The organism is Leptospira haakeii, from assembly GCF_002812045.1.
In the GTDB taxonomy this organism is placed as follows: domain Bacteria; phylum Spirochaetota; class Leptospiria; order Leptospirales; family Leptospiraceae; genus Leptospira_B; species Leptospira_B haakeii.
The window spans coordinates 1-57,671 of record NZ_NPEG01000017.1 but is presented as its reverse complement, the minus strand read 5'-3'; the positions used below and the strand labels follow the sequence as shown (position 1 = coordinate 57,671).

General features: G+C 39.8%; 51 protein-coding genes, 2 tRNA genes, 1 pseudogene and 1 riboswitch (1 of these 55 running past the window's edge). Of the genes and pseudogenes, 27 read left to right on the top strand and 27 right to left on the bottom strand.

The features are described 5' to 3' along the window. The 4 genes from CH377_RS17860 to CH377_RS17845 all read right to left on the bottom strand — a co-directional run. On the bottom strand, positions 1–604 hold the 5' portion of the coding sequence (locus tag CH377_RS17860; RefSeq protein ID WP_100725097.1) for a DMT family transporter. Its footprint begins 326 nt before the window's first position; only the first 604 of its 930 coding nucleotides appear in the window; its start codon is at positions 602–604; the stop codon falls past the left edge of the window. A gap of 4 nt (positions 605–608) precedes the next feature. Continuing rightward, entirely contained in the window at positions 609–2,123 is a 1,515-nt protein-coding gene (locus CH377_RS17855; protein WP_100725096.1) for a M14 family zinc carboxypeptidase, read from the bottom strand. Positions 2,124–2,266: 143 nt separating this feature from the next. Then, a complete protein-coding gene (locus CH377_RS17850; protein WP_100725095.1) occupies positions 2,267–2,716 on the bottom strand; it encodes a DUF2147 domain-containing protein in 450 nt (149 codons plus the stop codon). A gap of 59 nt (positions 2,717–2,775) precedes the next feature. Beyond that, entirely contained in the window at positions 2,776–3,225 is a 450-nt protein-coding gene (locus CH377_RS17845) for a DUF2147 domain-containing protein (RefSeq protein ID WP_100725094.1), read from the bottom strand. A 210-nt stretch (positions 3,226–3,435) separates the two neighbouring features. Between CH377_RS17845 and CH377_RS17840 the strand changes: the two genes are divergently transcribed. From CH377_RS17840 to CH377_RS17830, 3 genes are all read left to right on the top strand, one after another. After that, positions 3,436–4,593 (top strand): hypothetical protein, encoded by a 1,158-nt coding sequence (locus tag CH377_RS17840; RefSeq protein WP_100725093.1) that lies wholly within the window; start codon positions 3,436–3,438, stop codon positions 4,591–4,593. A gap of 63 nt (positions 4,594–4,656) precedes the next feature. Continuing rightward, on the top strand, positions 4,657–5,547 hold the full coding sequence (locus tag CH377_RS17835; protein ID WP_100725092.1) for a formylglycine-generating enzyme family protein: 891 nt from the start codon (positions 4,657–4,659) through the stop codon (positions 5,545–5,547). A gap of 63 nt (positions 5,548–5,610) precedes the next feature. Then, the gene (locus CH377_RS17830; protein ID WP_100725091.1) at positions 5,611–7,740 is read left to right on the top strand and encodes a PP2C family protein-serine/threonine phosphatase; all 2,130 of its coding nucleotides are present in this window, start codon (positions 5,611–5,613) and stop codon (positions 7,738–7,740) included. Here CH377_RS17830 and CH377_RS17825 read toward each other — a convergent pair whose 3' ends face one another. Together CH377_RS17825 and CH377_RS17820 are read right to left on the bottom strand one after the other, a co-directional pair. Further along, entirely contained in the window at positions 7,741–8,835 is a 1,095-nt protein-coding gene (locus CH377_RS17825) for a S26 family signal peptidase (protein WP_100725090.1), read from the bottom strand. After that, positions 8,828–9,745, bottom strand: a complete 918-nt coding sequence (locus CH377_RS17820; RefSeq protein ID WP_207797673.1) for a class 1 isoprenoid biosynthesis enzyme — start codon at positions 9,743–9,745, stop codon at positions 8,828–8,830. The genes CH377_RS17825 and CH377_RS17820 overlap by 8 nt, the downstream gene beginning before the upstream one ends. 363 nt (positions 9,746–10,108) lie before the next feature. Here CH377_RS17820 and CH377_RS17815 point away from each other — a divergent pair, with 363 nt between their 5' ends. Beyond that, the gene (locus CH377_RS17815; RefSeq protein ID WP_100725108.1) at positions 10,109–10,318 is read left to right on the top strand and encodes a hypothetical protein; all 210 of its coding nucleotides are present in this window, start codon (positions 10,109–10,111) and stop codon (positions 10,316–10,318) included. Positions 10,319–10,372: 54 nt separating this feature from the next. On the opposite strand, the gene CH377_RS17810 is transcribed toward CH377_RS17815, so the two are convergent. Further along, on the bottom strand, positions 10,373–11,143 hold the full coding sequence (locus CH377_RS17810) for a hypothetical protein (protein WP_243402127.1): 771 nt from the start codon (positions 11,141–11,143) through the stop codon (positions 10,373–10,375). A gap of 51 nt (positions 11,144–11,194) precedes the next feature. Further along, entirely contained in the window at positions 11,195–12,784 is a 1,590-nt protein-coding gene (thiC, locus tag CH377_RS17805) for a phosphomethylpyrimidine synthase ThiC (RefSeq protein WP_100725088.1), read from the bottom strand. Between the two features lie 115 nt (positions 12,785–12,899). Beyond that, positions 12,900–12,992: riboswitch (TPP riboswitch) on the bottom strand. Positions 12,993–13,334: 342 nt separating this feature from the next. Here thiC and CH377_RS17800 point away from each other — a divergent pair. Together CH377_RS17800 and CH377_RS17795 are read left to right on the top strand one after the other, a co-directional pair. Further along, positions 13,335–14,234 (top strand): porin OmpL1, encoded by a 900-nt coding sequence (locus tag CH377_RS17800; RefSeq protein WP_100725087.1) that lies wholly within the window; start codon positions 13,335–13,337, stop codon positions 14,232–14,234. Between the two features lie 258 nt (positions 14,235–14,492). Then, a complete protein-coding gene (locus tag CH377_RS17795) occupies positions 14,493–15,386 on the top strand; it encodes a porin OmpL1 (RefSeq protein ID WP_100725086.1) in 894 nt (297 codons plus the stop codon). Position 15,387: 1 nt separating this feature from the next. Here the strand turns inward: CH377_RS17795 and CH377_RS17790 are convergent, their stop codons facing one another. After that, positions 15,388–16,089: a protein-L-isoaspartate O-methyltransferase family protein gene (locus CH377_RS17790; protein WP_100725085.1), complete on the bottom strand. Its 702-nt coding sequence runs from the start codon at positions 16,087–16,089 to the stop codon at positions 15,388–15,390. A 40-nt stretch (positions 16,090–16,129) separates the two neighbouring features. Between CH377_RS17790 and CH377_RS17785 the strand changes: the two genes are divergently transcribed. After that, positions 16,130–16,202, top strand: a tRNA-Phe gene (locus tag CH377_RS17785). A 7-nt stretch (positions 16,203–16,209) separates the two neighbouring features. Here CH377_RS17785 and CH377_RS17780 read toward each other — a convergent pair. Beyond that, positions 16,210–16,449 carry a hypothetical protein gene (locus CH377_RS17780; RefSeq protein ID WP_008593308.1) on the bottom strand — a complete coding sequence of 80 codons (240 nt, stop codon included), beginning with the start codon at positions 16,447–16,449 and terminating at the stop codon, positions 16,210–16,212. Positions 16,450–16,578: 129 nt separating this feature from the next. On the opposite strand from CH377_RS17780, the gene coaE reads away from it, so the two are divergent. The 9 genes from coaE to CH377_RS17735 all read left to right on the top strand — a co-directional run bounded on the left by coaE (position 16,579) and on the right by CH377_RS17735 (position 24,148). After that, positions 16,579–17,205: a dephospho-CoA kinase gene (coaE, locus tag CH377_RS17775; RefSeq protein WP_100725084.1), complete on the top strand. Its 627-nt coding sequence runs from the start codon at positions 16,579–16,581 to the stop codon at positions 17,203–17,205. After that, positions 17,202–17,867: an SPOR domain-containing protein gene (locus tag CH377_RS17770; protein ID WP_100725083.1), complete on the top strand. Its 666-nt coding sequence runs from the start codon at positions 17,202–17,204 to the stop codon at positions 17,865–17,867. The genes coaE and CH377_RS17770 overlap by 4 nt, the downstream gene beginning before the upstream one ends. Positions 17,868–17,954: 87 nt before the next feature. Continuing rightward, positions 17,955–18,605, top strand: coding sequence for an FFLEELY motif protein (locus tag CH377_RS17765; protein WP_100725082.1), 651 nt, complete (start codon positions 17,955–17,957; stop codon positions 18,603–18,605). A gap of 96 nt (positions 18,606–18,701) precedes the next feature. Further along, entirely contained in the window at positions 18,702–19,385 is a 684-nt protein-coding gene (locus CH377_RS17760; protein ID WP_100725081.1) for a hypothetical protein, read from the top strand. 29 nt (positions 19,386–19,414) lie between these two features. Further along, positions 19,415–20,233 (top strand): CPBP family intramembrane glutamic endopeptidase, encoded by an 819-nt coding sequence (locus CH377_RS17755; protein ID WP_100725080.1) that lies wholly within the window; start codon positions 19,415–19,417, stop codon positions 20,231–20,233. Positions 20,234–20,377: 144 nt separating this feature from the next. Beyond that, a complete protein-coding gene (locus tag CH377_RS17750) occupies positions 20,378–21,949 on the top strand; it encodes a methyl-accepting chemotaxis protein (protein ID WP_100725079.1) in 1,572 nt (523 codons plus the stop codon). A gap of 210 nt (positions 21,950–22,159) precedes the next feature. Next, complete coding sequence (locus tag CH377_RS17745) at positions 22,160–23,272, top strand: NHL repeat-containing protein (RefSeq protein WP_243402126.1); 1,113 nt, start codon at positions 22,160–22,162, stop codon at positions 23,270–23,272. A 77-nt stretch (positions 23,273–23,349) separates the two neighbouring features. Continuing rightward, positions 23,350–23,431, top strand: a tRNA-Leu gene (locus CH377_RS17740). 300 nt (positions 23,432–23,731) lie between these two features. After that, positions 23,732–24,148: a winged helix-turn-helix transcriptional regulator gene (locus tag CH377_RS17735; protein ID WP_100725077.1), complete on the top strand. Its 417-nt coding sequence runs from the start codon at positions 23,732–23,734 to the stop codon at positions 24,146–24,148. Between the two features lie 34 nt (positions 24,149–24,182). Here the strand turns inward: CH377_RS17735 and CH377_RS17730 are convergent, their stop codons facing one another. The 3 genes from CH377_RS17730 to CH377_RS17720 form a co-directional block, all read right to left on the bottom strand. Then, complete coding sequence (locus CH377_RS17730) at positions 24,183–24,983, bottom strand: SDR family NAD(P)-dependent oxidoreductase (RefSeq protein WP_100725076.1); 801 nt, start codon at positions 24,981–24,983, stop codon at positions 24,183–24,185. A gap of 109 nt (positions 24,984–25,092) precedes the next feature. Further along, complete coding sequence (locus CH377_RS17725; RefSeq protein ID WP_100725075.1) at positions 25,093–25,803, bottom strand: IspD/TarI family cytidylyltransferase; 711 nt, start codon at positions 25,801–25,803, stop codon at positions 25,093–25,095. Further along, positions 25,778–27,049 (bottom strand): diaminopimelate decarboxylase, encoded by a 1,272-nt coding sequence (locus CH377_RS17720; RefSeq protein ID WP_100725106.1) that lies wholly within the window; start codon positions 27,047–27,049, stop codon positions 25,778–25,780. The genes CH377_RS17725 and CH377_RS17720 overlap by 26 nt, the downstream gene beginning before the upstream one ends. Positions 27,050–27,127: 78 nt before the next feature. On the opposite strand from CH377_RS17720, the gene CH377_RS17715 reads away from it, so the two are divergent. From CH377_RS17715 to CH377_RS17685, 7 genes are all read left to right on the top strand, one after another. Further along, positions 27,128–28,195, top strand: coding sequence for a zinc dependent phospholipase C family protein (locus CH377_RS17715; RefSeq protein ID WP_100725074.1), 1,068 nt, complete (start codon positions 27,128–27,130; stop codon positions 28,193–28,195). 18 nt (positions 28,196–28,213) lie between these two features. Beyond that, positions 28,214–30,688, top strand: a complete 2,475-nt coding sequence (locus CH377_RS17710; RefSeq protein ID WP_100725073.1) for a penicillin-binding protein 1A — start codon at positions 28,214–28,216, stop codon at positions 30,686–30,688. 73 nt (positions 30,689–30,761) lie between these two features. Next, complete coding sequence (locus CH377_RS17705) at positions 30,762–31,172, top strand: bactofilin family protein (RefSeq protein ID WP_100725072.1); 411 nt, start codon at positions 30,762–30,764, stop codon at positions 31,170–31,172. A gap of 93 nt (positions 31,173–31,265) precedes the next feature. Next, positions 31,266–32,387: a peptidoglycan DD-metalloendopeptidase family protein gene (locus tag CH377_RS17700; RefSeq protein WP_100725071.1), complete on the top strand. Its 1,122-nt coding sequence runs from the start codon at positions 31,266–31,268 to the stop codon at positions 32,385–32,387. Beyond that, on the top strand, positions 32,383–33,480 hold the full coding sequence (locus tag CH377_RS17695; RefSeq protein ID WP_423789950.1) for an alpha/beta hydrolase: 1,098 nt from the start codon (positions 32,383–32,385) through the stop codon (positions 33,478–33,480). Before CH377_RS17700 ends, CH377_RS17695 begins: the two co-directional genes overlap by 5 nt. A gap of 307 nt (positions 33,481–33,787) precedes the next feature. Beyond that, positions 33,788–35,164: a histidine kinase dimerization/phosphoacceptor domain -containing protein gene (locus CH377_RS17690; protein WP_100725069.1), complete on the top strand. Its 1,377-nt coding sequence runs from the start codon at positions 33,788–33,790 to the stop codon at positions 35,162–35,164. 43 nt (positions 35,165–35,207) lie between these two features. Beyond that, positions 35,208–36,032: a crotonase/enoyl-CoA hydratase family protein gene (locus tag CH377_RS17685; protein ID WP_100725068.1), complete on the top strand. Its 825-nt coding sequence runs from the start codon at positions 35,208–35,210 to the stop codon at positions 36,030–36,032. A 70-nt stretch (positions 36,033–36,102) separates the two neighbouring features. Here CH377_RS17685 and CH377_RS17680 read toward each other — a convergent pair whose 3' ends face one another. Further along, positions 36,103–36,282, bottom strand: coding sequence for a hypothetical protein (locus CH377_RS17680; protein WP_024864064.1), 180 nt, complete (start codon positions 36,280–36,282; stop codon positions 36,103–36,105). 114 nt (positions 36,283–36,396) lie between these two features. On the opposite strand from CH377_RS17680, the gene CH377_RS17675 reads away from it, so the two are divergent. Then, a complete protein-coding gene (locus CH377_RS17675) occupies positions 36,397–37,245 on the top strand; it encodes a tetratricopeptide repeat protein (protein WP_100725067.1) in 849 nt (282 codons plus the stop codon). On the opposite strand, the gene CH377_RS17670 is transcribed toward CH377_RS17675, so the two are convergent. The 3 genes from CH377_RS17670 to CH377_RS17660 form a co-directional block, all read right to left on the bottom strand. Beyond that, positions 37,246–37,941, bottom strand: a complete 696-nt coding sequence (locus CH377_RS17670; RefSeq protein ID WP_100725066.1) for a FecR family protein — start codon at positions 37,939–37,941, stop codon at positions 37,246–37,248. Between the two features lie 112 nt (positions 37,942–38,053). Then, complete coding sequence (locus CH377_RS17665; protein ID WP_100725065.1) at positions 38,054–38,437, bottom strand: TfoX/Sxy family protein; 384 nt, start codon at positions 38,435–38,437, stop codon at positions 38,054–38,056. A 9-nt stretch (positions 38,438–38,446) separates the two neighbouring features. After that, entirely contained in the window at positions 38,447–38,767 is a 321-nt protein-coding gene (locus CH377_RS17660; RefSeq protein ID WP_100725064.1) for a DUF1330 domain-containing protein, read from the bottom strand. Positions 38,768–39,041: 274 nt separating this feature from the next. On the opposite strand from CH377_RS17660, the gene CH377_RS17655 reads away from it, so the two are divergent. After that, complete coding sequence (locus tag CH377_RS17655; RefSeq protein WP_100725063.1) at positions 39,042–40,493, top strand: flavin-containing monooxygenase; 1,452 nt, start codon at positions 39,042–39,044, stop codon at positions 40,491–40,493. A 27-nt stretch (positions 40,494–40,520) separates the two neighbouring features. Then, positions 40,521–41,360: an SDR family NAD(P)-dependent oxidoreductase gene (locus CH377_RS17650; protein WP_100725062.1), complete on the top strand. Its 840-nt coding sequence runs from the start codon at positions 40,521–40,523 to the stop codon at positions 41,358–41,360. Positions 41,361–41,411: 51 nt separating this feature from the next. On the opposite strand, the gene CH377_RS17645 is transcribed toward CH377_RS17650, so the two are convergent. From CH377_RS17645 to CH377_RS17610, 8 genes are all read right to left on the bottom strand, one after another. Beyond that, entirely contained in the window at positions 41,412–41,774 is a 363-nt protein-coding gene (locus CH377_RS17645; RefSeq protein ID WP_100725061.1) for a response regulator, read from the bottom strand. A gap of 3 nt (positions 41,775–41,777) precedes the next feature. Beyond that, complete coding sequence (locus CH377_RS17640) at positions 41,778–42,620, bottom strand: CheR family methyltransferase (protein WP_100725060.1); 843 nt, start codon at positions 42,618–42,620, stop codon at positions 41,778–41,780. 5 nt (positions 42,621–42,625) lie between these two features. Next, positions 42,626–43,705, bottom strand: a complete 1,080-nt coding sequence (locus CH377_RS17635; RefSeq protein WP_100725105.1) for a protein-glutamate methylesterase/protein-glutamine glutaminase — start codon at positions 43,703–43,705, stop codon at positions 42,626–42,628. Between the two features lie 4 nt (positions 43,706–43,709). Continuing rightward, on the bottom strand, positions 43,710–45,326 hold the full coding sequence (locus tag CH377_RS17630) for a methyl-accepting chemotaxis protein (protein ID WP_100725059.1): 1,617 nt from the start codon (positions 45,324–45,326) through the stop codon (positions 43,710–43,712). Positions 45,327–45,336: 10 nt separating this feature from the next. After that, the gene (locus CH377_RS17625) at positions 45,337–45,780 is read right to left on the bottom strand and encodes a chemotaxis protein CheW (RefSeq protein WP_100725058.1); all 444 of its coding nucleotides are present in this window, start codon (positions 45,778–45,780) and stop codon (positions 45,337–45,339) included. Between the two features lie 3 nt (positions 45,781–45,783). Beyond that, the gene (locus CH377_RS17620) at positions 45,784–48,315 is read right to left on the bottom strand and encodes a chemotaxis protein CheW (RefSeq protein WP_100725057.1); all 2,532 of its coding nucleotides are present in this window, start codon (positions 48,313–48,315) and stop codon (positions 45,784–45,786) included. Between the two features lie 4 nt (positions 48,316–48,319). Beyond that, positions 48,320–49,615, bottom strand: a complete 1,296-nt coding sequence (locus CH377_RS17615; protein ID WP_100725056.1) for a response regulator — start codon at positions 49,613–49,615, stop codon at positions 48,320–48,322. A 410-nt stretch (positions 49,616–50,025) separates the two neighbouring features. Beyond that, complete coding sequence (locus tag CH377_RS17610) at positions 50,026–50,202, bottom strand: YegP family protein (RefSeq protein WP_100725055.1); 177 nt, start codon at positions 50,200–50,202, stop codon at positions 50,026–50,028. Positions 50,203–50,458: 256 nt separating this feature from the next. Between CH377_RS17610 and CH377_RS17605 the strand changes: the two genes are divergently transcribed. After that, a complete protein-coding gene (locus tag CH377_RS17605; protein ID WP_100725054.1) occupies positions 50,459–51,520 on the top strand; it encodes an MBL fold metallo-hydrolase in 1,062 nt (353 codons plus the stop codon). A 51-nt stretch (positions 51,521–51,571) separates the two neighbouring features. Here CH377_RS17605 and CH377_RS17600 read toward each other — a convergent pair whose 3' ends face one another. Beyond that, entirely contained in the window at positions 51,572–52,252 is a 681-nt protein-coding gene (locus tag CH377_RS17600) for a hypothetical protein (protein WP_125172183.1), read from the bottom strand. 666 nt (positions 52,253–52,918) lie between these two features. Beyond that, a pseudogene (locus CH377_RS19810) lies at positions 52,919–57,671 on the bottom strand (RHS repeat domain-containing protein); the annotation flags it as partial.

The window sequence follows — 57,671 nt, the reverse complement described above, 5'->3', positions numbered from 1 at the left end:
ATACGCTAGTCACTAAAGTCTGGGATAAAAGAAGAATGTCCAAAGGACAGGACTTACTCGCCTTATCCACATAGATAATGTATAAAGAAAAGAAAAACGCGCCACCTAAGGTGAGAATGTCTCCCAAATGATACGATATTACTAATTTATGATCTTCTCCCACCGATTCCGCGGAAAGAAAGAATAGACCGAACATTACTACGATCACTCCTAGTAAATTTCCCGAGCTGGGCATACGTTTTAAAAATAAAGTTTGTAAAATAGGAGTGATGACCACCAAGGTCCCCGTCAAGAATCCGGACTTAGTAGCGGTTGTGTATTTTAAACCGACTGTCTCGAATGCAAATCCCATGAACATCCAGAAGCCCAATAAAAATGCTAAGAAGTATAGAGGTTTATTTGTCTTCCAATCTGGATAAGATACTGGATTCTTTCTGTTCTTAAGAAGAATATAAATTACAAAAACGAATGTTGCGATCGCAAACCGGATCCCTATGAATAAACAGGAAGAAATAGAAACTAAACTTAGTTTTGTAGCGGAGAATGTCCCGCCCCAGATCAAAGTGCAAAATATTAAGGCGGCCTCGTTTTTATATCTTGTCATGATCTTATTGGGCCGGAGTTTTTTTCCTTAAAACTATATCCACTGCCTTCCAGGATCTCCAAGTTGTTCCTTCCCAGTTGACTGTTTCATATCCCTCTTTTTCAACTTTCAACTTAATACCGCGTATTCCGGGAAAGGATTGGAAGAACATTCCGTCTTCTTTCCGAGAAGTCCTAATTTCTCCATGATAAAAAAGAACCTTATCAAATTTGATATTTGCTACTAATGGACTTCCATGCTCGTCTTTGATCTTGAAGTAGAGTTTACTTCCATCCGCTATTTCTTCCAAAAGAATTGTCCAAGCAGGCCTCAAGGATTCTATAATTTTAGGAACATCCGAATACGGCGGATTCAAGTGAGAAGATTCTATTAAATAGGCAAGAGTTCCGTACTTAAAGAAATAATAATCTTGGTCGACTCCATCCACACCGTATATATTTTTCTTAGCACTGAAATTATGATTCGGATTTTTACTTTCGACGGAAGAAGCAATTCTTTTACCCAAACTCCAAGCGAAGTCAGGCTCCGGATTAGAAGTCCCATCTATCGTATATGGAACTAAAATACAATTCGCAAACGCATGATAACTGATAGAAGCGGCAAACCTCTCCTTCTCCGCTAAATTCATCATCGCCTGTGTCTCAGGCTCCGAGCCCGCAAAAGGTCCTCTAAAAAATACACTATTGGATACGGAAGAAGTTTGGTTCGATTTTGTTTTTCCCCAAAAGAATGGATAATTCCGATTTATATCCACTCCCGGGTTATCTTTTTCAGTGATTTGTCCCCAACCAGGATATCCGTTCTTTCTCCCCATGGACATATTCTCATGCCAAAACACACGAGAGCCATCCGGATTCACAATTGGAACCACCCAGATCTTTAACTTCGCAAAAATATCGCTATATTTTTTCTTATTAGCTAAAAGTTCGTAGATCACATCGTAACAATGTTCTACTGAAACAACCTCGTTCGAATGATGAGCACAATTGAATAGAACCGAAATTTTATCTTCGTCTGGAATATTCGTATCAGTCAGTAAGATGGCTGGGATCTCTCTTCCTCTTGCCGATTTTCCGATTATTTTATATTGGGAATATTTAGGAAAAAGACGATGCACCCAAAACAGATAATGAGAATTTAATATATTGTCCTTATAACCTTTTTTGATGTCCGCTAATGCAAAAATGGATTCCGATAAGGAGTCCTGGTAATTTCCTGAATAATATTTAAAAGGCATCCCCTTTGCGATATTGATCCCTTCTTTAGGAAAACCGTAGGCTTTTAATTTGTCCCTTTGGATCACTGCATAACTATGATCCTTTTCTATAAATGTATAAGGAACTTCCCAAGAAGTGACCTTCTCAAATTCTTCTCTGGCATTTTTATCGATTTTTAGAAGAATAGAGATAGATCCGTCGTTTAATGGCCTAGAAGGAATAGTTTCCCTGAGAATAGAACAGGAAACTAGATACGTATAAAATAAAAAGCTGAGTAGAAAGACCCGAAGGAAGCCCGTCACAGTTTAAATTTCGGAAAGCGAATCGGAAAGAAAAGAAAGAATTCAGTGCGAAAGGAATATTTATAAAACTTACGCGAGGAAGGAAACATCCGAAAATCGGGAAAAGGCGCGGGCCCTTCCCCGAATCGAAAAAGATCTTTAGATTATTTTTTCTGCCAGAATTGGGAACGACCAATCAAAGAGAATCCTATATAACCGCGGACTTCTAATTTTTTTCCGCCCTCGGTTGCCTTTAGGCTACATTTATACCATGTTCCGTCATTTGGATCTAAGATACGTCCGCCAGTCCATTTGTCTCCGTCAGCTCCCAGTCCTTTGATGATAACCATTCCTAAGATAGGTTTATCTTTTTCAGGTCCGTCACATTCGGTACAACGAGCAGGTTTTCCATCCTTATCGTTTGGATCTATCAGGCTTAAAATTTTTCCGAAAATTTTTCCGTCCTTTTCATAGATCTCAACTGTGGATTCTTCTTTAGTCCCTGCGTCGTTGAATGTTCTCCATACTCCTGTAACAGGGGCAGGATCTGCAGAAAGACTGAATGCTCCAGCAAAGAATAATACGAATAAGAATATTACGCCAGTTCTCTTCATCAAATCACCTCGTTAAAATAGAAATAAAACGGGGAGAAATCTCCCCGCTGCTTGGAATTTTATTTTTTAAGCCAAGTCTGAGTTCTACCGATCAAAGAAAAACCGATGAACCCTCTAACGTTCAATTTAGCACCACCATCAGTGGCTTTTAATTTACATTTATATGTTTTGCCGTTATTCGGATCCATAATGGTTCCGCCGGAATATTCGTCATCGTCCAGGCTCAAACCTTTGATGATAACAAGACCGATAACAGGTTTGTCTTTATCTGCACCTTCACATTTGGTACAAACTTTCGGCTTACCATCTTTATCCAAAGGATCTCTTAAGCTAGCAATCTTTCCGTAAATTTTGCCACCTTGTTCGTAAAGCTCTACTACGGACTTTTCTTTACCGTCTTCGTCATCAATGGTTTTCCATTTTCCGACAACTGGAAGCGCGTCAGCAAATGTAGATTCGCCTACTAAAAACGCCGCCAAAACGACAAACAAAACGAGTGATTTTTTCATTTTTGATTAACCCCTTAACGTTTCTATTGAAATCGGTTATATTTAGTCTTCTTTGGAACCTAGCAAGCAAACTATTCTTTGAACCATTTTTTTTGCTCAAAAACCCCGAATTTTACAGGGAAGAAATAGAGTTTTACGCAAAAACATGTAGTCTCATAGGTTAAATTATAAGAGAATCCGGTTTTAACCTGTTTTCTCAGAGTATTTATTATGTTTTCGAATCCTTTTCTCCCCTATTTAAGAGTATTTTTCTCCACTCTCATCTCTGTATTTTTCCTATTTTATTGCTCTCCAGGAGAGAAAGGTTCCAAAACAAACGATTTGATCGCGTTATCTTTACTTACAAATAGGGACCAAATCGCTGAGGCCTTAACCTCAGCAATGGATCCAGTATCAGGTTCTATGGAAGGTTTAAGTGGAGAAGGTGCATCTGTTGCAATCCGCGGAAATCAAATCACTTGGCCGGAAAGACTCAGTTCGTTAGGACATCGACTTTGGAATAAAGGACCCGATTTCGGAGAATTAGAAGCTTATAATTTTTCATTCAACTGTTGGGGCGGAGGAAATTATTCCAGACAAGTTGCCTCCACAGATACAAATGCTTATGATTTCTTGGATTACATTTTGAATGGGAATGATCCTTCTTCTTCTTTCCTAGTTTCTAAAGAATTCGGGAATTGTAAATTTTTACCTTTCAGCAATTGGACAATTGATGGGCTAACTGAAAATATCTGGAGTAATCTTTCTGGCTCTTCTCCATTCGTACAAAACGGTACGAATCTGAAAATTGGAGTGAATCGTACCATTCAAAATTCATCCCAAGGAATTTCAGTAAAAGTAACTGGAACAGGCTCACCACTTTCTTATGGAGCAGGAACTCCAACAACTAACCAAGCATACTCTTTAACTTGGAATAATATTCTCACTGGAGCTGCTCCCGGAATTTCTTCTTATTCACAAGACGTTTCCGTATTGAGAGAAGGTTACTCCGGATCGGACCTTATCTTTTCTCACCAGGTATCTTCCTTGAGTTCTCTACAGTACGGTGCAGACAGAAGCGACTCTAATCCTTTATCCTGGTATCGTCTCTGGAGTGCGGGTTCTTTACAAGTAGTACATGTTGAGAAAAATTTCACATTAACTGTTTCTGTAGATGAGCCGGTGAAATGGAAATACGTAGATTGTCTTCCTAGAGCAGGAAAAGTATCCTTTACCCTAAGTGGAGATCTGACAGGGACAGGAACTGTCTCCTTCTCCGGCGGCTCAGGCTATTATGTTTACACAGTGACTGATTCAGACGGAAATAATTCCACTGATCAGGGAAATCTGGACTTTTCCTCTTGTAGCGTTCCACTTTTTATTCTCTAAAATTTCTCTTGCATAAGAACCTACCTGGTCGAATCCTCTTGGTAAAGGATTCTTCCAGGTTTGATGAACTCATACTCCTTTCGTCCGATCCATTTTATCATTTTATTTTTATCCATAATCTTCCTGATTGCTCCTCATGTTCTGGGATCTCCTGACCCGAACAAACCTTGCTACGGAAAAAAGATCAAAGGAATGCAATGTATTCCAGAGGGATATTTTATCCGCGGAAGTAACACCCACGACCCGGACGAGGCGCCCGAACAGAAAATTTATCTCAGCGACTTCTTCATAGATCTTTACGAAGTCACAAACGAGGACTTTAGCAAATGTATAGAAGAAGGTTCCTGCAAAGATTGTTTGTATAACGGAACCTGCGATTATATAGGTCCGGCTTATGGTGATCTATACCTAAAACCTAAACAACCTGTTTTAGGTGTGAGTTGGTATACTGCAAAAGAATACTGTGAATGGGTAGGCAAAAGACTTCCAACGGAAGCAGAATGGGAGAAGGCCGCCAGAGGTCCAAAAGGAAATTTATTTCCGTGGGGAAATAAACCTGCAAACTGTAAGTTAGCCGTCATCGAAGAAGATGAAAGAAAAGGTTGTGTATATAAAAAAATCAATCCTCCGAATTTAATGCCAACCGCACCTGTAGGAAGTAGACCTGCTGGAGTGTACGGATTATTCGATATGGCGGGCAATTCCTGGGAATGGGTCCAAGACTGGTACTCCGAAAATTACAAAGTATGCGGAGAAGCATGTAACGGAAAAGATCCGAAAGGACCTTGCGAAGGGGAAGATAACTGTCCCGGCTTTGATAAAAAAACCTTAAAAGGTGGATCCTGGTGGTGGCCCTCAAGTTATGCAAGAGGTTCCAAAAGAAGAGCACATGTTCCTCAAAATTTTCCCGAATACCATCATTTTGGGTTCCGTTGCGCGAAGGACGCAGGTTAAAAAGCTATACAACGTACAGCACTCTTATAAACAAACGTAAGAAGCCAAAAATGGTCATGCGAAATGAAAACAAAAAATCTAAAGGAACCTATCGTTTCTATCTTGTTGGTCCTCCTACTGGGATGTGGACCTTCAGGACCTACACCAATCACAGGAATAGAGGCCCCATCCACAAATTGGGAACAAGATAAAAGTCCATATATAATTTCTAATTGGGCGTTTTCCGAACTCCCTCCTGGAAATTTTTTCCACGGACATTTTCCGGTTTTACCAGGACAAAATTCTGAAAATCCTTCCGGTCAAAATTCTTACAAGAGTTTGTCCCAGACTTCTGAAGCCCACGATGCGGACGATAAAATAGAATCTTTCATAGCCGCGCCTTCTAATATCTCGAACTATAACCCTAAAAGAAAGGACTCGTCGTTAGTATTCTTTCATTCTATAAAAAGAAGCAAGAACGACCTTGATATATTACTTTCTGCTTATATACCTTTCTGCCCTTCAGGTTGTTATCTGGGAGTAAAATCCGAAGGTAAAGAACAGATAATCGTGCCAGGAGAATCGGAAGATTCTTCGAAACCCAGGATTGTAGTCATCCCTATCCAAAACGAAGATATTACTCTTGCACTACAATTATTTCCTTTTAACGGCCCAAGGAATATGATGGAAAATCCCGTAGTAGGCAGTTTTTCAGAGATACAAACTGTATATCTGGTAAAAGCTCTTAGGGTTTTGTTATTCAGCTCTCTAGAGTTTTTTTCCTTCTTCTTTTTTGCGTTCATATATATCCGAAGACCTCAAGATAAATTTAATCTCTCTTTTTCTCTTTTAAACTTATCCTTAGCGATCTGGTATCCGGCTTATGAAGGCTGGTTCCAATACATAGTGGATTCTCCTTGGACCTGGGTGATTTTCGGATATTCTCTCGGAGCATTTCTCCCTATCTTATTTTATGAATTTACGATAGGGATTTTCCAAGCTCCCAGAAATATCCCAGGAAGAATATTGCAGTTTCTTTTTATACTTCTGACCATCTGGCCTCCTTTGGAGTATGGGATCACAGGAGGACATCAATATTTCGGAAAAATCGCCTTCCATATATTTTTAGTCATATTAGTATTCTTTTATATGAATACTCTGTATATATTCTTCAGGTATAGATGGAGTAGTATTTTATCTTTTAGATGGGTAGTGACAGGCTTGATACTTGTCGCAGTATCTTCATTTTATACAGTGATGAGTTTTGCAGGATTCGGCCAGGCTCAACCTTGGGTAAACGAAAGTTTCTTAGGTCTAACATTATTATTCAGCTTAGCTCTTGCCAAAAGATATGCGGAAGTATTCAGAGCATTAGAGAAATCGGAAGGCAAATTAAAATCCTTAAATGAATCCTTAGAAACAAAGGTAGAAGAAAGAACTAAAATTATAGAACTCCAAAAAGCGGAACTTGTACAAAAAGGAAGAATTTTAGCAAAAGATCTTTCCATCGCAGGAAAGATCCAGAATGCACTTCTGCCCAGAGAACTTCCTATAATACCGAATGCAAGGATCTCATACAGATACAAACCGATGATGGAGATTGGCGGAGACCTATTGGATGTGATCTATGATCCTTCTACAAGTTCCTTGGGAATGTTCATCGGAGACGTGACTGGCCATGGAGTTTCTGCGGCACTTTTAGCCTCTATGTTAAAAATGACTCTTGGAGATTGGTCTATCCTTCTCCAAGATCCATCTTCTCTTCTATTACATATTCGTAATCAATTCGAAGGAAAATTGGACGGACATTTTATTACTGCTACATTAGTGACTGTGGATCTGAGATCCGGCAAAACATTGATCGCAAATGCAGGACACCCAGAATGTCTTATTTTAAGAAAAGGTGGAGTTGTAGAATTTTACAGACCCAAGGGAGTCGCGATATATGAGGCAATTCCGACTACTTACCAAACAGAATCAGTAGATTTACAACCTGGAGATAAAGTAGTATTGTACACGGATGGAATTCCTGATTCCAGAAATACGGAAGGAGAATTTTTCGGAGAAGATCGTTTGTCCGATTTGCTTAGGAAAAATTCAGATCAACTTCCTGAGGATCTCTGCGATTCAGTGATATACGGGGTCCAGGCGTTTCAAGGGGAATTCCAAAACCAAGACGATATGGCCTTATTAGTAGTGGAATATTTAGGTTAATTAGTTTCCTATATTCTTCCAACGGATTTGAGCTTTTTTGAATTTCTGAAAAGGCCCTAGATCACATTCAGGATGTTCGGAAAGAGGGATAGATTCTTCTTCCAATTCTCTGCATGATAAATCCCTCCAATTGATGGAAAAGATCCTGATGGAAATTTTTCCGACTATATCCTTTTTTTCTAATGGAGGATAGAAGATAGGAACTATCCCATAGGTGCGATTGTCCTCCAAGGCAACATACTGATCATTTCCCAATGTGATTACCTTAAATGGGAAATATTGAAACAAAGACAAAACCGATTGAGGACTTCCTTTCGAATAAACTGTTTTATAAGTTTTTCCTAAGTTGGTTTCATCCAGAGAATGATTCAGATTTGTTCTTTCTCCATTCTCTCCCAGATTTACAAAATCACGATTAAATTCTCCCGCGCGGATCGGGATCCCATTCACAAAAATTTCGGTCAATGCGGGAAGATTTTCCTCCGAATATTTGTATGAAACAGTATCACGAGGCAAACCAATAATCCGAGAAGGGACCAACCCATTCTCTTCCGTTCTTTTTAAGATAGGCTCTCCCCTTTTGAGTTCAAAACCCGATTTTTGGACCAAAACCAAATCCCCTCGCTGAAAATTCGGCTCCATAACATCCGTTCTTATCTCATAAACATCGATCCAAAATTCCCGAATAAGCTTAGTACCAAAGAAAAAAATCGCCAGAGAGAATATCATAAAACTTGCAAATATGTAAATTTTCCCGTAAGGAAAGAATAAGAAGAAATTTTTCTCTTCTTCATATTCGAGATAACTTTTGCGAGTGAAGTAAATTAACAAAAAAGGATAAGAAAATATCCCTAATATAGAAATCCAAAAGATTAAATAAGATAAAAACCCGCCGCCAAAAAATCGAAAAATAGAAAGAATTAAAATAGGAGAAAGATAAACTATCGAAGCTAAAAAAACGGAAGAGCGGATATCTTTTAAGACTAAAAACCCAACCGGAGGTAAAAACAAATTTAATATAAAAGAAAGAGTGAACCTCACCTGAGAAAAAACATTAAAATAAGAGAATAATCTCTCCTTAAATGATTCAGGCACGGCTCGGTTCCGTAATTTTTAAAGAAAGCAAAGAATTTGAATATTTAGGTAAATGTAGATCATCTGCGAGTTTTGAGGCATCATTTAAATAGGAATTGATCAGATCTGAGATTTGTCTTTCTAATTGGACATCTTCTAAAAGTCCTAAAATTTCCTGCTTTTTATCCCTTTTCCAGTCTTGCCTTTTGTCTTCCGGGAGAAAATAGATCATCGAAGAAATATCTTCATTTTCTAAATCTTCATTCAAATCCTGGTAATCATCCAAAAGTCTCCAAGCCACGCCAAAGGATTCATACATTTTTCTCACAAGTTCCGCCTGGTCCTTGGAGAAAAAAGATCTGGCAAGTAAATAAGGCTGCAAAGACCAAATCCCCATTTGAGAACGAAATCTGGAAAGATGAGCCTCTAAACTTTCTGCAATTCCTAGATCGACTATAGATTTGAAATATCTATCAATGAATTCGTCTGCAATCAAAACACCGTCATGCACTTCTTTGCCGAATAATTTGCTGGATTGTGCGTATCTGGTCCAAGCCTCGGTCCTAAGTTGTAGAATGATATGATTTGCTCTTAAAGAACCGTCGGTCAAATGATCATCAAGGGAATGAAGCAATAACGCAGAAGAATGCGATTCCAAAAGTAAAGTCAGCCAAGGATTTTCCCAAGGCAAAGCATGTGCAGATTCATTGATCCAATACAGAATAGAGTAACTTGGACTATAATACTTTCTTAAAAAATTAAATCCTTCCGTTACGCTGTTTTGGGAATATTTATATAAGAATAATACCGCCTCAGTCCTAAGGGAAATTGGCAATCCATAACAAATACTTAAAGCAGAACGATTCAGTAATTTGCAGAATCCCTCCGCCTCTCCGGGGTTATCCGAAAGACCGAAATCAAGCCTTTGCATGGCCACATATTGGAGAATTTTCTTTTTTTTACCATTTATTTAATTTCTTATAGGAAATTTTTGTGATAAATAAGGTTTTTTGATGATTCTTTTCGGAAACAATATTCCATTTTAGTATTTTAAAATTTGATAACAGGATTTACCCCAATGAAGGTAAGCCGTTTTCGAACGTTGCATTCATTATCGAATTATGTCTCTTTATTAAAGGAGAAGCCCCCAAAACATACGTTATGCCCTCTATCGATTATGATTAAGCCCCCTGGAAGATTATAAAATCGGAATACAGATTCCGCAATCTGCCAAATATTATTCTTGCAGATTTTAAATTTCATCCGGACTCTCCTGAAATCGGCGGAAAATAGTTTGAGAACTTTTTTAGATTTTATTCATACAGAAAAAGCAAATCATCCTCAATTCATGCTCAGCGTTCAAAAAGAAGATCCTAATTTTTTACAAGATTGGTTCCAAACCATAGGATATGATGTTTCTACTTGGGAATGCTCCAAGGTGATTGAAACATTTCGGACCATGCCAGGTCACATAGGCGACCCGGGTCCTTCTCCCCTACATTAAAATTTTATAATGGCCCTGCCTATTGCTACGACCACGGAAGTCGGGTGGAAAATTTTAGATCGCTATCCCAAATAAGATCTGTAATTGAGCTCCGTACGGATTCTGATGAGACCTAGCTTCCTTCTCAGGTTCTTGCCAATCTTTTTGTAATTGTCTATAATCCCAATTTGTATTGGTATTATAGGAACCTCTTTGCTCATGAGTGCCTCTTTCCGGATAGAATAGAATATTTCCTCCTACATGAATAAAAAATCCAGAAGTGAAAATATATCTAAAACCTGCACCCGCAGAAAGAAAAAGTTTTTGCTGGGAAATATTCCAAGCATAGTCCTTATAATTTCCACCCGGAAAATAGGTTTCTGTCTTTCTTTGTTTTTCTGAATAAGTTTCCAATCCTCCGCCCGCTGCAAAATAATACGGACCGGAAAAAGGAAACCATTCCATTTGAAGCGCCAATTGTCTTTGGATCTTTTCCGAATTTGTAAGAGTGAATATTCCTGAAAGATCGGATTGAACACCATTTAGATCCAAATCAAATCTTTGGATCATTCTTTGCTCTTGCCATTGTACAGAAGCAGCCAATTTAGAAGAAAATTGGATTCCTGAACCGAACCAACTCAAGCCGTTTGCGGTAAAACCACCGATAAAAAATTTTCTGGAACTTCTTCTACCGGCCTGTTCCAGTTCGCCTGGAACAGGAGCAAGATCATTGCTCCCTTGAGCAAAAGTCCCAGTTGCACACAGTAAGAAGAATACGAAAATAGTCGCAAAGCTCCTAAAGCCCGCGAAGCGGACTATAAATTTTTGAACGAGGTTTTGTTTCATACGAATCCGTTAAGCCGATCCAAGATTCCAAATTTCTTTGGAAAGGTCAAGCTACTCGGAGGAGACGTAGACAGTTCCACCTTTATTTAAAAATTCTTCCGATTTTTCTTTAAATCCTTCTTCTAAGGCTTTCTCGTCGGAAATACCCTTCTCTTCCGCATATTTTCTAAGTTCCTGGGTCAAATGCATGGAGCAGAAATGAGGCCCGCACATAGAACAGAAATGTGCAGTTTTCATTCTATCCTGAGGAAGTGTTTCGTCATGAAAAGACTGAGCAGTATCAGGATCCAAAGAAAGTGCAAACTGATCGTCCCATCTGAATTCGAATCTTGCCTTACTCAATAGATCGTCCCTTTCTTTTGCACCAGGATGTCCCTTTGCAAGATCGGCCGCATGAGCTGCGATCTTATAAGCGATCACTCCTTGTTTTACATCTTCTTTATCAGGAAGCCCCAAATGTTCCTTTGGAGTTACATAACAAAGCATCGCGGTTCCATGCCAACCGATCATCGCAGCGCCGATCGCAGAAGTGATATGATCATAACCAGGTGCAATATCAGTCACTAGAGGCCCTAATGTATAGAATGGGGCTTCCTTACAAATTTCCATCTGCAAGTCGACATTCTCCTTGATCTTGTCCAAAGGAACATGTCCTGGACCTTCTATCATTACTTGGATATCCTCTTTCCAAGCGATCTGGGTAAGTTCTCCCAAGGTCCTTAATTCTGAGAATTGAGCCTCATCGTTTGCATCTGCAATACTTCCAGGACGTAAACCGTCACCCAAGGAGAAAGAAACCCCGTATTTTTTCATTACTTTGCAGATCTCTTCAAAGCCCGTGTATAGGAAATTTTCCTGATGATGAGCCAAACACCATTTTGCAATAATGGACCCACCTCTGGAAACAATACCTGTTACTCTTTTAGAAGTTAGAGGAATATATCTGAGAAGAACTCCAGAGTGAATGGTAAAATAATCCACTCCTTGCTCCGCCTGCTCTTCCAAGGTTTCTAAAAATACGGAAAGACTTAAATTCTCCGCCTTACCTTTTACTTTTTCCAAGGCCTGATAGATAGGAACAGTACCTATCGGGACAGGAGAATTACGAATGATCCATTCTCTGGTCTCGTGAATATTTTTTCCCGTGGAAAGATCCATCACTGTATCAGCTCCCCATTTGATGGACCAGCGAAGTTTCTCCACTTCTTCTTCAATAGAAGAAGAAAGAGCAGAATTACCAATATTTGCGTTAATTTTCACCAGGAAGTTTTTGCCTATGATCATCGGTTCCAGTTCCGGATGATTTTTGTTAGAAGGAATGATCGCTCTTCCTCTTGCGATCTCACTTCTTACAAATTCAGGATCCATTCCTTCTCTAAGTGCCACATATTTCATTTCTTCGGTTATCAATCCCTGTTTTGCGAAATACATTTGAGAATGATTTTGGACCGGAGAAGGACCCGAAACCCGCTTATTGATCCATTCTTGCCTCAGTTTCGGGATTCCTGCCTTCCAATCGGTAGGATTCCATCCGTCTTTCCAAGGACCTTCTGTAGTATAAGCGCTGTAAACGGATCCGTTGCTTAAGCGTATCTCTTTTCGAGGAATTTCGAATGGAGTAGTAGTTTGATTGGATTCCATAGTGTTTCTCCCATGTCGGGGAAAATTCCGGAATCTGAAATATAAGGAAAAGAAAAAGGACGCAGGAAGAAGTCCATGCGAAATTTATAATCTTTCGCGGACCTGGATCTCGGGCGTTTGTTTTTTTCCGTTTCCCTTCGCAGGCATTATCCTGATCAGGTTCCGGGGACTCTCTCAGAGACTTTTGGTCCCACCCCCAACGGTTCTTCTCCATTGGATTCCTAAATTCTAGTCTTGCAAGGAGTTTTTCCTAAACTCTTCACTCGAATTCGTGATAGAAAATTCACTGATTTTTATCAAAGTTTATAAAATCAAAATAAACGAACACATGTTAAGAGTCGCTCGGAAGAGGAAGTGAATGTTTATTTTTTACAACAAATGTTCAAAATAAAATCCCTTATAACGGACTTTTTTATTTTATACGGAATATCTGTTTGACACCCAGGTCCGCATCGCTATTGTCCTGTCCAATGCTTGGGCCCAGCTATAGACATAAATGGTCCAGGTGAAAAACCACTCTACTATACGAAAAGTTTAAGGAGCTATTTAAATGGTTCGTAACATCACGAAAGCTTTGCTAGTTTTCGCCGTACTTTGTTCTTCATTCGGCTTAAGCGCAAAGTCTTACATCACTGGAGGCCTCGGTCTTCAATTTGACCTTGGATCATTGGGCGATACAATTGCAACTGACGGTTTGGATGCATCTGGAAATTATGCAACTGTCGATTCCAAAGGAACTACAACAGGAGTTCTTCCTCGTCGTGCAATCATCCCTGAAAACCGTTTGTTAAGCTTACAGCACACTACAAACGGACTGATCAGCGCTAAAACCAGCGGCGCAATGACAGGTCTTGTTCTTTCCTTAGGATATGAGCAAGATTTCGGAAAAGCTTTCTTCTGGAGAGTAAATGCACACTACACTCGTAAAGTTATGGGTGGAGATACTACTGCAAAATTCGCAGGACAAAGTTTCTACGATATTACTTGGGACTACCATGCAGTTCAAGTTCCAGTAAACGTAGGTATCAAAATGTCTGTTACTGAAGATACATCCTTCTACATCGGAGCAGGGGTTCACTACTTCAATGGTGGATGGAGTTTAGCAGGAAATAACAGATTAAGCGCTGTCCATGATTTTTTAGCAGGTCTTGGACCATCAGTTCCAAGTACTTTATTAGGACTCGTTGCTGACGGAACCGATCCAGCTGCGAACTACGAAAAAACAACCTTCCAAGTTTCTGGAGTTGCTCCAAACTGGTTACTCGGAGCTCAAACTAAAATTTCCGATAAAGGCTCTCTGTATATGGAAGTTGAAACTCTTTTCTCCTTCAAATATGGTATCGGTCACCCAAGATCACAAGGTGGAGCGCAAGGTTTAGCACCTTCCGTTGCTTATCCTCAAGTTCTTGGTGGAAACCAGTACAGATTCGGATACAAACACGAGATCTAATTCTTAGATTTTTGTTTGTATGCAAAGGCTCTCCGCAAGGAGGGCCTTTTTTATTTTCACTTCCTTTCCTTAAAACTCTCCTTTTTCCCTAAATTAATAAGCGAAATATAAGTTCCCCCATCCCTGAGGGTATAAACACCTTCTCCGAAATTTTATTACATAACGATCATGTAATAAGCCAAAACAAAAAAACGATAGCTGCCTTGGAGTGTATACATTTCCAGTGAAAATGTTTAAAACTCAGCTCGGAGACAGTTCATGATACAAACCATCGGAAGAATATTTCTGATCCTTCTTTTCCTAATGCCTGGAATCTATTTAAATGCAAAATCATATGTGATGGGTAGTGCAGGACTACAATTCGATTTGGGAGATTTAGGAAGTACAATCTCTACGGACGGTTTGGATTCTTCTACCAACTATAAAACAACCGCAACAGACGGAACTCCAGGAGTTCTTCCACGTCGAGCAGTCATTGCTGAAAATCGTTTGCTCACATTACAACATTCTTCCAATGGTTTGATCAGTGCCAAAACAAACGGAGGAATGACAGGACTCACTCTTTCTTTAGGATATGAGCAGGATTTCGGGAAGGCTTTCTTCTGGAGAGTAAATGCTCACTACACTCGTAAAGTTATGGGAGGAGATACGGAAGCAAAATTTGCAGGACAATCTTTCTATCATATGACCTGGGACTATAATGCTATCCAGGTCCCGGTTAACGTAGGGATCAAACTTTCAGTTTCTGAAGATGCTTCCATTTATATCGGCGCAGGAGTTCATTATTTCAAAGGTGGATGGAGCCTAGCAGGTAATAATCGTTTGAATGATGTGCACGAATTTTTGGTCAATGCAGGTATTACAGATAGTACTGTTCTAGGTTTAGTTGCAGATGGAACAGCTCCTTCTGCGAATTGGGAAAAAACAAAATTTAATGTCTCCGGGATCGCACCCAATTGGTTAATAGGAGCGCAGGCAAGAATATCGGATAAAGGACATGTATATATGGAAATGGAAACTTTGTTTTCCTTCAAGTATGGAATTGCTCATCCTAGTTCAGAAGGTGGGATGGTTGGTCTCGCACCAAGTGTCGCCTACCCTCAAGTTTTAGGCGGAACCCAATATAGATTCGGCTATAAACATGAGATCTAAATTAAACTAAATCTATTCTTCCCAAGAGTGGTACAAACTTCACAGGCAATCGATTTGTTTCTTCAAATCGATTTTGTTTTTTTCTTAAAGTAAGAAGTAGTTGGACTTCTTCTTTCCATTCTACCGGAAGAACCGCAATCCCTTCTTCCGGGAGTGATTCGAAAAGGAAACTTCCTGGTCCCGGAGTTTTTGGAAAACATGCAGAAGATACAAACTTGGAAAATTTTCCTTTGGTTTGGGTGAGTAATAACGCGTCTCCGAGTAAGATCTTATTTCTTTTGGTAAATCCCGGAGACCAATCTTCCAAAACTCCCAAAGATCTCTCGTATAATTCAGGCACTATTTCTAAAGACAATAGTCTCGCTCCAAGCAAATCCAAAATTGCAGCTAAATATCCGGAACCTGTGCCTATTTCTAAAATTATATCTCCGGATCTCACCTGGAGTTGATCGGTAATGTAAGCGACTATATATGGTTGGGAAATGGTTTGCTCTTCCCCAATCGGGACCGCTTTATCTTCGTAAGAATGTTCTCTGATTTTTTCGGGAAGGAAGATATGTCTGGGAATTTTTAAGAATGCTGAGAGTAAGTTCGGGTCTTTGATTCCCCTATCCGAGATTTGTGTTCTTACCATTTTTTCTCTGGCAAGAACCGTCTGAGCGGTATCGAATCGGGAGACGAAGCCCAGATCAGAATTTTCCATTGACGCCTAGGCCCGGCTCAGTATTTTGGTTCTTGCGTTCGGCTTTGTAGCTCAGTCGGTAGAGCAGAGGACTGAAAATCCTTGTGTCGGCAGTTCGATTCTGCCCGAAGCCAGATGCACTTATCCGTTCTTCCTTTCCTCTCCGAGTTTCCATAATTCCGTAAATACCAGATCTTCCACTTGTTTGCAAAGTTCGGGCTTATATAATTTTTTTACCGGCGGTTTTGGATATATATGTATCTCATCCGTGTCCGGGATATAAGTAAGCATCCGTAAAATCTGGTCCTCCCCTTCGATTTCATACATTGTGTAAGACATCCCCTTAGCTGGGATGATTTGAGAAGTTTCCAAGTATTTCATGATTCTACTGCTCTATCAAGTATAGATCTTTTGGAAAGAGATTTATTCTCCTCTTCTACCCAAGCATAACTTACATGAGAGATTCTTAAAAAGCTTGTACTAAAAAGCCTTTTTGTATAATCTTTCCCAATGACTCGGTCCTCTCTTAGAACTGACGAGGCTTTTCTTGTCGGGATCACTGGGATGATCGGTGGAGGCAAATCCACTGCCGCTCGGATCTTGGAAGAGCTGGGCGGAGTTAGGATCAGTGCTGACGAGATTGCACGTAAATATACGGATCCGGACAGCCCGATCTCTAAGGAACTGATAGATTCCTTGGGTGCTGAAATTCTGGATGAGTCCGGTAAGATAGATCGAAAAAGGATCGCAAAATTGGTGTTCGGTAATCCCGAAAAACTGAAGATCCTAAACTCTCTGACCCATCCAAGGATACGTAAGGAGTTTTTAGGAGTCCTGGGTAGCCTGAAACAAGGTGACCTGGTATTGTGGGAGGTCCCACTTCTATTCGAAACGGACTCTTATACACTTTGTGATGCTACTGTATGTGTGATCTCCGACCCAGAAGTTTCCATTGAAAGAACAGTAAAAAGGGACGGGATCAGCAGAGATGAAGCGGAAGCCAGGGCAAAAAGCCAGCTTTCACTTCAGGAAAAAGCAAAGAAGGCCGACTATTCCATTAAGAACACAGGGGATTTACAGGACCTTCGTAAAGAATGCGAATATTTGTACGCTGAGTTAAAAGGAAGAATGAAATGAAGGAAAAAGTTTTCTACGTCATCAATCTAGATAATAAAAGGATCTCCCTACTCTCTCTATTTTTAGTGGGACTTCTTTTTTCATTCTTCTTCTTAGGAGTTTCCGTAGGTAGAAAGAGAGGCCAAGTCCAAGATGACCTGGCTCTGAACTCCAATAGAGACAATATACAATCCTTATCTTCTTCCACTGTGAACCAAGCGATGGAAGAATCTTCTGCAATATCTACAATTAAAAAAGAAGAAGAAGTTAAATTTAGAAATCTTCCTCCCGGAGCAGAAGTTGTGGATCTAAGATCCGAAGTTTCTCCCGCAAAAAAAGAAGAACCGTCTAAAATAGAAGTAGAAGCTCCATCTTCTTCCCATCCTGAAAAAAAATTAGTCCGGAAAGAAAGGGAATCCAAGAAGTCAATCCATACTTCCCCTCGTAAGGCGGCTGTCCATAAAGCTGATAACGATTTCTTCGTTCAAGTAGCGGCTTTCAAAACCAAAGAGAAGGCAGATGAACTCAAGTCGTCTTTAGGTGGGAAGTCTTACGTGAAAAAAACCAAGAATGGTTATTTTACTGTCCGTATGGGAAATTTTCCGTCCAAAGAAGACGCGGAAAAATCCATGAAAAAACTTCCTGGTAACTTGAAAGAAAACGCTTTGGTCTCTAAGGAATAATTCTTTTTCAATATTCCGCCGGCCGAACTTCTATTTTTTTTCAATTGACCTAGGAACCGTGAAACACCAAGTTCGTTGTTAACAGAAATGGATCTGAAAGAACTCGAACCAGTTCGTCTTGCCGTCGTCAGATCCACAATCGAAAGATTGCGTCATACGTATTCGGATCTTTTAACATCAATTAAGGGATACGACGGAATCCCCTCCTTTTTCGAAAACAATCTCTATGCTCCTACCAACAAGGAAGAAAGAGATAATGCACTCGAAAGTTTGTACGAAAAATTAAAAACGGTCGCGGGTAAGTCCATGACCGATAACATCCATCAGATTATTCTACTAAACAAACTCACCGATTCTTTGGATTTTGATACTGCAAAAGTTGTAATCGAAAACAATCTAATTGAGAATGGAGAAATTCCTCAAGAAAGCCTTTACGCAGCTTTAGGTGCGACCGGCAGATTTGACGAAAGAAGAACCCAGATAGGAATGGTGGGAGATACTCTAAAATTTTTCTTTTCTCTTTCCAAACTTCCTATGGTAAAACTTATCATGGCGCCGATCAAAGTTGCAGCATCTATGGTAGGAGCCACTTCCTTAGTGGATACCATGGAAGCAGGTTATAACCTATCTTCAAAGATCAAAGATTTACAACCGTTCATTGATTCATTTATAGATAGAGAAAACAGACTTTTAGGCAAATTAATCAACGGCGAAAAACACGAGCCTAACCAATTTTAATTTTTCCAAAGAACTTCATTTCAGATTCCCTCTTGCCTTTTTTTAGATTTCCTAGATCCTTTGCTCCGGCTGGATCTTCGGCCTTGGGGCAAATTTATGTTTATAGGACATTATAGCGTTTCTTTCGCTTCTAAAAAAGCGGAACCTAAAACTCCTCTTTGGGCGAGTTTTGTGGGAGTTCAGTTCGTAGATATCCTGTTTATGATCTTTATATTATTCGGGATCGAAGGTGTAAGATTCGTTCCAGGTTTTACAGAAGTAAATAATTTTGATCTTTATTATATGCCAATCACCCACAGTTTAGTTGGTGGAATTGGCTGGTCTATCTTATGTTTTCTTATATTCAAATTCGTTTTTTTAAGATCCAAACCATATTCAGATTCTTTAAAGAATAAAATTTCAGGACTCATCGGTTTAACTGTTCTTTCTCATTATTTCCTGGATCTTCCTATGCACACAAAGGATCTGCCTATTCTATTTGATTCAGGTCCTAAAATAGGATTCGGCCTTTGGCATAATAGAACTCTTTCCATCGCGACAGAAGTAACTCTTACTCTGATCGGTTTGATCTTATATTTTAGAGCGACCAAACCGGGCCCAACATTCGGCGGAAAATACGGAATGCAGATCTTTGGTGGAATACTTTTGATTTTAGCAATTGCGACTCCATTCTTCCCTCCTCCTGTTAGTGTTTCTGAGCTCGGAATCCAAGGAATAATTGGTTATGGTCTTCTTGCTTGGGTAGCCGGCTGGTTGGACGGAAAAAGACTTCCGGCTTAAATCCAGGTCTTATTAGGTTATGTTAATCCGTGGAAAATAGAAATCATTCACTCTTGGGAGCAGTCGGTCTTTGCTTCTTAGTTTTAATTACAGGTTTTGGAATAGGGATCTTTTTTGCGATCCTTCAGTCCCTTACAAAATTGAATTTAGATGCAAAGGTTATCACTGCGATAGGGAACTCGGCTTCTTTCGGACTCGCAATTTGGATCGGGCTTAAAATTTCCCGAAAAGAATATTCCGAAGTTTTGCGCCTGAATCCTTTCAAACCGCTTGAGGCGCTTAGTTTTGCGATCACTGCGATTGGTTTTTCGTTTCTTCTTTCCGAAGTGGATAATTTGTTTTCTATGTTAGTCCCTAAGCCGGACTTCATCATAAACTTATTCCAAGGATTATTTGATGGAGAGAATATATTCTTATCAGTGGTTTTACTTTCGGTCGTAGCACCGATCACGGAAGAGCTTATGTTCAGGGGAGTGATCTTAGATAGATTATTGAAATACTTTTCAGTATCTTCTTCTTTTATTATCTCTTCTTTATTATTTGGGCTGATCCACTTGAATCCTTGGCAATTTATTGGATCCAGTATCCTCGGGATCTATATGGCTTGGGTAGTGTATAAGACAGATTCAATCTGGAACTCTATTTTAATCCATGCCGTTTTTAACGGGATCCCTCTTATCGTTCTGCACGGACTACAACTGGAAATCCCGGGTTTTTCGGCGCCGATTGCCGGAAAAATTCAGGTCCTACAACCTCTTTGGCTAGACCTTTTGGGTTTACTGATTACTTGTTTTGGACTATCTTTAACATTCTTTTTGTTTAGAAGTAGGAACGAAAAAATCGCATAAGCTAACAATCCGAAGACTCGTTTTTCCTATTCGGATTACAACTGTGTAGTTTTTTCGTTTTTAGAAGTCGAACAGTATTGGCCGAACCATCTCGGCCATTCGTATATTCGGATCACTCCGTTAGAATTAGAAAGGCAAAAAATAATGTCGGCAAACTCCATACAAACTACAAATTTTTCAGAGAAAGGAGCGGCCAGTATTAATCGGATCCGGATCGGATTTTCGATAGTAATGCTTGCAGTAAACGTTCTGGCTTTATTCTCTCAAGGGACCAGTTCTCAAAACAGTACACTAATAAACTTTTTGATCGAACTTACAATCTTCGGATATGGGGTTGCTCAGATCATTCTTTCGAGAAAAGGAAAACTAAAAGGCTCCTTCGTAACCTTATGCGTATTCTTGGACATTCTGATGTATTCCCTGATCTTTATTACGGTTACGGTATACGCAGCTAACAAAGAAGCGATGGTCGGAAACCTAAAAATGCCGTTCTTTATCATGTTGTATTTTTTCGTGATGATTTACTCAGGCCTTCTTCTTTCTCCAAGAACAACTTTGGTCGTCGGATATTTAGCATTGATCGGAACATTCTCCATGGATTATTTCGCATGGTTGAACGGAATAGAATTTAAATATAATACCGATAAAGCCGATGAGATCTCCGTATTTTTTGAGATCATAAAACTCGTATTCTTCGTTTTAGGAATTCATATCCTAACTTCAGTAGTAAAATTTTTAGTTTCCGTTTCGGACGTAGCGATCAAGTCCACTGTTGAGGCCGAGGCAAAAAGTGAAGAGGCGGAGAAAGCCAAGGACAGAATTACTAGCGAAGCTTCTACACTAAACAAAAATACTTCAGAAATGAAAAACGAAATGGATACTCTGAATTCAGAGATCCAAAGCCAAGTCTCCAGTATGGAGCAAATCAGTGCCTCACTCGAAGAGTTAGCAGCATCCACAGACAGTGCCGCGGAATTTGTTAAGGCCCAGTTCGGAAAGATAGAAGAATTAAACAAAGAAAGTGATACATTAAACTCTATCTTAAAAGATGTACGTATTTCGACTGACTCATTGTCCAAGACAACGGAAGAATCCAAAGGTTATAGTAAAGATGTTTCCGGAGCAATGGAAGTATTAGGAAACAATTTCGGAGAAGTAAGTAAGTCCTTCCAAAAAGTGCAGGATGTGAACGATATCATGAGAGAGATCGCTGACAGAACTAACTTACTCGCATTAAATGCGTCCATAGAGGCGGCAAGAGCGGGAGAACATGGAAAAGGATTTGCGGTAGTAGCACAAGAAGTCGCAAAACTTGCAGACAGCGCTTCCGAAAACGCAGCTACAATCTCTAAAATTATCGGAGAAGCCGCAAAACTAATTACAAACGGAAACACCGCAGCGGAAGAAACAAAACGAAAAGTTTCCGTACAAGAATCCGGATTTACTTCGGTAGTAGATAACCTCAACCAATTAAGATCCAGAGTGGAAAACCAAGGAAAAATCCATGAGTCCTTCTTAAAATCTTTCCGAGAACTATTCGATCTATCCAGACAGATTGAATCTATTGCGAGCGAACAAAAGAATGGAACCAAAGAAGTGGTCCAGGCTCTTTCTTCCATTGAACAATCTTCGAATGTTATCTCCGAAGGTTCAAATAGAATGAGAGCCAGCTTGGAAGAACTTTCGGAGCAGTCCAAGAGATTGGTAGTTCAATAGGGTTCAGGAAAAAAATTCTTTCCAAGCTATACAAAAAATTTCGGAAATCGGGAAACATCTTAATCTTTTAAGGCAAAATCCCGATTCCCGATTGTTATTAAGCCGATGGAAAACTTCGGTCTTAGGTTTTTCTCGACGATCTTACTACTTTTAGGGTCTTTTATATCTTGTGCCACAAAAGATTCCCCAATAGACCCAAATCTTTTGAAAATGGAAGCCCTACTACTTCCTCCAATGCTAGCAAAAGGGTTCCGAATCGTTTCCACCATAGAATATAATTTTGATAATCCATATGCAATCGCAGTAGATAGCCAAGACAATGTGTATGTTGCGGAAAAATCTTGGACCTGTGATGTGCAGCATAATTATACGGGAGGATGTCCTTTATACGTAACCACTTCCCGTTCTAGAGTTTTGAAGTTCGACCCTTCTGGAAAATTTTTAGGATGGTTAGGATTAGATACAACTGGCACTAAAGGTTTTCATTCTGCACCTACAAACGCTATCGCAGCTTTCGGATTAAACCCTGAAGAATTTACCATTATAGGCGGACTCTCTACTGATGCTCAAGATCGTTTATATGTTTCAGATGCATACAGGATACAACGTTTTGATTCTTCCTTAAACTTTGAAGCTTGGTTGGGAAAAGCCAGTGATAACACTATCGGTTGGCATACAACAGGCCAGCCCCAAGGAAATCCTAATGCTACTCAAGACGACGGGGCAATGAACACTTTCGGTTCCATTTCTTTTTATGGAAATAAGATCTATGCTGCCGCCGAAGTACTATATTATGTGAATCGTTACGATCAATCCGGAACGTACGAAGGTTGGCTTGGAAAAGATACAAATGATGTGAAGGGCTGGCATTCCCCATTAGCCGGTGTGAATTATTTTAGAGGAACCTTCCATGGAAACGATATAGGAGCTTTTGATATCGCAAAAGACATAGCCATAGATCCTAATAACGGAAATTTATTAGTAGTGGATTCGGTTCATGATCCTGTTCTTTCCGTTTGGGCTCCCGATGGAACTTACCTAAACGGCCTTTTTCATGGAGTCACGGGAGAAAAACCTTATGCAATCGCCATCGATTCATTCGGTAATATTATCATCTCAGATATGTATCAAGGAACGATTCGCGGATACGATCCTTCTTTACAACAAAAGGCAACTTTACAAGTAGAACCCCCTTCTATTCCGAATGTGTATTATCCGATAGTAGGAGCAAAACTCACGGTAGCAAATAATGGCTATTTATACGCGGTTCATCAGACCCGAAATCGGATCCTTAAAATCAAAATTCTGTATTCAGAGTGGTAGTTTCACTTCAGGTTTTTAGAAGCTCAATATTCTTGACTTCCCGATATACGTTGAAAAAATGACTTTCGTAGCCCATCGCGAGTGTGGTGAAATTGGTAGACACGCCAGATTTAGGTTCTGGTGCAGTAATGTGTGGGGGTTCGAGTCCCTCCACTCGCAAAACATCTCTCTTAATCCAATCAACAAAATTAACTAATTAAAGAAAATATAAGGGACTCGAAGCTTTTGAGCAAAAGAGTTTGCAGCGACCCATAGGGAGCGTAAACAAACTCGTCCCAAGCCATGGATGGCGAAGGGTGCGAAAAAGACGTCGTGGAGCTAAGTCGAACACGAAGTGAGACTGCGTAACGACGAGTCCCTCCGCTCGCAAAGCAATTCCTCTTCAAAACAATCAAACATTCTAATTTATATTCTCTTGCAATATGCAAGTGGTGAATTAATATTATTCAGGAAAAGTTTATGACTACTGGTAAAAAAAGGTCCGATTGCCCTATAAGCTGCTCTTTAGATGTTTGGGGAGACAAATGGTCCTTATTAATTATAAGAGATCTAATGTTTGCAAAAGAATGCACCTACGGCGATTTTTTAAAATCAAAAGAAGGAATAGCTACCAATATTCTCGCTTCAAGATTACAAGTGCTGGAAGAGAATAAGATCATCGAAAAACACGACCATCCGGATAGCAAAGCAAAAGTATTATATAAACTTACTCGAAAAGGAATAGATCTGCTTCCCATACTTGTGGAAATACATTTATGGGCTGAAAAGTATTCTACAATACCTGCAGACAAGAAAGCAATGCTGAAAGAAATCAAAAAAGATAAGCTGGGATTCATTAAAACAATGACCAAAGATCTAGAAAAAACTTTGGCTTGATCAAGAGCGGATATCCCAGCACATCACTTTGGCCTTAAACTTGATTTACTTTTTTTAAGATCGCTCCTTCAAAAGTGTTATAAGCAAATCGTTGTAGTGTTAGAAAAAGGGAGGCACCTTTTCCGACCGGATAGCTGAATTTTGGAGTTTTTTCGTCTACGATTTTTATAACCGTTTTTACCACAGGTTCCGGCCCAGGTGCATTATCAAATTCTCTTTTTGTAAACTCTACGATCTTCTGACGAAGAGAGTCATATTCACTTATATTCCCTTTAGCGGAGATCGCATTTCCACCTATATTCGTTTTGAAAGCCATAGGCTCCACTACGCTAACCTTGATATTAAATTCATTTAATTCGAATCGTAACGATTTAAAATAACCTTCTAAGGCGTGCTTCGAAGCCGAATAATAAGAAACATTCGGAAGACTAATTAAGCCCAAAAAAGAACCGATAGTAATTATTTTTCCGGATCTTTGTTTTCTAAAGTAAGGTAACAATTCATTCGTAAACTTAACGGTTCCCCAAAAATTCGTTTCCAACTGTTGTCTACCGAGTTCTATCGAGGTTTCTTCCGCTAATCCTTTTACTAAATAACCCGCGTTATTGATCAGCACATCCAATCGGCCTATCTCACTGAATAATAATTTACCGAAGGAACCGATAGAATTGTCATCAGAGATATCAAGAGGTAATAATTTGAAAGGGATATTCGATTGGAACTTTTGGGGATTACGGCTTGTTCCGATCACATTATGGCCGTTTTCATGAAGAGTTTTGGCTATCAATAGCCCGATTCCGGAAGAAGCGCCGGTTACTAAAATTGTTTGTTTCATTTTTTTGTCCTAAATATTACTTGCATTTAACAAGTAGTATGACTCAAATTAACTTGCAAAAAGCAAGTTAATTTCATAAATCATTTTCAGAGGTTAAAAAAAGGGTAAATTATTCGCTCTTCCAACTTTGAAATAGCGGCAAGATTGCCTCTGCTAAGGCGAGATCCGGCTTTTCGGTGATTTTCAGATTATAAGGATTGGATTCCACCAGTTTGGCACTTATGCCCTGCGCCTGTGCCCAAGTGCAAAGATCTGTCGGTTCTGTTGAATACGGCTTTTCTAAGATCTTCTTTAGGATATCTCCACGAATGCCTTGGGGAGTTTTCATAAACCAGATCTTCTCTCGATTTAAAAATTTTAAGCCTTCTTTTTCTTCTTCCAAAACTGTTTCGTGATTTTTGGAAGCAAGTGTTGACACTCCGAATTCCTCGGTGGCGATAGATAATTTATCTAAATCATCCGGAGAAACAAAAGGTCTAGCTGCATCATGGATAAGAATGATATCATTTGCAGAAAATTGAATACTGGATATTCCGGCTAATGTGGATCCGTGTCTTGTGTCTCCACCTTCTACTATTCTATCCCTTTCTCTAAATAAACTAGAACAAAGAGTTTCGGATTCCAGAATATAGTCTTTGTTAGATACCAAAACTATACTTTTAGTTTTTCCCCAGTTTAGAAAAGTTTCCAAACTATGGAGTAATATAGATTTTCCGCTTAATTCTAAAAATTGTTTCGGAAGTTCAGACTTCATTCGGGAGCCAGTTCCTCCCGAAAGAAGTAGTAGATAAATATTACCCGAGGGAAACCAGGACTTCATTCTGAAGGACTTGTTCCAAGGTTTGTTTTTTGCGGACTAATTTTACGGACCCATCCAGATCGATCATAACCTCTTGGGTTTCCGGATAAGAATTATAATTTTTCACCGACATGGAAGAACAATAAGCCCCTGCTCCTTCCATTACAACTAAATCTCCTATCTCAGGAATTTGAGTGGTCCTAAGTTGAGGTCCGCCTCCTTCTTCCTGAGTGATTAAGTCGCCACTCTCACAACAATGCCCTACGTAAACGAAATCCCCTGTTTTTTGTTCAGACTTTTCTTTTCCAGGGATCACTACAAGCGGATGTTTTGCCGCGTATAAAGCAGGCCTTGTATTCACATCCATTCCCATATCCAGTTTTACGAAAGTATATCCACCTTCTCCAGTATAGACAATATCATCTACCTGAGTTAGGATTGCTCCGTTATTCACCATTAAGAAGGAACCAGGCTCTATTTCCATTTTGAGTTGGATCCCTTTTTCTTTGGCATAATTTTCGAAAAGTTCTTTAACAGGTTTTCCAATAGTTTGAGGATCGGTCGTTTTTTCACCGATCATTCTTCCTACCTTAAAACCCCCTCCCAGATTCACGGTCCTGCAATCAGGAAACTGTGCTGCAATCTCTAAGGTATAATGCGCTACTGCCTTCCAAACTTCCGGATCCGAGCCGGAACCGATATGAGTATGGACTCTTACAAGTTTAAGCCCGTATTTGGAGACGATCTCTTTTACTTTTCCGATCTCTTCATGCCAGATACCGAAGGAAGAAGTTTTTCCCCCTACATCCGTCTTCTTTGTAGCTCCCGAACCTAAGCCTGGATTAAAACGAATGCTTACTTCTTTTCCTGGGAAGTTTTTTCCAAATTCTTCCAATTGTCGGAGCGAACAAGCGTTGAATTGAACTCCTTGTGGGATCAAATCCTTTAGGGAGCTCGCCAATTGTTGGGAAGTAAGCAGGATATCGGAAGGTTTAAATCCTGCAAGTATCGCACGTTGCACTTCGTGTTCGGAAGATGCATCTATATGTATGCCCTTCTTCTTTAATATTTCCAGAACTGTTCTGCCTGGGTTCGCTTTCATTGCGAATCGAACGGTCAGACCGAAAGCGTTAGGAAAAGCAAGAGCATCGTCGCAACTTCTTTCGATTCCTTTGCGAGAGTACACAAAAATTGGGGTCCCGAAATTTGTTGCGATTTTTCTAGCTTCTTCGGGAGTCAAAAATTTAAGATTTTCTATTGATTGCATAGGGTTAGAGGGTTTTCTAGATCCTTCTAGGCCATCTTTTAGAGCGGTCCGGGTTTTTTCAAAGGCAAAATTTCCGATATGGCAGGCAAAATCACTCATCTAGAAGCTCTTTCGCAAGTCTGCAAACACCTAGATCATGGAACTGCGGAACAAAGAAAGATCGCAAAACTTTTAAGAGAAGAAAGTACCCGTAAGTTTGCTAATATAGGTGCGATCGCTCCCGATATTTTTTATTTCTATCATGTCCTTTCCCCTGTTCGAACGAAAAAAGCGCTGCCCTGGGGAGACCTAAGTCATCATGAAAATGTTTTGGAATTGATCCTGAACTTTTTGGATGGGGTTCTCACAGTCGAGGAAGGAATTTATAGGGATCGTTTCTTGGCATTCACCCTAGGTTATATCATCCACTGCGCTGTGGACATAGTCACTCATCCTTATATCTTTTTTATTTCCGGAGATTATTATAGTCCCGACAAACAGATCAGTTCCAAAGCTCAATACAATCATATGAGAGTGGAGTTCGCTTTGGATTCTTGGCTTCTGGATTTCAGATGGGGAATGACTCCTAAGGCGTATGACTTCGTTCAGCATGTGGATGTGATCTTCAAGGGGAAGGACGGAAAGAAAAAAATGGATCCTATGCTTTGGAACTTTTGGCTAAAAGGTTTAAAGGCAACTTTCCCGAAAGAGTTTAAAGAAAAGTATATCGGCTCCGAAGAAAAGATCATCCCAGGAGATATTCTAAACGAATCTTTCTTAGGTTATTTGTATTTTCATAGATACTTGGATTCCAGAAGTAAGATAGTAAGAGCAGCACTTAGCTTTCTAGATAAGATCACTTTGCATAAAGTAAACTCTTCCGTCCTAATGCTTCCGTTAAAGGAACATATAGACAAAAGGATCATGAACGAAGAAAAAAGAGAATGGTCTTATCCTGCGGATCCAAATTTAATTCGTAATGATTCTTTCGTGGAACTGATCAACAGAGCTTGTGAGGCTGCAAAAGATGCAGTTACAAATGCCTGGGGTTATGTTCATGATAAAACTTCCCGTTCTTCCATGATCAAAGAATACCAAGGATATAACTTAGATACGGGACTTAGGTTCCACGGCATCGATAAGATGCGCCAATTTTCGCCTTTATAAAAAGCAGAAATAAACCAAATGAAACACGAACCTGTAGATTTTTTCACAAGATATTTCGTAGTACTTTTCAGGGACAGGATCCAATCTCGTTTAGATTCTTCCGATCCTGTTCGTAAACTTATCTATCTTGTTTTAGGACTTATCTTCTTAAACGGATTTTTATTCGTATTCTCTATCAAAGATATTTGGCAGGTCCCGAAGGCGGATCGTTACGAAAAACCTTCCCTACTTTTCGGGATCAACACCGAAGGAAAATACGAACCTATCGCGGAGTTTTATAGATTTTCAAGAGTGGTGATCACTGACGAAGATCTTCCTGGTGGTTGGGATGATAATAAGGTCATCCGTTGTTTTGTCTCTACGGAAGATAATAATTTCAGATCTCATAAAGGTCTAGACCTTCGAGGAATTTTCAGAGCGACCATGGTCAACCTTCTTGCAGGAAGGGTAAAAGAAGGCGCATCCACAATCACTCAGCAGGTTGCCAGATTAAAATTCTTAAACACAGAAAGATCCTTTTTACGAAAAGCAAGAGAAGCATGGTTAGCTCTTCTTTTAGAATTAGTATTCGATAAAAAAACCTTAATCGGTATTTATCTAAACGAGATCCCGCTCGGTCACGGGACAATCGGCGTAGGTGCCGCGGCAAAATTCTATTTCAGAAAAGATATCAAAGATCTAAGCTGGGGAGAGGCTGCACTTCTCGCAAGTTTAACCACAAGACCCAAGGAATTTTCCCCTTTAGTAAACCCGAATACATCCGCTTCCAAAGTGAGAGTAGTATTCAAAAAGCTGGTGGAAAACGGGATCTTGGATGTCGAAACCGCTGAAAGGGAATTCGAAGCATTTTCGGAATATTATATAACCCTAAATCGTTCTCCTAACGATTCCGCATTCTCCGATCGCCTCAATAAATTCCCTTATTTTACCGAATATGTGCGTAAAAACCTGGCCCGGTATATACCTTCTCAACAGATCTATGAGGGCGGTTTAAAGATCTATACTACCCTGAACATACAGCACCAATCCCAGGCAGAAAAGGCGCTGGCAGCAGGTTTGAAACAACAGACACAATTATCCAACCAAAGGGCTTTTACTAAAATAGATTCATTCGAAGATTCCTACGGCTCTACCTATAAACTTTTAGCAGAACTGCATGATCTTCCTGAATTCAAATTTAAAATCTCCCGTTCTTATAGAACATTCAATAGGGCTTGGCAGGAAGAATTCAGAGACGATTTAGCCGTCTTAAATTTGATCTCAGGCACGGAAGGTTTAGGGGAAGCAATTGACTGGAACTATAGGACCCAAGCTACTGAAGACCATTTACTTCCGGTTGAAGGTGCATTAATTTCGATTCGTCCAGACACAGGTTATATCACTGCAATGGTAGGAGGTTCCGGATTTAGATCCGATAACCAACAAATCCGTGCATTCCAAGCATATAGACAGCCTGGTTCCGCGTTCAAACCTTTAGTATATGCTTCCGCAATGGAATATTATCATGAACACCCGGACGATAAGAAGAATGTCACCGCTGCTTCTCTATTTGATGATTCTCCTCTCCAATATGTTTTAGAAGATGGAGATGAATGGAATCCAAGTAATTATTCGGGAGAATATTCCGGCTTTATTCGTTTAAGACAAGCCTTAGAACTTTCCAGAAATAGTGTTGCCGTTCGACTTCTTGAACACACAGGTCTAAATAATCTTCTACCTAAACTTGAAAAACTTTTACAAGTAGAGAATAGAAATCTTCCAAGAGACTTTTCAATCGCATTAGGAAGTTTTGAAGTTTCTCCTTATGAACTTGCAAGATCTTATGCAGTATTCGCTTCCGGAGGAAAACAAGTTTTTCCTCTCAGTGTCTTATACGTAGAAGATGAGCAAGGAAATCTGATCAAAGATTTTAGAAAAGAATTCGAATCCAAAGAAAGAAAAAGATTACTCTCCCCCGAAACAAGTTACGTAATCACTTCCATGATGGAAGACGTGATTAAAAAAGGAACAGGAACAGGAGCCAGATCTTACGGACTCACTCGTCCAGCCGCAGGAAAAACGGGGACCACAAATAATTTTAGAGATGCATGGTTTGCTGGTTACACTCCTGAACTTGTAGCGGTCGTTTGGGTGGGTTATGATACAGGGACACTTTCACTCGGCAGAGGAATGTCAGGCGCAGTTGTTGCCGCTCCTATCTGGGGAAGATTTATGGCAAACGCTCTCTCTCATGAAAAATCTAGATCATTCGATTTCGGAGACGCAAAAATTGTTCGTAGGACTATCTGCTCCATTTCCGGAAAACTTCCTGGTTCTCATTGTTACCAAACAGAGGAAGAAGTATTCGATAAAGATACAGTTCCGAAAGAAGTCTGCGAAGACCATAGAGGAATGAGCGAACCGGATCCGACTCCTACCCATACCACGGACCCAGGAACTACTAAAAAGAAAAAACCGAACCTCTTCGAAGGCGACGAAGACGTAATCCGGTAAGTTCTAATACAAAAAGAGTTGTCGATTTCGGAACCGCCCACCAAATAGATGAATCAGCAGTCAGGAGTAACAGATGGCCATCGGTAAGGATAATAATAACAGCGTAATCGGCCCAGGTTCCATATTTGAGGGCAAATTCTATATCGCTGGTTCCCTACGTATCGACGGAAAATTCGAAGGGGAAATTAAAACCGACGACGCATTATTTATTGGAGAAACCGGTAAGGTCCGCACTAATATTGCCGCGAGAGAAGTGATCGTAGCAGGAACCTTGATCGGAAACATTAAGGCGGAATCAGAAGTCCGCTTGGAAGAAACTGGACGTCTCTTAGGGGATATTATCGCTCCCGCTCTTTCCCTGGCAAAAGGTGTGGTAGCAAAAGGAAATATCACCGTAACTGGAGGCCAAAAGAAAGACGTTAAAAAGATCGTAGAAGAATCTTTTGGCGGCACAAGGACCCTGGACAACGGAAAGGAAGAATAACTCTTAAGTCCCGAGTTCTTTTTTCCCACCTCTTAGATTTGTTCGAATCAAAAACTCGGGTGGTTCTCCACCCGATCGACCGATAATCATAGTATGATCTTCAAGAAGCCCAGGCAATTGACCGCAGGAAAGGAAATCCTCCGGACAGATAATTTCACCCTGATCTACCTGGGCGCTTTCCACTTCCATTATTCCTTTTATTTCAGAGGTAATCTATACCACGGAAACTTGGATTTCAGAAGACGTAAATTCCGCGTTATTCCTCTTGTGGCATCAGTCATTTTTATGGTTCTATTTTTAGGAATTTGGATGAGTCCATCCAATGCCTCCATGGAATCCGCTTCTACGGAAGTGACAGAGAACGATTCAGAGGATTTAAAAGCCAAAAAAGGTGACGAAAAGTTCTTAGAAGAATCCGAAAAAGCAAAACTCACCATCTTAATGGCGAATGAGATCAAAAGCGCCTCTGATAAAAAGAAACAACTTAAAGTAGTTACCTATAAAGTTAAAAGAAACGAAACACTTTCAGAGATCGCAACCCGCTATAAGGTCTCTATGGAATCTATCGCAGGTTCCTCCAGTATCAATTTAGAAGATACTTTATATCCGGGGCAAATATTACAGATCCCGAATAAACAAGGTCTATTATACAAATTCAAAGCGGGAGATACAGTCGCTAAGGTTGCTTCTCTTTACAAAGTAAACCTGGATGAAATTTTAGAAGAGAATAAACTGGATGATCTGGACATTCTTCGTCCCGGCCAAAAAGTTTTTCTTCCAGGAGCTGTTATCCCTGATCCGGCACCTAAATGGGTGGTGCCTGTTACTTCTCATGTAGTTACTTCCAATTACGGATGGAGAACCTTCCCTCAACATAAATTCCATGAAGCGCTGGACTTAAAAGCAAACTACGAAACAGTCATGGCTGCTCGTAATGGAAAGGTAGTATTCTCGGGATGGATGGGCGGTTACGGAAACGCGATTGTGATAGAACATAACGACGATTTCAAAACATTATATGCTCACAACTCCAGACTAAACGTAAAACGTGGAGACTATGTGGTCGCAGGTAAAAAGATCTCAACCTCCGGATGTACCGGTTATTGTTTTGGTCCTCACCTACATTTCGAGGTGATCCACAAAGGGAAATCGGTTAACCCCGGAAAATATCTAAAAGGCCTCAGCTATAAAAGAGGCTCTAAACCGAACCATTAAGATTATGATGTTTCGATCTTTCTTTTTTGTTTTTAGTTTCGTTCTTACTTTAAGTTGCGGGCCTTCTGTTTCCGAACACCTGGAAAAAAGGTCCAATTCCCAATATTCATCCACCCATGGGATCGAGGTATTTTTTAATACTTCCAGAGCAGTCAATCCAGGAACACAAGTCGCTTGTTCTAATTCTTATTTTCTAAATTTCGGAAATATGGGAACACAATCAGGGTCCTGTTTGATAAATGTTCCTGCTGACAGAGAGATAGGCTCACTCCCCTTTGGGCTGGGTAATAAAGAGAAATCATTTCAATTCTTAGAACATAGAGTCGCAATCCAAGGCAAAACCAAAGAAGAACAGGAAAAACTTTGGTGGAAAAAAATAGAAGAAGATCCTTTCGAAGAAGTGATTGTATTCGTCCACGGATTTAACGTAAACTTCGAGGAAGCAATTTTAAGAGCGGCTCAACTCAAATACGATCTGAAATTTCCAGGCAAAGTAGCTCTATATACTTGGCCAGCAGGAGGAGATGGTTCTATGCTTGGGACCTTCTTCTTAAAGAACACGTATGAAAAAAATTTAGTCTCTGCCAGAAGTAGCAGGGATTCTTTCAAAAACTTCCTGAAAAGAATGGCCTCTACTAATAAAAAGATCCATCTATTAGTACATTCTATGGGCCATCAAGTGGTCCTAAATTCGGTTTCCGAACTTTCTAAAGAATGGGGAGACAAACCTTTTCTAAAAGAATTGGTTTTGAATGCACCGGACTACGATACAGGCGAGTTCATCCTGATCCTAGATAGTTTGCTAAAATCTTCGGAAAGGATCACATTATACTGCTCTCCCGGAGACTCCGCATTATTTGCCTCAGCCCAGATCCACCAGACAGGAAGACTAGGCGCCTGTTCCAAATTTCCCGGTGTGGATGTGGTCAATGTAAACCCGATCGACGCATCCTTATTGTCATTGGGTCACGGATATTATTCTTCTCGTCCGATCCTGACCGATCTATACCAATTGTTTTTGGGGCTAGGAGCGGAGAAGAGACTGTTCATCCGTAAATCCTACGGAAACGAAAACTATATTCTCCGAAATTAAATCCTTCTAAATCCAGAATAGATCCACCTGTCCCAGGGACGGGGTATCGGCAACACAACACACGTTAGACGATATATCAAAAAATTTCGGATTTTAGTCCGAAAGGATTAGGAAAGCTTTTATATACGAATGGTTGTTTCAAAAAAGATTACAAGGCAATAAGCAACCCTTACAAAAATCTCACTTATATTCGATTTTACTTGCAAAGATCTCTATTAATTTTTGCCCCATATTTCCGCTGATATTTTCACAAATGATTTTTCATTTATGTGGTTGAAACAATCGGTTTTATTCGTAGATTAGAAGTATGCTCACAAAACCTAAGATCCTAGTTGTAGAAGATGAGATCATAGTCGCAGTTAACTTGGGTCAGAAACTTAAAAAATTAGGTTACGATCTTGTAGGCATCACATCCTCCGGAGAGGAAGCCATCCAAAAGGCAGAAGAGAATCATCCCGATCTGGTCCTAATGGACATCAATATAGAAGGGAATCTGGACGGGATCCAAACTGCAGAATTACTAAGAAATAGATTCCAAACCCCCGTTATTTATCTTACTGCGTACGCGGACGAAAACACCCTCAATAGGGCCAAAAGAACACAGCCTCTAGGTTATATAGTCAAACCTTTCGAATCAGACCAACTCCGTTCTTCTATCGAAGTCGCTTTGTATAAAAACGAACTGGAACATAGAAACCGTAAAAACGAAGAATCCCTAAAATCCACTTTGAACCAAATGGAATCAGGGATCATCACCACTGACGAAAATGGTTTGGTATTATTCTGTAATCCAATGGCGGAAAAGATCGCAGGGTTAAGTTATGCAGAATCTATAGGACTTTCCTTAACGAAAATCTTAAAATTAGAAGATTCAAATTCTTCCCCTTACACTCTCCCGCTTTCAGATGTATTATCCTCAAACCAAACAATTGAGAAAAATGGAATATTCGCGATAGATGGGATCGGAAATAAAACTGTAGTTTCCATCCAGATATCTCCTATCTTAAACACAGAAGGGAAATCAAGTGGCTCGATCACTGTTCTCCGTTTGGGAGAATCGGATAATACAAACCAATCTTATCTGAAAGAAATCCATCATAGGATCAAAAACAATCTTACCGTAATTTCTTCTTTGCTGAGTATGAATGCTTCTAACTTAAAAGATCAGGAGACCTTGGATATTTTCAAGGACAGTCAACATAGGATACAGGCAGTGGCCCTTCTGCACGAAGTGCTTTATGAAAACCATGATCTATCCTCTATCAGTTTTGATCTGTATGTGCGCAAGCTAACCGATCTTTTATTCGAAGTGTATAAGATAGATCGTTCTAAGTTCAAACTAGTGTTGGATATCCAAACTCCAAAGATCCCAAGCGAGATGGGTATGAACTGTGCATTGATCATAAATGAACTTTTAACAAACTCATTCAAACATGGATTCAAAGATAGAGAGAGTGGTTCTATATTGATCCGTTTTAGTTTGAATGACGAACGATATTTCTTAGAAGTCAAAGATGATGGAGTAGGTCTATCTGATGATACTTTGGCCCAAACACGCAATTCAGGCTCTTTGGGACTTTCTTTAGTAGATTCTTTCGTGAAACTTCTAAGAGGAAAACTAGGTTTAGAGAACGAAAATGGCTGTAAGGTTACCTTAAGCTTCCCTGCAAAACACGAGACCTAAAAAACGTTTTACTCGTTGGCTGATTCGGGTAACTCTGATCCCGATGAAGACAAACTTTGAATTCTTTGAAATCGTCGAGAGAGAAGACGGAGTCGCTATCGTCTTCTTAAACCGTCCCGACAAAAGAAATGCGATGAACTGGAGTTTCTGGAGAGATCTTCCGGATGTCGTACACGAAATTAACTCCAATCAAAAAATCAGATCCTTCGTAATTGCAGCAAGAGGCAAATCATTCTCCACAGGTTTAGACCTGGACTCATTCTTCCAAGAATTTGGATCTGTAGTACAAGGCACCTATGGAGACGATCGTAAAAAATTCTACGAACTGATCCTAAGAATGCAGAAAGGTATCAACGCAGTTTATGATTCTCCTAAACCTTCGATTGCAGCTGTCCAAAAACATTGTATCGGTGGTGGACTCGATCTAATCTCTGCCTGCGACATTCGTTATGCAACCTACGATGCGAGTATTTCTTTAAGGGAAGCAAAAGTAGCAATCGTAGCGGATATGGGTTCTATCAACAGACTCCCTTCTATCATTGGGCAAGGAAACACAAGGGAACTCGCTTACACTGGAAAAGATATAGATGGAGAAGAAGCTCTCAGAATGGGACTGGTCTCTAAATTATTCAAAGACCAAGACCAACTTTTGGAAGGAGCAATCGCAACTGCTTCCGAGATTGCTGCAAATCCTAGAATAGTGGTAGAAGGTACTAAGGAAGTAATGAACTACTCCGAAGGAAAACCTTTAGCTGTTGGTTTGAACTATGTCGCAGTTTGGAATTCAAGTTTCATGGATTCCAGAGATTTTAGGGAGGCAATGAAAGCCTTTAAAGATAGAAAAAGGCCGGAATATAATAAAAACTAATCTGCTAAGTGTGGATGTGGGAACTCCTATAAACGATAAGGATACGTTTTATGGAATTCCTACATCTTGATTAAACGTAAAGATCCAAAAGTCTGGATCTACCTTCAGAAGCCTGGGCTTGCACTTGAGCCTCTACGTTCAGCTTCAAAAGTTTAGAATTCATATCCGACTGAGCTTGGAATATTTCCCTAGGCAGATTGGCGATTCTTTCGATCATGAGAGATTGGCTGGTTTGGCTACCGATTTCCATTTTCTTTACCTCGATTCAAGTGGGGATTTTTTCTTTCCTTTGCCCCCGTTTCAATCATCGGTTGATCTGTGGAAAACTTGATTATTTTAGGAATTTTTTTAGCCTGTCCCAGTCGTGGGTTTTAGGGAACTGATCATAAGCGCCATCCATAGGGAAAGGCAGAGAGAATTTACTAAGGCGTTTAACCTATACAAGGAATCCCTGAATTTCACCAAAAATCCCAAAACCGTCGTAAAGGTGAAAAACCGCCAGGCATGGTGCCAATATTATATTGGGAATACCAGAGAGACCTTGAACCTTTTCCAGGAATTGCAGGACCGTTTTTCCACTCATCCGGAAAGCAGACTGTATTATGCGAATTATCTCATCAAAGTTCACAATTTTAAATCCGCGAAAAAGATCCTCACCACTGCAATCGAGATATTCCCTGACCAATTGGAATTATATCTAACTCTCGCAAGTTTATTAAAAGACACAGATAGATCCAATGAGGCAATACAAGTATTAAAACAGGCATTGTCCCAGGAAAAACTTTCCAGGGGAAGAGGTATCAAACGTAAAGATATATGGTCCGAACTCGGATATTTGTATTATCAGAGGGGGGATTATAACTCGGCCTTAGCTTCTTTGAAAACCGCCATGAGAATGGACGAAGAAGAAACCTTTCTACATTACGATATGATCGCTCAGTGTTATCTGAAAGTTTCGGATCATAAGAATGCCCTTAAATTTATCGATTTATATATCAAATATTTTGGAGAATCGGACGCAGATATACTCGTTGTAAAAGCGAGAGCTCACGCACAATTGCAGGAAAGCCATTTGGCCTGCGCTTCTCTTTTGCAGGCCTACTCCATGGAAAATGGCCTTAAACTTTCTGCTGAAGATATGGTAGACTTCGGCCCGCTTCTGCAGACCGGTTTTTTTGATACATTAGAGAATGTTGAAATAGACGAAGCCTAATCATTTCTCCGTTAATTTTTTCTTAGCGAGTTCCTGGATCTTCAGGAAATCTTCCAGCTTCAAATTATTCTTTTCCCCAAGAGGTGAGTTACTTACTTCGCTATGATTGTGAACATAAGGTATACCGAGTTTTGATAGATCTTCTTTATCGATCACTATCGTTTTTGTTCCTTTTGTAACAGTGAGATAATCCGATGTAGGGATCATCTTAGAATGGTCTGAAGAATTTTCCAATTCCACTTTACCTTGGCAATGGCAGATAAGTGTCACGTCATCAACGACAGTTGTATAAAATTTAGTTCCCCTTACACCCGCAGTGGTTGTAGGAGTGCCTAAGCTTAACCCCTCACCTTTTACAAGTTTATTGGAGAGAAGCCAAGATCTTCCCTTTTCTTGGAAAAACTTTTTGTCCGATTTGATATCATCAAAACGGAATTTGGAACCGGATTGGATTTCCAACAAGGATGCGTTTTCTCCAAACGCGATCATTGCAGTGGCACCTTCGTCCGTTACCAATGTATCACCATTTAGGATCTCTTTGTTTGCTTCTGCCTTGGATTTTTCGGAACCTCTTTCCAAGGTTACATTCCCGACAACAAATGTGATCACAGCTTTACCTACATCCGCTTCCTTTTTGCCGCAGGAAAACAAAACGCATGTTACACCTAGAAGAAATAGAACTGATAATATTTTCATAGCCGTCGATTTTGGAGGTTGCTTGAAAGGAAGTAAACCGATTTTTAAAGCAAAGGATAGAGTTATAATTATTCTAAACGAAGAAATAAATGTATAAAAGTATTACTGGCACTTACTTTTTCTTAGAAATTTTCTTTGGAACTGGGACTTTCCTTTTCACACTTTTCTTACTGGCTTTTGCAGTCTTGTTATAATCCAAGGCAAGGTCCATCCAGTATTCGAATTCTTTCTCAGACTTTACATCTTCCACCTTTACGAATACAAATCCCTTCATCAAATTTCCATTATGGATCATTGGCCTGGCTTTTTTCTTTTCTAAAACGGATTCGTAATCTTTGGGATCTATTCTAAACATGAGTTCCTCATCCCTGACACAAACACACATTTTTCCATTTACCATGAAGCAGAGGCCGCCGAACATTTTTTTCTCCTCTACCTCTTTCTGTTTGGTAAAAGTTTTTCGAACACGTTCAGCTAATTTTTCGTTAATCGCCATAGTTTAATCCTAATTCGGGACATTCGCGAGTTGATTCACATCTTCTCCCGGAACTAAAATAAATTCCCCATTAGAACCTTTTAGTCTACTTTCCAGAAACGGTTTGTATTCTTCGGAATTATAAAAGTTTTGAACTGCTTCTTTGGATGGCCATTCGATGATCAAAAATAATTGAGGAAGTTTTCTATCCCCTTCCATCTTCTCCATATTCGTGGTTCTGGAAAGATATCTTCCCCCGAATTTCTCCACCATCTTGGTTACATTACGAACATATGCAGGGATCCAACGAGCGCTGGTGATATTCAATTCTGCTACAGAGTAATACTTCATGATCCTCTCCATGATTCAATTTTGATATCTAGGCAAGCCTTTTAGGGATTACTTTGAGCTATAAACTACTACAATCCATATCATACCCGAACACCGTTTTATTTGAGTAGAATTGAAAAAATCCGGTATCTTCTTATCATCTCGAACGAATTTTTGAGGGCGATATTATAAGATCAGTCGAATCTTACTCGGTTTTGGTGCAAAATCCTCTTTAGACAAGCGGGATGTAATCGGTTCTTCCAACGGGATCGATAAAATATCCACCGAGGAAAAAATGCAAAAAGAACATTTCGATGTGATCACTGTGGGCGCAGGTTTATCAGGGATCAGCGCGGGCTACCATCTGCAAAAACTTTGCCCGGGTAAAAAATACACAATATTAGAAAGTAGAGCAGACATCGGCGGAACCTGGAGTCTATTTCGTTATCCTGGAATTCGTTCCGATTCCGATATGTTCACTTTGGGTTATTCTTTCCGACCTTGGAAAGAAGCGAAGGCGATCGCCGACGGACCTTCTATCCTAAATTATGTGAGAGAAACTGCATCCGAATTCGGAATAGATCGTAATATCAGATTTGAACATAGAGTGACGTCAACGTCTTGGTCTAGTAAAGAAAACTTTTGGACTTTAAATGTAGAAGTAGGACCCAAAAAAGAAAAACGCACATATACGGCAGACTTTCTTTATATTTGCAGCGGTTATTATAATTACGATAAGGGGTTTACTCCAAATTTTCCAGGAGTAAAAAACTTTAAAGGACAGATCATCCATCCACAACATTGGCCGGAGAAGTTGGACTATAAGGGCAAAAAAGTCGTAGTGATCGGAAGTGGTGCAACTGCAGTCACATTAGTTCCTTCCATGGCAGGTGATGCTTCACACGTAACAATGTTGCAAAGGTCGCCTACTTACATTACCAGTCTTCCGTCCAAAGATATAGTAGCAGATTTTTTAAGATTCATTCTACCGGCTAAACTGGCGCATCATATCACTCGGATCAAAAACATTCTGATCCAAATTTGGTTTTACCAAGTTTGTAAAAGATCTCCCAACTTTGCGAAGTGGTTGATAAGATTAAGATTAAAAATTTCTCTTCCCAAAGGTTATGATATAGATACTCATTTCAAACCGAATTACCAACCTTGGGACCAAAGGGTATGTTTAGTTCCCGACTCTGATCTTTTTAAATCAATTTCTAAAGGGAAAGCATCAATCGTCACAGACCATATTGAAACTTTCACATCCAGAGGGATTAAATTAAAATCCGGAAAAGAATTGGAAGCGGACATCATAGTAACCGCAACAGGATTAGAATTACTCGCAATCGGTGGGATCCAATTGAAGGTAGATGGTAAGGAAGTGGATATTTCTAAACAATTTACGTTCAAAGGATTAATGTTAAGCGGGGTTCCAAATTTTGCATTCTGTGTAGGATATACAAATGCATCTTGGACTCTAAGAGCGGATCTAACTTCTACTTATGTTGCAAGACTTCTGAACCATATGCAAACGAAAGGTTACAAACAATGTGTTCCAGTTTGTGATCCTACAAAAATGGAGAGGGAACCAATCCTCGATCTAAATTCGGGATACATCCAGAGGGCGATAGAGCAGTTTCCTCAAAGAGGAGCAAATCGTCCTTGGAGATTCCATCAGAATTATCTAATGGATCTATTCGATATAAATTTTGCAAACGTAAATGACTCCAACTTGTCCTTCGGATAAACACAAAATAGGAAGAAGAAAAACCAAATGAAAAGTTTCAAAAATAAAGTCGCCGCTATCACTGGAGCCGGCTCCGGAATGGGAAGAGAACTTGCGATCCAACTTGCAGAGCAAGAATGTAATCTTGCATTATCAGATGTAAATGAAGCAGGCCTTGCGGAAACAATCCAATTAGTAAAGAAGAAGAATCCGAATGTTTCAGTTACCAGCCAAAAACTGGACGTATCGGATCGATCTGCGGTTTTCGATTGGGCCTCCAAGGTAGCCAAAGATCATAATAAGATAAATTTAATATTTAATAATGCAGGTATCGCATTCGGTTCTACGATAGAAGGTTTCGAATCCAAAGACTTTCAGAGAGTAATGGATATCAACTTTGGCGGGGTAGTAAACGGGACCCAAGCATTCCTCCCTTATCTAAAAGAAAGTGGAGAAGGTCATATCATCAATACTTCCAGCGTATTCGGAATCATCGCCGTTCCCGGAACTTCTGCATACAACGCGTCCAAATTTGCAGTCAGAGGGTTTACAGAAACCTTAAGGCAAGAATTGGATTTTACAAAGGCAAAAGTTTCCGCCACAAGCGTCCATCCTGGCGGGATCAAAACAGCGATCGCAAAAAGTTCCAAAACCAATGATAGCGTAAAAGCACTCGGCTTGGATCCAAGTACCGCAGGGGAAAAAATGTCCGCTCAGTTTATTACTAGTGCAGAAAAAGCTGCAAAAGTAATTTTAAAAGGAGTAAAGAAGAATTCTCGCAGAGTTCTCATTGGACCCGATGCGGTATTTGTCGATCTAATGCAGAGATTGCTTCCAACTTTTTATCAGGTGATAATCGGAAAAGTTCTGCTTAGACAAATGAGATAAAAATTATTTGCGGGGGCCATTCCAACGGCTCCCGCAAATACTAATTCAATCTTATTGTAAGACTTGTTTTATAATATCAAGGAATTGTGCAGGCCGAAAAGGTTTGATGATCCATCCATTCGCTCCCGCTTCCTCCCCCTTCTGTTTTATATTATCTTCTGATTCGGTTGTCAAAGTCAGGATAGGTACATCCGTATTTCTCTTTCTAACTTCACGTATAAAAGTGATTCCATCCATTACCGGCATATTTATATCCGTTATGACAAGATCAAAATTAGAGTCGCCGAATTTATCTATACCTTCCTTACCGTCGGATGCAAGAGTTACCTCGTAACCGCCTATTCCTAATGTTTGCTGTACCAGGCTTCTCATAGTTGCCGAGTCATCTACCGCCAATATTTTTAAATTCCCCATATATTAAGCTCCTTTAATAAATAACGTGAAGTTAGAAGGATTCAATTCGTAAAACCGGCAAAGACCGAATTCACGGATAATAAAATTTTTCGAATATTCTGAAATGGACTCGGCAGAACCTAATATAAGAAAGCTATCTTGATCTAGGGCTTTCTCCATTTTATTGAATAAGTTCTTTCTTTCCAAATGATCGAAATAGTAGGACACATTTCGGCAAAGGATCAGATCACAATTCGAAGGATACGGATCGTAGATCAGATTATGTTGTTTGAATTCTATAATAGATCTTATCTCGTCGTTTACTCTATATAATCCTTTGGAAAATGGATCGAAATATTTCGCCAAATGAATGTCGGACAATCCTCTGCCGATCTCAAACGCAGAATAAATTCCACTTTTGGCTCTTTCTATCGTATCCTTTGCAATGTCCGTTGCGATTATACTGATATTCCTAAATAGCTGAGGATACCTTTCGTGGATAGAGATTGCGATGGAATAAGGTTCCTGTCCGGTAGAACAAGCCGCCGACCAAATCTTGATCTTCGAATCTTTTTGTTGTTTTCTTTCCAAAATTTCAGGTATGATCCTTTCTAAGATCGCTCCGAAAATACTTTCATCCCTAAAAAATCTGGTTTCGTGAGTAGTTACCCTCTCTATAACCTTTTCCCTAAATTCTTGATCCGAACTTTCTTTGAATTTTTTCGACAGTTGACCAAAATCGGATAAATTATAATCTGATAATATATCAGAAAGGCGGCTTTCCAGGAGATATACTTTTTCTTCGGTTAGAGATATGCCCGTCGCTTGTTTTATCATTTCCATCAATTCGAAGGTGCCATCTTGCATTATGATTAGATCCTTTGTAATAAACTGGAGATCTTCTCGGCGATCTTTTCGACATCCAGCACTTCGTCGACGAGTCCTTCCTGAACAGGACGATTAGGCATCCCGAAAACTGTACATGATTCTCTATTCTGTGCGATCAGGTATGCTCCGTTCTTCTTCAGCTCTTTCATCCCAAGATAACCGTCTTCTCCCATCCCGGTCATAATGATGGCGGCGGTTTCTTTCGGAAAATTTTCGGCTAAAGATTTAAAGAGAATATTTACGGAAGGTTTACATAATTCTTCTTCCGGCCCGTCAAAAACTCTCGTAGTCGGACCGGAAGCACCATTGATAATCTGTAGTTGTTTGCCTCCAGGAGCGATATAAGCTACTCCCTTCCGTAAAACTTCTCCATCATCCGCCTCTTTGATCGGCATATGTGCGGCTTGTGAAAGGCTTTCCGCTAAATAATTAGTGAATAGCGGCGGCATATGCTGAGCAATTACGATACTTCCGGCAAGATTAGGTGACAACTTCAAGAATAATTGGCGCAAAGCAATAGGCCCACCGGTCGATATCCCTATCGCACATATCACGAAATCTTTCTCCCTCCGATTTAAAACAGTTTTGACCGAAGGATTTTTTATTTCGAAAGAGGTTTGAACGGAAGGTTTTAATGGACTTAGAGCCTTAATTTTGGAAGTTAATAGCTCTAATGTTTCGCTTAACGCTACTTCTTGCCCTCCGTTAGGTTTCGGAACAAAATCGATTGCTCCCAACTCTAAGGCCTTCAACGTAATCTTAGCTCCGTCTTGAGTAAGAGAGCTAAGCATAATCACCTTAGTTTCGGGGAATTTTGATTTAATTTCCTCTAATGTTTGGATCCCGTTCATCTGAGGCATTTCTACGTCCAAGATCACGAAGTCCGGTTTTAGTTGTGCAATCTTAGGAAGGGCGAACTTCCCATCTATCGCTGCTCCTAAAAATTCGATCTCACCGTCTTGTGAAAAGGTATTCCGAAGAAGGTTCCGATAAACCAAAGAATCGTCCACGACGAAGACCGAAACCTTTCTAACCGTTCTATTTTTATCTATAGGTAATTCCAAGGGATCACCTGTCACTTGACGTATTAGAAATTTTGAATTGATTCACTAACATGGTCAAACCTGCAGCAAGATCTTGTAAAGATTGAGAAAGTTTGGATACACTACTTGAATCTTTAGCTCCGTCTAGAGATGCAGTCGAGATCCCGTTGATGTTCTTAGTCACATCGTTCGAGGTAAGTGAAGTCTGGCTGACATTAGCTGCAATCTCTTTGGTTGTGATGGACTGTTCTTCTACGGCAGAAGCGATACTTCCGCTGATCTCGTTTACTTCGGCAATCACACTTGTAATTTTACCGATGGATTCGATCACCCTTTCCGTACTCTTTTGTATCGCTGAGATCTTACTTTTGATCTCTTCGGACGATTCCGCAGATTGTCGAGCAAGCTCTTTCACTTCCGATGCGACTACCGCAAAACCTTTACCTGCTTCTCCTGCTCCCGCCGCTTCGATCGCTGCATTTAAAGCAAGAAGTTTGGTTTGAGCAGCAATATTGGAGATACTTTCGATTACGTTCCCGATCTCGTCGGCATTCTCGCCGAGCTCTTTTACAAGCCTGCTAGTTTCGATCGCGGTCGAATTTGCCTCTCTTGCTATCTTTGCAGAATCAGCCGCTTTTTTCGCAACTTCTCCCACAGATACGGACATCTCCTCGATAGAACTCGAAACAACGTTTAAATTCTGATTCATCTGAGTTGCCGCAGCGGCGATTGTCTGCGATTGCTGTGACATTTCCTCGATCCCTGAGGATAAGTTTAAGCTTGCTCCCGATAACTCTTGCGCGGAAGAAAAGAGTATATCTCCATTCTCTTTTAAACGGGAGATCAAAGCAGCAGTATTGATCAACATGTTCAGGATCGCTTTTCCCAATTCTCCCAATTCGTCGTTGCGATTATGAGCTATATTAACGGAAAGATCCCCGGTAGCTATTTTGTTTGCGATATCAGTCGCTTCTTTTAAAGGTTTCAGAATATAGAAAGTAAGATACACTCCTAAAAAGATCTGAACCGCCGCAAATGTTCCGGCAATACCGAAGGAAACTTCTGGGATTAATCCCATAAACTCAGATATTGTTAAACTTCCTAATCCCAGTACACTTAAAAATATAAATGAGAATAACTTTGCTTTAATAGATATCTTCCTCTTCTTAGTAGGTTCCAATTGGCGTTTTCCAGCGAGTATGTCGGAATAAAGTTTTGAAGCCGCTTCTATTTGTTGACGAGTCGGAGTTCTCCTAACAGACATAAAGCCGACTATATTTCCGTTCTCTACTTTAGGTGCGACGTTTGCATCCACCCAATAATGATCTCCGTTTTTTGATCTATTCTTTACGGTCCCTCTCCAAGGTTTTCCACTCTGGATAGTATCCCAAAAATCCTTAAATACACTCCTGGGTATATCAGGGTGTCTCACCACATTATGAGGTTTGCCGATCAATTCTTCATCATTCAGACCTGCTATCTCTAAAAATTCCTTGTTAGCATAAATGACCCGCCCTTTCAAATCGGTCATTGAAACAAGGGTTGTTCCTTCTTTTACCGTACGTTCATGATCCGTAACCGAAACGGACATTTGTTTCCTTTCGCTTTCTTTTTCTTTGCTTTGCAAAACAAAACCCAACATATAATTCTCCTCACTCGTCTTCCAGACGTAGTAACTCTTCCCTATTCAAAATAATCATGGTCTTATCTTTTAAAATGGTTACGTTTCGAATGAATCTTGCCTCTTTCTCGCTTAAATGAGAAGGGCAACTTTCCAGATCCTTATTAGCAACTTCTACAATATCAGAAACCGAATCGGAAAGGATAGCGAAGGTCTCCTTCTTCCCTTTTAAACGAATAAGAGAATGTTTCCCTCCTCCGTTCTTCAGGTCCTTGCCAAAAAGTGATCTCAAATTCAGTATGGTAACTAGATCTCCGCGTAAGTTTACAATCCCCTCTATATATTCAGGAGAATGCGGAACTTTTAATATTCGTTTATTATGATCTACTTCTTTACATCCTTCCAAAGGAAGTCCGTAAATTTCGGTTCCAAGAAAGAACGACAAATATTGCTTTTTATCTTCCTGTTCTGCCATATATTACTCCGAACTTGCCTCTTGACGAACCGGGTCTTTTCCGATCTTTTCCAAAACAATAAGCGGATTAATGACTACTACAGTTTGCCCGAATACTATCCCGTTACCTATTATTCCTGAAGATTGGTCTTCATTCTTGGCAAAAGAACCTATTTCTCCGACTACATTATGAATTTCTTCTACAAGAATTCCCTTTTTTCCGAGAGAAGTCTGCACAAGGATCATAGTCCTTTCGACATTTCTTACTTCTTCTTTCAAGTTGAAGTAACGATCCAATCTGCAAAGCTCTATGACTTCTCCACGATATTGTATTACTACACTATCCATAATCCTTTCGAAATATTTCGGATCCAATTGTTCGATCCGGATCACAAACTTGGAATCCAATCCGAACAATTGTTTACCAACAGAGAAAAGAAGATAATGTTCGCGATCTTCGATCTCATGAACTGACTTAGTACGAAGTTCTTCTTTTACATTCGTATGTAATTTTAAAAATTTGCTGATCCCGGAAATATCAAGTATCAGCGCTACATTTCCGTCTCCTAATATAGCTGCACCTGTATAAAGATTGATCTTTGCCAGATCCTTAGAGAGAGGTTTAACTACTATCTCTTCTGGATTTTCAATCTCTTCTATTAACATTCCAAATTTATGTTTTTCTGTATGAACTACTACTATGTATTTATCATTCGTCTCTCTTGAACGATCGGAAGATAATCCGAGTATTTCTCCAGTATCGATCAAAGGAAGAAGATGGCCTCTTAACTGGTACACCATTTTTTTATCCAGATAAGATACGGATTTTTGATCCAACAAAATGAGTTCCGAGATATTCTGTTGAGGAATTGCAAAAAGCATTTCGGAAGTCCGAACCATTTGGCAATTGATGATGGAAAGTGTTTGAGGTAAGGTTGCAATGATCGAGGTTCCTCCACCTTGATTGGATGAAACCGAGACTGTCCCTCCAGCTTTTTGGAAATTCATCTTTACCACATCCATGCCGACTCCTCGACCCGAAGTGGAAGAAACCACATGAGCGGTACTGAACCCGGGAGAAAAAATAAACTCGGACAATTCCTCCGGAGATTTCCTTTCTGCCTCCTCTTCCGTAATAAGTTGTCTTTCAACCGCTTTATTCTTAATACTATCGATATTCAAACCCCTTCCATCGTCTTCGACCTTAAGGATAACGTTCCCTCCTCTCAAGGATGCGGATAAAAGTATTTTTCCTTTTCTGGGCTTTCCTGCTAAAACTCGCTCTTCAGGAGATTCTATCCCGTGGTCCACGGAGTTTCTGATCATGTGCGTAATCGGATCGGAGATCGAGTCTATTATATTTTTATCAAGCTCGACTTCTCCGCCTACCAAAGATAGCTCAACTTCCTTGCCTGTGGTTTTCTCAAGATCATGGATCAATCTTGGAATTCTTTTATAGAGCGATTCTAACTTCTGCAGTCTAGTCCGCATAACGCTCTCTTGAGAGGAAGTAATCAGCTGACTCAAGTTGCGCACGATCGATAGCAAAGAAGGATCATTGTAACTCTCTATTTTTTGAAGCAGTTGATTTCTTACTATGATCGTTTCTCCCGCGAGATTGATCATATGATCCAAAAGTTGTAATGGGATCTTGAGATAGTTTTCAGCCGAAATATCCCTGGATTTAGTTTGAACTTCCCGCACAGTGGATGATTGCGTGGAACAGTCTGGCCTAACCTGTGAAAGCGAATTGATTTCTTTTGCTTCGGGCTTGAAAATTGTAGATGTAGAGAGCAAAGAAACTGGGGAAAGTTTCAAAAAACTTTCCTTATCAGAGGAATACATTATAACCGCATAATGTATTTTATTATCGTGTCCGTTTGATTGTGATCCGTTCTTTCCGCTGAAATTTCCATGACTCAAGACCAAGCCGAAATCGGAAAATTTTTCCACTACATCCGAGCAATTTCGATCTTCAGAATTCTTGGGCTGAAATTTAACCAAAAAAAGAAATGAACCCGCTTCCTCGGCTTTCGCAATATAACTTTTAGGGATCAATACTTTCCCATCTTTGAACGAAATTCCATCCGCATTAGGAAGAAGCTTTACAGGTTTGTTCTTTTTAGGGAGAGAATATAATCCGAACTTGGGTTTTTCATCCGGGTCTAAGTTCTCGTCTTCTTTTCTTAGGACATCATTGATCCGAAAGACCAATTCAGAAACTTTCGAATCAGGAACACTATCCTTGCCTTCGTTCATTTCTTTCAGAGCGTCGATACAATCCAAAAAGAGACCGACATCTCGATCGGAAGGTTTCGCTTCTTTTTTCCGCAACTGATTCAGTAAATTTTCGAAAGAATGAGCCAAACTGGTAATCAAAGGAAAATCGAAAATCGCGGAATTCCCCTTTATAGTATGGATTACTCTAAAAAGTGTGTTAATCTGATCTGGATGATAGTCCTTCTCCAATTCGAGAATTGACTCTTCTGCCATATCAAGCAGCTCTCTAGTCTCTACTAAATAATCTTTTAACAGATTTTCATAATCTACTTCCATATATTTAACACACCGCTTGAGATATAACTACTGGAAAGAACGCTTCGGCCATTACACACGGCTCCACAGAAGCAGAAGTATGATCCGAAACATTATGAATATTAAATATTCCTCGATGTTTATTTACGATCATATCTACTGCAGTTAAACCCAAACCCATGCCGAATTTTTCTAACTCGGAAAATTCCTCAACAGGAGGAAGAAGACGGTAGAAAGGACGAGTCACTAATACTTCCTTATTCTCCTCGTCCACAAGGTCCTGAGTGCAAGTAACAACATTCTTGACCGCTAGACAAAAATATCCGTCTATCTTACTGAAATAAACGTCTATGAAGGTGGACTTCTTGGAATATTTCATTGCATTCAAGACTAACTCTTCGAATACGATGCCCATCCAATCCATCTGTATCTTGACGGATTCTTTTGATTTGCTGGAGGAGAACCTTATTTTTAAGTCTTTCCTATCCAAAAAAGGAACGAATATGTCCGATCTCTTGGTTAAAGAGTTCACCAAATCGCCGATTGAGATTGCTTCCATCTTTGCCTGTTCTCCTGCCAAAGATAGAATGGTGGACAAAGCGCCGAGCTGCTTTCTCAAGATGTCTTGGCTTGCATAAAGAAGATTTAATATTTCATTACTTACTAATGCACCATCTTCAGTAGTCCGATGCCCCATCTTCAACAGATCGAGCAGAGAGAGAATGGCGCCGATCCCCGATCCTTGAGAAAAGGAAGTATTCAAGGATTTTATCGTAGAAAGAGATAATGAATTTTCATCAGACTTCCTGATGGATTCTTTATACGTTAGCCAATCCAACTGTTCTTTTAATACGTTACGATTCGATCTTTCCACATCGGCTTGAAAAGCTCGTAGATTATTGTATTGAAAAGCCAAGGTGATAGTTCTATCAAAAGCCTCCTTCGCGATCGGTTTAACTAGATAATCGAAGACACCTAGCTTCATCACTTCTATAATTTTCTCAGGTGCCTCTAAGGAAGATTGTACGATTATAATTGCATTCGGATCTTTCTCCTTAAGATCCCGAATAAAGGATGGGCCGTCTTGCTCAGGCATTACCAGGTCGACAAGATACACGGAATAAGGCTTTGGAGCTGAAAGGACTTTCTTCATTCCTTCCATACCGTTAGACGCAATATCAAAGTCCCAATTCATCTTTCTACAAAAATGATCGTAAACTAATGCAATTTCCGGCGAATCCTCTATGATCAGAATTTTTCCAGTTCCGGATTCCGCTGATAGCACCTGCATATCGACAACTTGATCCAACTCCAATCTCATATACTTTCTTCCCCTACTCTTATTGCGCCTTTCACATAAAGACAAAGGATCGCAATCGAGCAATTTTTAGAGACTTGAGATAGATCGAAATTATTACGCTGGTCTATTACTTTTGAATGCGCTCAATAGAATTAATATAAATTCAGATTAGCCCACGCATAAAGAATATAACTTTGGCCACAAACGTTATGCATTTGTCTTTAGGGAAACACACTAAAATTGACAAATATCAATTTTTCAATCTGATAGAAATGAAAATGGCGAAAATTTTCTTCGAGGATTTGTTTTCAAATATTGGATAGTAAAGTAGAATCGGTTCAATGCCAGCTTAACGCCGATTCCAAATTATGAGCAAGAAGAGCATAATATTCATTATGCTCTTTGAGTTCTTTTGATTAAAAAAAATAATTTTACTCTTCTTCGACAGGTGCACTGGGCGCGTTCTTCTTAACGGATTCAATCCCATTTTCGCAAGCTTGTTTAGAAGAATAACCTTCGCTTACGGCAATAATCTCTCCGTTTGCGGCCTTTAATCTAAATCGATAATCTCCTTTGGCATCCTTATAAATTACGAATTTTGCAGACATTTCTGATCTCCTATAGGTGGAGGAAATATAACTTAACGTAAAAGAGACAGTCAATTTATTTTCGAAGAATGCACTAAAAGATTGAGAACGTTAAAAACTCAATTCATATGCAATAGCATTAACTTGTGCGAAAACGGTCGAGATTATTAAAAATAACAAGGTAGGATTAGGCAATCAAACGGTAGTATCGAATCTTTACCTTTCTTTCTAATTCCTTCATAATTCTAAATATGCTTGTTCATTGCAGGAGGAAAAAATGAAGATGGCAATCGTTACCGGTGGTAGCAACGGAATCGGAAAAAGTGTTGTTCTTCCGTTCATTTTCTTACTTTCTTCTTTCTTATTTGGCTGCTGTGCCTCTACTAAATATCCCGACTCGGATCATTTCGATGGGAAACGTTTTTTCAACCCTACTCAAATGGAGGAAAACGGAATCTGGAGAATGATAAAACTTCTTTCTACAATTCATTTTGAGGAATGGCCAGAGAATGTTCTAAATGAAAAAAGAGAGCACATTAAAACTCCATTATACAAGGACCAAATCGCAATCACATTCATTAATCATGCCACCGTATTGATACAATCTCAGGAGATGAATATTCTAACAGATCCGGTCTGGTCCAAGAGAATCAGCCCAGTAAGCTGGATTGGAACAAAAAGAGTGAGAGAAGCTGGTATCCAAATGGACGATCTTCCTCCGATCGATCTGGTTGTCATCAGCCACAACCATTACGATCATCTAGACATAGAGACTTTGAAAAATCTTAATAAAAAGTTTTCACCCAAGTTTTTAGTCCCTTTGGGAGATAAGGAACTTCTTCAATCCGAAGGAATATTAAATACTGAGGAGATGGATTGGTGGCAAACAACCAAAATCGGAAAAAAGGCTGAAGTAACTTTCACTCCAGCGCAACATCTTTCGGCAAGAGGTATATTCGATTGGAATCGTAGTTTATGGGGAAGTTATATGATCAAGATCGGTAATAAAAGAGTTTATTTCGGAGGAGATGCGGCTTATTCTTCCCACTATTCAGATATTAAAAATCGATTAGGTAGCCCTGATATTTCACTTCTGCCAATCGGAGCTTATGAGCCTAGATGGTTTATGAGGTTAGTGCATATGAACCCTTGGGATGCAATACAAGCCCATAAAGATTTGGGCTCAAAACTTTCTATTGGAATACATTTCGGAACATTTCAGCAGACAGAAGAAGCAATAAATGCTCCTGTAGAGGAATTGAAAAAGGGCATGCTTCAGCTAAGGATGAACCCAAAAACCTTTATCATACTAAAAGAAGGAATAACTCAAATTTACTGAACTTTAGAAAATATAAAATCCCGCATATCAACATATGATAAATATATAATACTAATCACCAAGATCTATAAAAAACGGTTTATACCTTTTTACAAATCCCTGATCGTAGAAAAATTTAAAATTAATTATTTTATCAGCCTTGAGTTTAATTGAAAATATATTCTGACCTTTTTTATAAATATCCTTTCGAGAGGTCAAAATATATCTGCTACAAGTTAATATATCATCTGCAGAACCGGACCGAACATATTCTTCCGCCGGCTTACGTGGAAAAAAGATTTCTTTACCTAACCCGAGTTTTCTATACGGAAAATCAAATCCAAACGAAGCTATTAATCCAATTTGTATATCGTTCAGAAAAAAAGTAAAATCAAGATCTCCCAAATTTTTATTGGATCCGCAAAATTCCCATAATAAATAATTTTCCTTTTCCGTTAATACATTAGGTTCAACATGAAAAGCCACCTTTCTATTGTTTAAATCAAAAAGGATCGTATTTAAGTTCTCATATTCGACAAAGAAAGCTCTAGATTGATAATCCAATCCTAAATCACGAAGTGATTCAAAATAATTGGTCTCTGCGGCGTAACGTAATTGATATTGGGTGTCTACTCCATACGAGATTAAATCATAACCTCCTGTTGCTGATGAGCATTCTAGTAATGTTATGATAAGGCTAGATAAGATAAGTTTAAGCATAACGGCCATGCTTTCCGTTTGGGATTGTTGCACTGATTAATTCGCCCCTGGAATCTGGTGATGCGCTAATAATCCTACAAATAACAGATTTTATTGCCTAGCGCCTGTCGTAGTATTGTTAGAATTGTATTGTGTAGCCGGCTTTTGTTTTCCGTTTGTAAGCTTATCACTCACCGACTCTAATTTTGAAGTAGTATCAATCTCCATTGGGACTTTACATGTTTGGTATGGATTACATTTGAAAATGTCCTCTCCATTTTTATGGTAATAATATGCAGCTTTCGACCCAAATTCGTTATGCATAACGTCATTTCCTTCCCCATCTGGTTCTGTATAAAACCTATCATTCTCCAATGATTGCGTCACTCCAGCTGCCGCGTCGACGTATTCTCCTGCCTTTTGAACTTTTTTAGGCAGCCAAAATGTGACAATAGGGCCGTCAGGATACAGTTGCATTTCTTCGTATTCTTCCACTTTCTTTTCCGATTTTGAATCAGGTTTATTTTTAGAATCGTTTTCGCCCGAGAAGGCATTCCACCAGCTTTTCTCTTCTTTCTTTTTAATTCCGATCCGAAACGGATTACTCAGTATTTGGTTAGCTTTTCCAGATCCCGTTCCTTCTTTTTGATTTGTAGCAGTATTATTATTTTTAGGAATGGAATTCATCGAATCAACTTTATCGTTATATTCGTCGAGTTTAGATTTTCCGCCGAATGCTCCTTTTATTTTACTAGTTAAATTATCGAACCATCCTGCTTCATGCCCTGTAGGATCCTTATACAGAATCGGATTTCCTTTCACATAAGAAAATCTGTTCCAACCTTGTGTATTAAATTCCCCATCAATGATAGTATCCGCAGTTACAAATCGTGCGATACTTGCATCATAGTATCGTGCATTATAAAAATAGAATCCGCTTTCTTTGTCTAATTCCTGAGAGTTATATTTAGGACTGAATGCCAAATTTCCACGTTGGACAAAAGTGTCTCCGTAAGGCTCATATTGCATACGAGATAAGGTGTGCGCATTATCGTCCAGAACCGTGGACACAGAATCGACTTGGTCTGCTAAATAAAATGCTGCTCTTCCATCTTCCGTGATTGCCGCAATACGGACCCCATTCAGATAGATATTGTTGATGGAGCGTAAAACATTCTCATCATCCATATATTCCAGTCCGTAAAACTTGTTCGGATACAGAATCTCCTGGTGTTTGTATTGCGCTCCGTCCGGAACCAGGGCACTTTTATGGACCCGGAAACCTCCCTCATCGTACGAATAAGTTCCAATTGTATAATTGTCTTTATCTCGGATTCTTACGATCCTATTCTCGGAATCATATTCCATCTGTTTGGTTAAATCCAAAACTTGATCTCTTTGTCGGATCATATTTCCGGAAGCATCATAATTCATGCTCAGAGTATCACTTCCGTATTTAGAGGAATCTATTCTACGAACTTGATGATTATCATACTGATAAAGTCTCTCGTCTAGTATCGCACCCGTGCTAAAATTATGAGATCTCTTAGCGATCAGATTCCCATTTTTTGCATAATCAAAACTTTGCCGGAATTGTTTGGTGTATGCGTCCGTCGGTTCAAAGTAGGTGCCCTGTGCATTCACAAGACGATTGAGCCCGTCGTATTCATAGTCGTACTGTGTGGTATAATCTGAGGCAGTATTCGCTATATTTATAATATTATTTCTGCTATTGAATGTATAGATTGCGTCTTGCAATACCTTGGTAGTTCCATCTACATCCCCGGAGGATTGGAGTCTTACAAGTCTCTGCCTTGCGTCATAAGTATAATTTGTAGCGACCCCATTTCCTAGAGTGAAACCAGCAGTTTGATTGAATTCGTTATAGGTGATATTTTCTACGACGGTTTTATTACATAACCCAGGTAAAATCCCATTCGTATTCACTTGTACGGAGATATCGGAAATGTATCCTGCAGTTCCATAGTTGTAACAAGCCCTGAGTCTGGAATGATTGACAGGGTGTGCAGGATAATCTACTTTACTCACTCTGCCCAAAAGGTCATATTCATATTCGGTAATATATGGAACATCTCCGTTTTTCAAAGGAATATTTTTGAAAGAGCGAGTTTCCTTTTTCACTCTTCCCAATTTATCATAACTGAAAGTTTTGGTTTGAACCTGGTCCTCTACTTTGACTAGCTTTCCCAGAGAATTTTGGCTTCCCGATAGGGAATCGTAAGTCAAATACGTAGTCCCCTCTGGTTGGACTTTGGTATTCATCCTTCCCAAAGGATCATATCCGAATGTGGTTATGATATTCTTTGCATCTGTGGATTTGGATATGTTGCCAAATGCATTGTACTCAAATTTTTGTAATCCCAAGTCCGGATCACTTTGAACCTTTACTTTTCCAAATCCGTCGTAAGCCCAATATGCTTGGTTCTTGCCGGATACGTCCTTATTTGCGACCCCAGTAGAAATATCGCTGCAATTGAGAGGAGTTCCATCGTTTAGATCCGACTTTTTAGTACGATTTCCCGCAAGATTGTAGCAGAATCCAATTTGTGCTACAACTCCGTCACTACCGGAATCTTCTACATAAAGAGTCTGTCCCCTCGCATCCTTTACAGTCCTTTTGTTTGTCCCACCACTATGGATTTCTATACTTTCATACGGATCGTTGTATACGGTAGTGAGAATAGTAGGAGAAGTTTCTCCTGCTGCCAAAGGGAGAGTTGCTGTTGTTACTCGGCCGATAGCATCGTATTCAAAAACGGTCGGATTCTTTTCTTCCATATGTAGGGAGAAATGATCCAAGTTTCCTGTATCCGTCCAGTCTGCCTGCCCACTTCGAGAAATTCGCCCAGCTCCATCATATACGATCCTACCGGTTCGCACTGCTTTTCCTTCCGAAGCAGTTTTAACTTTATATACAGTCCTTGCCAGCCCGTCCGCATATTCTCTTAGTGCGAAATCCGGATCCCAGGTCCCGGAAATAAGAACAGATTTTGCGCTCAAAGGAAAAGATGAATCATAACTGTAAGTAGCGAGGACCTTCGTGCCCGAATCTGTATCTGCAGAAATCTTTACGGTTCTCGCATAAGAATCGTATTCATATATCGTTTTGTTTCCGTTCGGGTCTGTGGCTTGGAGAGGAGTGCCGAACGCATTTGTATAATCTATAGTGTATAAATTTTTTAATCTAATCGAACCACCAAAACTGGTTTTCTCGACTACAAATTGTTTGAGTTGTGTATCGTAAACGAAATCCGTCCCACGTGCAGGATTTCCACTTACATCTTTTTGAGAGATCTGATTTCCTAAAGTATCGTAAGTAATTTCTGTAATCATAGGAGCAACGGAACCGAGTCCGCTTCCAGTATAACTAGTCACACTACGAATTGGATTTCCTTGGGTATCGTAAGTGATTGAAGTAGAGACTTCGTTAGAAGAGCCGGCCAGGTTTATGGATTTCTTAGTCCGAGTTTGATTGCTTAAGGAAACAGTTTCGAATTCGGTAATATTCGTTATGGAGACGGAAGGATGGGCCGAATCGGCGAATAAGTCAGTGTTTGTTTCTGTCTTTTTGGATAAATTATAGCCGCTTAGTTCCAGATTCTGTCCGGTAGTTTTAGTTTTAATTCCTTTGATATAATTCTCTTGAAGGGTGGGAATTACCATGTAACTTGTAATTCCTGCAGAAGTTTCAATTTTCTTTATATCATAAGTTCGTAGAATCGAGCCGTAATCTTGATTATCTGTACCTACAAGATGAGATTCCTTTTCCGCGCCACTTAATGCACGGTTCATCATAAAATCGGAGTATGGAATATTATTGTATTGGCGGGCTTTCCTAACGCCATAAGGATCCTTTTCCGTAAAATTCCCGAACCCGAAAAAGTCCTTTTCTACTTTGCCATTGATGAAAGCGGAGAATGCATACCCGTTACTATATTCATAAGTTTTGAAGATCCGATTGCTAAAGCCATCATCTGCAGTGATTTTTGTACAAACCCGGTATGACCCCGGCAGATCCGGAACACCATCCCCACCAGTATTATCAAATTTAGTAGAATCAGTGTATTCGAATTCGTAACTTCCGCCGATCCCGTTTTTCACGGTTTGCATAACGTCAGGAACAATCCCGTCTGACATTGCAAAATACCAAGTTGGTTCTTTTAGATGAATAATTCCTATATCAGTGAGGCCGTCTCCGTTATAATCTCCTTGGATCCATATGAATACATAAACCTTGGTCATCAGATCGGGACGATCTAGTTTAGCAGTAATTACGTTTCCACTTGGAGATATAACTTTGTCTGCGGAGATATCGTAAATTTTATTATCTCCGCCTTGGTTCAGGATTGGATTTCCTTCGTAATCAAAAAGTCCATTGAATGCTGCAGACCCTGCAGTATATTGCGTTTTTGTAACGGAGTAAGTGGTTCCAGAAATCCTATATTTTGAAAATATAATATTTGCTCCGCTTGCTTTTCCGATTAGAATAGAATTGCCGGTGGTTTCCGGAACTATACCGTAAGAAATTCCTGCAGCGTTGATAGAATCGAATTCCGCAGAAGTAAAAGGAAGGTTCGGAGGATTTATAAGTTTTTTGAATTGGATCTTATTTTGGGCGATATCCAGAGTTCCTAAATACCAATTATGAACACCTCCACTTCTATCCACGAGTAAGATCTGCGCCTTGCCTACTCCTGTGAAGTCCCCGGAGAAAAAACTATATTGATTTTTACTCAATCTATCCGTACCAGAATTTCCGGATTGATCTAATCTTCCTAAAAGGTAAGAAGCAACAACATCTCCAGCAGGAGCAAGGGCCCTCACTCCGTTTTGGCTCGTCAAAATAAATCTGCCGGTTCCGGCAGTGGCTTGATCGTCTAGAATGAGTACGGATTTATAGGAAGCGCTTTCGAAATTATCCACCACATAAGCACTTTCTGAAATATTAAAATTCCCTACTTGTGTATCCGTAAAACCTGCTAGGTTCGCGGTTTCGAATGCTGTGCCGCTGGAGTTACGAACTACAAAAAATTGATTCATACTTCCATTTTTCTTAAAATATAAAACTTCGTCTTTAGTGGATCTAGTATATCGATCGGGCCTTCCTCCAAAAGGAGTGGCGACTCCGGTTGCTTCCGGTAAGAAGGAGGTAAGTACTCCGGAAGTGTAACCTGTTCCTTTCTTTAAATTGAATACTCCGGCATTTCTATCAAAAAGTAAAAGTTCAGGAGAAGCAGAACAATCATCCGCAGTAAAACATCCAGCATAAGCGATCTCACCTTTTCCTGGAGTTTGGTTCCCGTCGTAAACGTAATCTAGCAGGAGAGACTTTGTGCCTCCTAAAATCGGAATAGCTGCAAAACCCTTTTCTAACTTTGCCTCGTCTTTAGGAAGAGGAGTTTTCATGACTCTATTCTGATCAGGACCATAATTCATATCACTATAGATCTTA

Excerpts from the sequence above, each read along its gene's own strand:
- CH377_RS17850 (WP_100725095.1), bottom strand. The coding sequence starts at position 2,716 with ATGAAGAGAACTGGCGTAATATTCTTATTCGTATTATTCTTTGCTGGA.
- CH377_RS17845 (WP_100725094.1), bottom strand. The coding sequence starts at position 3,225 with ATGAAAAAATCACTCGTTTTGTTTGTCGTTTTGGCGGCGTTTTTAGTA.
- CH377_RS17840 (WP_100725093.1), top strand. The coding sequence starts at position 3,436 with ATGTTTTCGAATCCTTTTCTCCCCTATTTAAGAGTATTTTTCTCCACT.
- CH377_RS17835 (WP_100725092.1), top strand. The coding sequence starts at position 4,657 with ATGAACTCATACTCCTTTCGTCCGATCCATTTTATCATTTTATTTTTA.
- CH377_RS17830 (WP_100725091.1), top strand. The coding sequence starts at position 5,611 with ATGAAAACAAAAAATCTAAAGGAACCTATCGTTTCTATCTTGTTGGTC.
- CH377_RS17820 (WP_207797673.1), bottom strand. The coding sequence starts at position 9,745 with ATGCAAAGGCTTGATTTCGGTCTTTCGGATAACCCCGGAGAGGCGGAG.
- CH377_RS17810 (WP_243402127.1), bottom strand. The coding sequence starts at position 11,143 with ATGAAACAAAACCTCGTTCAAAAATTTATAGTCCGCTTCGCGGGCTTT.
- thiC (WP_100725088.1), bottom strand. The coding sequence starts at position 12,784 with ATGGAATCCAATCAAACTACTACTCCATTCGAAATTCCTCGAAAAGAG.
- CH377_RS17800 (WP_100725087.1), top strand. The coding sequence starts at position 13,335 with ATGGTTCGTAACATCACGAAAGCTTTGCTAGTTTTCGCCGTACTTTGT.
- CH377_RS17795 (WP_100725086.1), top strand. The coding sequence starts at position 14,493 with ATGATACAAACCATCGGAAGAATATTTCTGATCCTTCTTTTCCTAATG.
- CH377_RS17790 (WP_100725085.1), bottom strand. The coding sequence starts at position 16,089 with ATGGAAAATTCTGATCTGGGCTTCGTCTCCCGATTCGATACCGCTCAG.
- CH377_RS17780 (WP_008593308.1), bottom strand. The coding sequence starts at position 16,449 with ATGAAATACTTGGAAACTTCTCAAATCATCCCAGCTAAGGGGATGTCT.
- coaE (WP_100725084.1), top strand. The coding sequence starts at position 16,579 with ATGACTCGGTCCTCTCTTAGAACTGACGAGGCTTTTCTTGTCGGGATC.
- CH377_RS17770 (WP_100725083.1), top strand. The coding sequence starts at position 17,202 with ATGAAGGAAAAAGTTTTCTACGTCATCAATCTAGATAATAAAAGGATC.
- CH377_RS17765 (WP_100725082.1), top strand. The coding sequence starts at position 17,955 with ATGGATCTGAAAGAACTCGAACCAGTTCGTCTTGCCGTCGTCAGATCC.
- CH377_RS17760 (WP_100725081.1), top strand. The coding sequence starts at position 18,702 with ATGTTTATAGGACATTATAGCGTTTCTTTCGCTTCTAAAAAAGCGGAA.
- CH377_RS17750 (WP_100725079.1), top strand. The coding sequence starts at position 20,378 with ATGTCGGCAAACTCCATACAAACTACAAATTTTTCAGAGAAAGGAGCG.
- CH377_RS17745 (WP_243402126.1), top strand. The coding sequence starts at position 22,160 with ATGGAAGCCCTACTACTTCCTCCAATGCTAGCAAAAGGGTTCCGAATC.
- CH377_RS17735 (WP_100725077.1), top strand. The coding sequence starts at position 23,732 with ATGACTACTGGTAAAAAAAGGTCCGATTGCCCTATAAGCTGCTCTTTA.
- CH377_RS17730 (WP_100725076.1), bottom strand. The coding sequence starts at position 24,983 with ATGAAACAAACAATTTTAGTAACCGGCGCTTCTTCCGGAATCGGGCTA.
- CH377_RS17725 (WP_100725075.1), bottom strand. The coding sequence starts at position 25,803 with ATGAAGTCCTGGTTTCCCTCGGGTAATATTTATCTACTACTTCTTTCG.
- CH377_RS17720 (WP_100725106.1), bottom strand. The coding sequence starts at position 27,049 with ATGCAATCAATAGAAAATCTTAAATTTTTGACTCCCGAAGAAGCTAGA.
- CH377_RS17715 (WP_100725074.1), top strand. The coding sequence starts at position 27,128 with ATGGCAGGCAAAATCACTCATCTAGAAGCTCTTTCGCAAGTCTGCAAA.
- CH377_RS17710 (WP_100725073.1), top strand. The coding sequence starts at position 28,214 with ATGAAACACGAACCTGTAGATTTTTTCACAAGATATTTCGTAGTACTT.
- CH377_RS17705 (WP_100725072.1), top strand. The coding sequence starts at position 30,762 with ATGGCCATCGGTAAGGATAATAATAACAGCGTAATCGGCCCAGGTTCC.
- CH377_RS17700 (WP_100725071.1), top strand. The coding sequence starts at position 31,266 with ATGATCTTCAAGAAGCCCAGGCAATTGACCGCAGGAAAGGAAATCCTC.
- CH377_RS17690 (WP_100725069.1), top strand. The coding sequence starts at position 33,788 with ATGCTCACAAAACCTAAGATCCTAGTTGTAGAAGATGAGATCATAGTC.
- CH377_RS17685 (WP_100725068.1), top strand. The coding sequence starts at position 35,208 with ATGAAGACAAACTTTGAATTCTTTGAAATCGTCGAGAGAGAAGACGGA.
- CH377_RS17680 (WP_024864064.1), bottom strand. The coding sequence starts at position 36,282 with ATGGAAATCGGTAGCCAAACCAGCCAATCTCTCATGATCGAAAGAATC.
- CH377_RS17670 (WP_100725066.1), bottom strand. The coding sequence starts at position 37,941 with ATGAAAATATTATCAGTTCTATTTCTTCTAGGTGTAACATGCGTTTTG.
- CH377_RS17665 (WP_100725065.1), bottom strand. The coding sequence starts at position 38,437 with ATGGCGATTAACGAAAAATTAGCTGAACGTGTTCGAAAAACTTTTACC.
- CH377_RS17660 (WP_100725064.1), bottom strand. The coding sequence starts at position 38,767 with ATGAAGTATTACTCTGTAGCAGAATTGAATATCACCAGCGCTCGTTGG.
- CH377_RS17655 (WP_100725063.1), top strand. The coding sequence starts at position 39,042 with ATGCAAAAAGAACATTTCGATGTGATCACTGTGGGCGCAGGTTTATCA.
- CH377_RS17650 (WP_100725062.1), top strand. The coding sequence starts at position 40,521 with ATGAAAAGTTTCAAAAATAAAGTCGCCGCTATCACTGGAGCCGGCTCC.
- CH377_RS17645 (WP_100725061.1), bottom strand. The coding sequence starts at position 41,774 with ATGGGGAATTTAAAAATATTGGCGGTAGATGACTCGGCAACTATGAGA.
- CH377_RS17640 (WP_100725060.1), bottom strand. The coding sequence starts at position 42,620 with ATGCAAGATGGCACCTTCGAATTGATGGAAATGATAAAACAAGCGACG.
- CH377_RS17630 (WP_100725059.1), bottom strand. The coding sequence starts at position 45,326 with ATGTTGGGTTTTGTTTTGCAAAGCAAAGAAAAAGAAAGCGAAAGGAAA.
- CH377_RS17625 (WP_100725058.1), bottom strand. The coding sequence starts at position 45,780 with ATGGCAGAACAGGAAGATAAAAAGCAATATTTGTCGTTCTTTCTTGGA.
- CH377_RS17620 (WP_100725057.1), bottom strand. The coding sequence starts at position 48,315 with ATGGAAGTAGATTATGAAAATCTGTTAAAAGATTATTTAGTAGAGACT.
- CH377_RS17615 (WP_100725056.1), bottom strand. The coding sequence starts at position 49,615 with ATGAGATTGGAGTTGGATCAAGTTGTCGATATGCAGGTGCTATCAGCG.
- CH377_RS17610 (WP_100725055.1), bottom strand. The coding sequence starts at position 50,202 with ATGTCTGCAAAATTCGTAATTTATAAGGATGCCAAAGGAGATTATCGA.
- CH377_RS17605 (WP_100725054.1), top strand. The coding sequence starts at position 50,459 with ATGAAGATGGCAATCGTTACCGGTGGTAGCAACGGAATCGGAAAAAGT.